General features: G+C 62.0%; 51 protein-coding genes, 1 other RNA gene and 1 pseudogene (1 of these 53 only partly in view). 28 read left to right on the forward strand and 25 right to left on the reverse strand.

Features of this window, described 5'->3' with window-relative positions; all coding sequences use genetic code 11:
- The 3 genes from DWU99_RS11160 to glk all read right to left on the reverse strand — a co-directional run.
- Positions 1-725: the 5' end (the start) of a glycoside hydrolase family 9 protein gene (locus DWU99_RS11160; protein ID WP_115478091.1), read on the reverse strand. It extends 1,111 nt beyond the left edge of the window; only the first 725 of its 1,836 coding nucleotides appear in the window; its start codon is at positions 723-725; the stop codon falls past the left edge of the window.
- A gap of 149 nt (positions 726-874) precedes the next feature.
- Complete coding sequence (locus DWU99_RS11165) at positions 875-3,664, reverse strand: TonB-dependent receptor (protein WP_199535771.1); 2,790 nt, start codon at positions 3,662-3,664, stop codon at positions 875-877.
- A gap of 128 nt (positions 3,665-3,792) precedes the next feature.
- Entirely contained in the window at positions 3,793-4,788 is a 996-nt protein-coding gene (gene glk / locus DWU99_RS11170; protein WP_115478201.1) for a glucokinase, read from the reverse strand.
- A gap of 449 nt (positions 4,789-5,237) precedes the next feature.
- Between glk and DWU99_RS11175 the strand changes: the two genes are divergently transcribed.
- The 4 genes from DWU99_RS11175 (at position 5,238) to nagA (ending at position 9,972) form a co-directional block, all read left to right on the forward strand.
- Entirely contained in the window at positions 5,238-6,524 is a 1,287-nt protein-coding gene (locus DWU99_RS11175) for a sugar MFS transporter (RefSeq protein ID WP_115478092.1), read from the forward strand.
- A gap of 98 nt (positions 6,525-6,622) precedes the next feature.
- Positions 6,623-7,651 carry a LacI family DNA-binding transcriptional regulator gene (locus DWU99_RS11180; protein WP_115478093.1) on the forward strand — a complete coding sequence of 343 codons (1,029 nt, stop codon included), beginning with the start codon at positions 6,623-6,625 and terminating at the stop codon, positions 7,649-7,651.
- Between the two features lie 126 nt (positions 7,652-7,777).
- A complete protein-coding gene (locus DWU99_RS11185; protein WP_115478094.1) occupies positions 7,778-8,812 on the forward strand; it encodes an SIS domain-containing protein in 1,035 nt (344 codons plus the stop codon).
- On the forward strand, positions 8,812-9,972 hold the full coding sequence (gene nagA / locus DWU99_RS11190; RefSeq protein WP_115478095.1) for an N-acetylglucosamine-6-phosphate deacetylase: 1,161 nt from the start codon (positions 8,812-8,814) through the stop codon (positions 9,970-9,972). The genes DWU99_RS11185 and nagA overlap by 1 nt, the downstream gene beginning before the upstream one ends.
- Before the next feature lie 242 nt (positions 9,973-10,214).
- On the opposite strand, the gene DWU99_RS11195 is transcribed toward nagA, so the two are convergent.
- The 5 genes from DWU99_RS11195 to DWU99_RS11210 are packed head-to-tail and all read right to left on the reverse strand — an operon-like array spanning position 10,215 to position 16,436.
- Positions 10,215-10,610, reverse strand: coding sequence for a hypothetical protein (locus DWU99_RS11195; RefSeq protein ID WP_115478096.1), 396 nt, complete (start codon positions 10,608-10,610; stop codon positions 10,215-10,217).
- A complete protein-coding gene (locus tag DWU99_RS11200) occupies positions 10,607-11,215 on the reverse strand; it encodes an RHS repeat-associated core domain-containing protein (RefSeq protein WP_233511049.1) in 609 nt (202 codons plus the stop codon). The genes DWU99_RS11195 and DWU99_RS11200 overlap by 4 nt, the downstream gene beginning before the upstream one ends.
- 15 nt (positions 11,216-11,230) lie before the next feature.
- Positions 11,231-11,320, reverse strand: coding sequence for an RHS repeat-associated core domain-containing protein (locus DWU99_RS21335; protein ID WP_267897524.1), 90 nt, complete (start codon positions 11,318-11,320; stop codon positions 11,231-11,233).
- Between the two features lie 17 nt (positions 11,321-11,337).
- On the reverse strand, positions 11,338-11,685 hold the full coding sequence (locus DWU99_RS11205; protein ID WP_115478097.1) for a hypothetical protein: 348 nt from the start codon (positions 11,683-11,685) through the stop codon (positions 11,338-11,340).
- Positions 11,686-11,696: 11 nt separating this feature from the next.
- Positions 11,697-16,436 (reverse strand): RHS repeat-associated core domain-containing protein, encoded by a 4,740-nt coding sequence (locus DWU99_RS11210; RefSeq protein WP_115478098.1) that lies wholly within the window; start codon positions 16,434-16,436, stop codon positions 11,697-11,699.
- 281 nt (positions 16,437-16,717) lie between these two features.
- On the opposite strand from DWU99_RS11210, the gene DWU99_RS11215 reads away from it, so the two are divergent.
- From DWU99_RS11215 to DWU99_RS11230, 4 genes are all read left to right on the forward strand, one after another.
- On the forward strand, positions 16,718-18,010 hold the full coding sequence (locus DWU99_RS11215) for an SDR family oxidoreductase (RefSeq protein ID WP_115478099.1): 1,293 nt from the start codon (positions 16,718-16,720) through the stop codon (positions 18,008-18,010).
- Entirely contained in the window at positions 18,007-18,483 is a 477-nt protein-coding gene (locus DWU99_RS11220; RefSeq protein ID WP_115478100.1) for a DUF2269 family protein, read from the forward strand. The genes DWU99_RS11215 and DWU99_RS11220 overlap by 4 nt, the downstream gene beginning before the upstream one ends.
- 121 nt (positions 18,484-18,604) lie before the next feature.
- Positions 18,605-20,461, forward strand: coding sequence for a M1 family metallopeptidase (locus tag DWU99_RS11225; RefSeq protein WP_115478101.1), 1,857 nt, complete (start codon positions 18,605-18,607; stop codon positions 20,459-20,461).
- A 76-nt stretch (positions 20,462-20,537) separates the two neighbouring features.
- Positions 20,538-21,527, forward strand: a complete 990-nt coding sequence (locus DWU99_RS11230) for an alpha/beta fold hydrolase (RefSeq protein WP_233511050.1) — start codon at positions 20,538-20,540, stop codon at positions 21,525-21,527.
- Between the two features lie 196 nt (positions 21,528-21,723).
- Here the strand turns inward: DWU99_RS11230 and DWU99_RS11235 are convergent, their stop codons facing one another.
- The 6 genes from DWU99_RS11235 to ttcA form a co-directional block, all read right to left on the reverse strand.
- Positions 21,724-22,302, reverse strand: a complete 579-nt coding sequence (locus DWU99_RS11235) for a methyltransferase family protein (protein WP_115478103.1) — start codon at positions 22,300-22,302, stop codon at positions 21,724-21,726.
- A 30-nt stretch (positions 22,303-22,332) separates the two neighbouring features.
- Positions 22,333-22,635: a YciI family protein gene (locus tag DWU99_RS11240; protein ID WP_115478104.1), complete on the reverse strand. Its 303-nt coding sequence runs from the start codon at positions 22,633-22,635 to the stop codon at positions 22,333-22,335.
- Between the two features lie 25 nt (positions 22,636-22,660).
- Positions 22,661-23,428 carry a M48 family metallopeptidase gene (locus DWU99_RS11245; protein WP_233511052.1) on the reverse strand — a complete coding sequence of 256 codons (768 nt, stop codon included), beginning with the start codon at positions 23,426-23,428 and terminating at the stop codon, positions 22,661-22,663.
- Positions 23,429-23,558: 130 nt separating this feature from the next.
- Complete coding sequence (locus DWU99_RS11250; protein ID WP_115478202.1) at positions 23,559-24,476, reverse strand: recombination-associated protein RdgC; 918 nt, start codon at positions 24,474-24,476, stop codon at positions 23,559-23,561.
- A gap of 104 nt (positions 24,477-24,580) precedes the next feature.
- The gene (locus tag DWU99_RS11255; RefSeq protein ID WP_115478106.1) at positions 24,581-25,780 is read right to left on the reverse strand and encodes an amino acid aminotransferase; all 1,200 of its coding nucleotides are present in this window, start codon (positions 25,778-25,780) and stop codon (positions 24,581-24,583) included.
- Between the two features lie 55 nt (positions 25,781-25,835).
- A complete protein-coding gene (gene ttcA, locus DWU99_RS11260) occupies positions 25,836-26,720 on the reverse strand; it encodes a tRNA 2-thiocytidine(32) synthetase TtcA (RefSeq protein ID WP_115478107.1) in 885 nt (294 codons plus the stop codon).
- Between the two features lie 106 nt (positions 26,721-26,826).
- Between ttcA and DWU99_RS11265 the strand changes: the two genes are divergently transcribed.
- Both DWU99_RS11265 and DWU99_RS11270 read left to right on the forward strand, forming a co-directional pair.
- Positions 26,827-27,033, forward strand: a complete 207-nt coding sequence (locus DWU99_RS11265; protein ID WP_115478108.1) for a YdcH family protein — start codon at positions 26,827-26,829, stop codon at positions 27,031-27,033.
- Between the two features lie 4 nt (positions 27,034-27,037).
- Positions 27,038-27,625 (forward strand): annotated as a pseudogene (locus DWU99_RS11270) (GNAT family N-acetyltransferase); the annotation flags it as partial.
- Positions 27,626-27,630: 5 nt separating this feature from the next.
- Here DWU99_RS11270 and DWU99_RS11275 read toward each other — a convergent pair.
- Together DWU99_RS11275 and pssA are read right to left on the reverse strand one after the other, a co-directional pair.
- A non-coding RNA gene (locus DWU99_RS11275) (sX9 sRNA) lies at positions 27,631-27,707 on the reverse strand.
- 70 nt (positions 27,708-27,777) lie between these two features.
- Positions 27,778-29,175, reverse strand: a complete 1,398-nt coding sequence (gene pssA, locus DWU99_RS11280) for a CDP-diacylglycerol--serine O-phosphatidyltransferase (RefSeq protein WP_115478109.1) — start codon at positions 29,173-29,175, stop codon at positions 27,778-27,780.
- 666 nt (positions 29,176-29,841) lie between these two features.
- Here pssA and DWU99_RS11285 point away from each other — a divergent pair.
- The 11 genes from DWU99_RS11285 (at position 29,842) to ilvA (ending at position 42,437) form a co-directional block, all read left to right on the forward strand.
- The gene (locus tag DWU99_RS11285; protein WP_115478110.1) at positions 29,842-31,449 is read left to right on the forward strand and encodes a 2-isopropylmalate synthase; all 1,608 of its coding nucleotides are present in this window, start codon (positions 29,842-29,844) and stop codon (positions 31,447-31,449) included.
- Complete coding sequence (locus DWU99_RS11290) at positions 31,446-32,438, forward strand: branched-chain amino acid transaminase (protein WP_115478111.1); 993 nt, start codon at positions 31,446-31,448, stop codon at positions 32,436-32,438. The genes DWU99_RS11285 and DWU99_RS11290 overlap by 4 nt, the downstream gene beginning before the upstream one ends.
- Positions 32,435-33,847 carry a 3-isopropylmalate dehydratase large subunit gene (gene leuC, locus DWU99_RS11295; RefSeq protein ID WP_115478112.1) on the forward strand — a complete coding sequence of 471 codons (1,413 nt, stop codon included), beginning with the start codon at positions 32,435-32,437 and terminating at the stop codon, positions 33,845-33,847. The genes DWU99_RS11290 and leuC overlap by 4 nt, the downstream gene beginning before the upstream one ends.
- Positions 33,844-34,428 (forward strand): 3-isopropylmalate dehydratase small subunit, encoded by a 585-nt coding sequence (gene leuD / locus DWU99_RS11300; RefSeq protein ID WP_115478113.1) that lies wholly within the window; start codon positions 33,844-33,846, stop codon positions 34,426-34,428. The genes leuC and leuD overlap by 4 nt, the downstream gene beginning before the upstream one ends.
- A complete protein-coding gene (leuB, locus tag DWU99_RS11305) occupies positions 34,425-35,516 on the forward strand; it encodes a 3-isopropylmalate dehydrogenase (RefSeq protein WP_115478114.1) in 1,092 nt (363 codons plus the stop codon). Before leuD ends, leuB begins: the two co-directional genes overlap by 4 nt.
- An 11-nt stretch (positions 35,517-35,527) precedes the next feature.
- Positions 35,528-37,231 carry a dihydroxy-acid dehydratase gene (ilvD, locus tag DWU99_RS11310; RefSeq protein ID WP_115478203.1) on the forward strand — a complete coding sequence of 568 codons (1,704 nt, stop codon included), beginning with the start codon at positions 35,528-35,530 and terminating at the stop codon, positions 37,229-37,231.
- Positions 37,228-38,244 (forward strand): ketol-acid reductoisomerase, encoded by a 1,017-nt coding sequence (gene ilvC / locus DWU99_RS11315; RefSeq protein WP_115478115.1) that lies wholly within the window; start codon positions 37,228-37,230, stop codon positions 38,242-38,244. Before ilvD ends, ilvC begins: the two co-directional genes overlap by 4 nt.
- An 81-nt stretch (positions 38,245-38,325) precedes the next feature.
- Complete coding sequence (locus DWU99_RS11320) at positions 38,326-38,640, forward strand: VOC family protein (RefSeq protein WP_115478116.1); 315 nt, start codon at positions 38,326-38,328, stop codon at positions 38,638-38,640.
- Between the two features lie 106 nt (positions 38,641-38,746).
- Positions 38,747-40,609 carry a biosynthetic-type acetolactate synthase large subunit gene (gene ilvB, locus DWU99_RS11325; RefSeq protein ID WP_115478117.1) on the forward strand — a complete coding sequence of 621 codons (1,863 nt, stop codon included), beginning with the start codon at positions 38,747-38,749 and terminating at the stop codon, positions 40,607-40,609.
- A 26-nt stretch (positions 40,610-40,635) separates the two neighbouring features.
- A complete protein-coding gene (ilvN, locus tag DWU99_RS11330; RefSeq protein ID WP_115478118.1) occupies positions 40,636-40,875 on the forward strand; it encodes an acetolactate synthase small subunit in 240 nt (79 codons plus the stop codon).
- Positions 40,872-42,437, forward strand: a complete 1,566-nt coding sequence (gene ilvA, locus DWU99_RS11335; RefSeq protein ID WP_115478119.1) for a threonine ammonia-lyase, biosynthetic — start codon at positions 40,872-40,874, stop codon at positions 42,435-42,437. The genes ilvN and ilvA overlap by 4 nt, the downstream gene beginning before the upstream one ends.
- A 15-nt stretch (positions 42,438-42,452) precedes the next feature.
- Here ilvA and DWU99_RS11340 read toward each other — a convergent pair whose 3' ends face one another.
- Complete coding sequence (locus tag DWU99_RS11340) at positions 42,453-42,833, reverse strand: VOC family protein (RefSeq protein WP_115478120.1); 381 nt, start codon at positions 42,831-42,833, stop codon at positions 42,453-42,455.
- Between the two features lie 261 nt (positions 42,834-43,094).
- Between DWU99_RS11340 and ubiA the strand changes: the two genes are divergently transcribed.
- Positions 43,095-43,988: a 4-hydroxybenzoate octaprenyltransferase gene (ubiA, locus tag DWU99_RS11345; protein WP_233511063.1), complete on the forward strand. Its 894-nt coding sequence runs from the start codon at positions 43,095-43,097 to the stop codon at positions 43,986-43,988.
- 10 nt (positions 43,989-43,998) lie between these two features.
- Here ubiA and DWU99_RS11350 read toward each other — a convergent pair whose 3' ends face one another.
- Together DWU99_RS11350 and DWU99_RS11355 are read right to left on the reverse strand one after the other, a co-directional pair.
- The gene (locus DWU99_RS11350) at positions 43,999-44,709 is read right to left on the reverse strand and encodes a ComF family protein (RefSeq protein WP_115478122.1); all 711 of its coding nucleotides are present in this window, start codon (positions 44,707-44,709) and stop codon (positions 43,999-44,001) included.
- A gap of 17 nt (positions 44,710-44,726) precedes the next feature.
- Positions 44,727-44,933 (reverse strand): hypothetical protein, encoded by a 207-nt coding sequence (locus DWU99_RS11355; RefSeq protein ID WP_115478123.1) that lies wholly within the window; start codon positions 44,931-44,933, stop codon positions 44,727-44,729.
- A 141-nt stretch (positions 44,934-45,074) separates the two neighbouring features.
- On the opposite strand from DWU99_RS11355, the gene bioB reads away from it, so the two are divergent.
- Genes bioB through bioC form a run of 5 tightly spaced genes read left to right on the forward strand, consistent with a single transcriptional unit; the run spans position 45,075 to position 49,742 of the window.
- Positions 45,075-46,118, forward strand: a complete 1,044-nt coding sequence (gene bioB, locus DWU99_RS11360; protein WP_115478124.1) for a biotin synthase BioB — start codon at positions 45,075-45,077, stop codon at positions 46,116-46,118.
- Complete coding sequence (bioF, locus tag DWU99_RS11365) at positions 46,105-47,289, forward strand: 8-amino-7-oxononanoate synthase (protein ID WP_115478125.1); 1,185 nt, start codon at positions 46,105-46,107, stop codon at positions 47,287-47,289. Before bioB ends, bioF begins: the two co-directional genes overlap by 14 nt.
- Positions 47,290-47,317: 28 nt before the next feature.
- Positions 47,318-48,094: a sulfurtransferase gene (locus tag DWU99_RS11370; protein ID WP_115478126.1), complete on the forward strand. Its 777-nt coding sequence runs from the start codon at positions 47,318-47,320 to the stop codon at positions 48,092-48,094.
- Positions 48,091-48,864, forward strand: coding sequence for a pimeloyl-ACP methyl ester esterase BioH (bioH, locus tag DWU99_RS11375; protein ID WP_115478127.1), 774 nt, complete (start codon positions 48,091-48,093; stop codon positions 48,862-48,864). Before DWU99_RS11370 ends, bioH begins: the two co-directional genes overlap by 4 nt.
- The gene (gene bioC / locus DWU99_RS11380; protein WP_115478128.1) at positions 48,861-49,742 is read left to right on the forward strand and encodes a malonyl-ACP O-methyltransferase BioC; all 882 of its coding nucleotides are present in this window, start codon (positions 48,861-48,863) and stop codon (positions 49,740-49,742) included. The genes bioH and bioC overlap by 4 nt, the downstream gene beginning before the upstream one ends.
- A gap of 22 nt (positions 49,743-49,764) precedes the next feature.
- On the opposite strand, the gene lptA is transcribed toward bioC, so the two are convergent.
- From lptA to DWU99_RS11410, 6 genes are all read right to left on the reverse strand, one after another.
- Entirely contained in the window at positions 49,765-50,358 is a 594-nt protein-coding gene (gene lptA, locus DWU99_RS11385; protein WP_115478129.1) for a lipopolysaccharide transport periplasmic protein LptA, read from the reverse strand.
- Complete coding sequence (locus tag DWU99_RS11390) at positions 50,355-50,927, reverse strand: DNA-3-methyladenine glycosylase I (RefSeq protein ID WP_115478130.1); 573 nt, start codon at positions 50,925-50,927, stop codon at positions 50,355-50,357. The genes lptA and DWU99_RS11390 overlap by 4 nt, the downstream gene beginning before the upstream one ends.
- 79 nt (positions 50,928-51,006) lie before the next feature.
- Positions 51,007-51,750 carry an MHYT domain-containing protein gene (locus tag DWU99_RS11395; protein ID WP_115478131.1) on the reverse strand — a complete coding sequence of 248 codons (744 nt, stop codon included), beginning with the start codon at positions 51,748-51,750 and terminating at the stop codon, positions 51,007-51,009.
- Between the two features lie 25 nt (positions 51,751-51,775).
- On the reverse strand, positions 51,776-52,567 hold the full coding sequence (locus DWU99_RS11400) for a hypothetical protein (RefSeq protein WP_115478204.1): 792 nt from the start codon (positions 52,565-52,567) through the stop codon (positions 51,776-51,778).
- A gap of 161 nt (positions 52,568-52,728) precedes the next feature.
- Positions 52,729-53,679, reverse strand: coding sequence for a pyridoxal-phosphate dependent enzyme (locus DWU99_RS11405; RefSeq protein ID WP_115478132.1), 951 nt, complete (start codon positions 53,677-53,679; stop codon positions 52,729-52,731).
- Positions 53,676-54,683 carry an aldose 1-epimerase gene (locus DWU99_RS11410; RefSeq protein WP_115478133.1) on the reverse strand — a complete coding sequence of 336 codons (1,008 nt, stop codon included), beginning with the start codon at positions 54,681-54,683 and terminating at the stop codon, positions 53,676-53,678. The genes DWU99_RS11405 and DWU99_RS11410 overlap by 4 nt, the downstream gene beginning before the upstream one ends.
- 66 nt (positions 54,684-54,749) lie before the next feature.
- Here DWU99_RS11410 and pepN point away from each other — a divergent pair, with 66 nt between their 5' ends.
- On the forward strand, positions 54,750-57,395 hold the full coding sequence (gene pepN / locus DWU99_RS11415) for an aminopeptidase N (RefSeq protein WP_115478205.1): 2,646 nt from the start codon (positions 54,750-54,752) through the stop codon (positions 57,393-57,395).
- Positions 57,396-57,467 lie beyond the last annotated feature (72 nt).

Genomic DNA, 57,467 nt, shown 5'->3' on the forward strand with positions numbered 1-57,467 from the left:
TGGTAGAACGAACCGTCCGGCCGCTTGTCGCGCACCAGAAAATCGGCACCGAACAGTCCTTCGTCCAGCAGACGCCGTTGGTATTGGCTGAAATTGGGGTCGTGGCGTGCGTCCAGCTGCTGCAAGCTGCGCAGCAGGCTCCACACGACCAGCGGCAGCTGCTGCGTATTGAAATAAGAGGTGAGGTTCTGGTGTGACAGGTGAATGCCGTAATCACCCGTCGCGTCATACCAGCCACCATGGATATCGAGCGTGCCCGGCTTGCCGTCAGGACGAGGCAACTGACGATCCGCTTTGTCCATCAATCCGCTGGCGCGCTGGCCTTTGAAGTAATAGATGACGTTGGAGAGCGTGTTGCGCTCCAGCACATCGTCCTGCACGAGGAATTCGTCGGAACGCACGCAGTGGCCCTGGTCATTCAGTTCCAGGTAGTAGCGTCCGGTTGTCTTGAGTGCGGAGAAGTCGGCGCGCCAGTAATGCTGGCTGCCCCACTTTGCTACGGGGCCTGCGTCCTGCAGCGTTCCCGTGAGTACGGGTTTGTCGTCGCTGGCGTCGACAACCTGAAAGGTGTGCAGCGATTGCCCCGCATCGGCCGAAACAACAGCCTGTTTGCCGGCACGCAGTTCGTATCCCACCTGATCGACCAGCACCCTCGGTTCCGATGCCCATCCTTGCAGGGCGAGCAAACCAAGGCTGGCCAGAAAACATTGCCCGACGAACTTCATGCAGCAACTCCGGCGAGGCGACCTTGGCAACGCCGGGAACCGGCGTTGCGGGCCTTTGTCACGATCGACTTCCCCATCCGTCGGGAAAAAAAGGGACCTGGCAAGATCGCCAGGTCCTTGGCGGGGAAGAAGAAAGGTCGAGCTTTACATCAGAACTTGAAATGCGCTTCGAGCATGAACTCGCGACCGCTCACGTACTCGTTGAGCAACTGCGTATTGGTGGGCCCGAGGTACTGCTTGTAAACCGAGTTCAGCAAATTCAGCATGTCGAAGGACACGGAGAAGTTCTTGTTGAACGCGTAAGCAGCCGAGGCATCGAGCTCTTTATAGCTACCCGTGTAAGCATCCGGAGCACCCGCCACGTAGCCGCCGGCGAGGTACTTGCCGCGGTAGTTGTACGAGATGCTCGCGCTGTACGGACCCTGCTCGAAGTACGGTGCAAACGTGTACGAGTTCTTCGAGTTGTAAGGCAGCGGACCGCCGGCAGCCGTGGACGAATCGGAGTAGGTGTAGTTGGCGCGCAGACCGAAACCGCTGTCACCGAAGGCCTGCTGATAGCTGATCGCCGCACCCTTCACCTTCGCACGACCGCCGTTGATCGGCGCGGAGACCTGGTATTGGCAAATGCCCGCCACCGTACACATGCCGTTGGCGACGAGCTGCGCACCGACCGGACCCGGATAGAGCGTGCCCCACGAGCCGTTCTCGCGCGACTGAATGGTCGATGCATTGACCACGTAGTTGAGAACGTTCTTGTAGAAGCCCGAAATCGCAATCACGGACTCGTTGTTGAAATACCATTCCGCCGAGATATCGCCATTGAGCGAACGATACGGCTTGATGGCCGGGTTGCCCGCGGTAGCCGTGAGCACGGTGTCGTTGGCTTCGAAGAACGGCGCCAGCTCGTTGTACGGAGCATAGGCGAGGGTCTCGGATGCAGCGCCACGCAGGATCACGTCCGGCGTCAGGTTGTAAGCGATGTTGAACGCCGGCAACCAATTGTTGTGCGTGCTGGTCTGGCCGATGTAACCGGTGCCGGGCGTGAAATCGCAATTCCACGGCACGAGGCCGTTAGCACCAGGCACCTGGCAGCTGCTGGGCACGTAGTAGCCATACGAGGTGATCTTGGTCCTCACCCAACGAGCGCCGATGTTGCCGTGCAGGTTGTCGTCACCGAAATTGACCTGTCCGTAGATCGCGGTGTTCTGCTGCTGCACGTTGAAAGTGTTATCCCAGTAATCGACCGGATCGTTCGCCGACAGCGGACCGTTGTCGAGCACGGCGTTGAAGATGCAGTTGTACCCGCAGGTCTGCACATGCGACACCGCACTGCCGTTCAGGCCGATCGACGAAGCACCCTGCAGGTTGGTCAGGCCGCCATAACCGATCTGATTCAAGGTCATGTTGGGCACGCCGCGATAGATCAGCAGGCTCTGGCTTTCCCAGTGCGATGCGTAGCGGGCACCCACCAGCAACTCGTTGAAGAAGCCGTCGAAGTCCTTGCTGAAATCGAGCTGGCCGTAGGAGTCGCGTGCATGGTACGGCTTGTAGCCGATGTTGCCGCCGAAGTCGTTGTCGGCCCAGTAGTTGGGGTTGTTCGCCGTGGCGAGGTTGGTGTAATTGAAGCCGTTCGGAATGCTCCAGTTGAAGCCGCCGCCGTAGAAGATTTCCTTGAACGCCTGGCTGATGACGTTGTTGGACGTGCTCACGCCAACCTGGCCACCCAGGCGCCAGCCGTCGCCGTAGAACGTACCGCGCCAGTCGACGCCCTTGGTCCGGATGTACGAAGCACGCGCATCGTTATCTTCAAAGCTTTCGGCGGTGCTGGTGCAGCTGGTTACCTGATAGCAAGGCGTACCGACCTGCGTACCGGAGGTCACGATGCCGCCCGGACCTGCCGTCAGGTGCGAGATGCCGGCGTAGTTGAACCCGGCGATCGGGTACAGCGACGTGTTGATGTTGTTCAGGCTATCCGTCATGTAGATCAGGCTGAGCGTGCTGTCGAAATGCTCGTTCGGCTTGTACTGAATGTTGACGAATATGCTGTTGCGCTTTTCGATCTGCTCGAAGTTGGCCGAGTTGATTTCCGTCGGCATCTGGTCGCTGCCTTTCAGCTGGCCGGACGCCACTTCCGCCGCGATCGCAGGGTTCACGGCCGCGATGGCCGAAACCGGCGTGTAGCCGAAGATTTCCTGGCCCTGGCGCGAGGTGTCCTGCTCGTAGTGCTGCGCGGAGACATCGACACCGAAGGTCTTCGAATCGTTGTGCCAGCTATAGAAGACCGAACCGTTCGGGCGGTTCTTGTCGGTCATGTCGTTGTAGTTCGCGCCGAACGAACCACTGATCGTGTTCGATGGCACATCGAGCGGCTGTACCGTGTGCATGAACACCGTACCGCCGAGGCTGCCTTCCGGCAGTCGCGCTTCGGGGCTCTTGAAAATTTCGAGCTGGCCGAGAATTTCCGCCGGCAGCAACGAGTAGTTGAAGCCGCGGTTCGGGCTGTCGCCGTACAGCCAGAGCGCCTGCGCGACGGGGTGGCCGTCGAGGAAGGCAAGGTTCAAGCTCGGATCGATGCCGTCGATGCTGACGCGCTGCGTGGCACCGAACAAGTGATCGAGCGTGACGCCCGGCACCTGCGCCAGCGCTTCGGCAACGTTGGTGGCCGGGAACTTGCCGATATCGGTGGCGGTAATGGCATCGACGATGGCATCGGCGTTGCGCTTGGTATCCATCGATTGCTGCAAGCTGGCGCGGATGCCGACCACCGTTACCGTGGCAAGCTGCTTGGCATTGGCCTTTTCCGCCTGCTGTTCCGTTTGCTGGGCGGCAGGCACCGTCGATGGAGGTGTGGTCTGCGTGGTGTCTTGCGCATGAAGCGATCCGGACAAACACAGCCCGGCGAAGATACTCGCGGCTAGTAGAGTCTTACGATGTGACATGGCTTCCTCCCCTCAGAGGCGTTTTTCAGCACAGGAAATGTTCGCGGCATGCCTGTGCTGTGTGGCGTATGGGCTTGCGCCCGGTTCAGTTGAAAAAAACCTCGTTCCTTAATTCTTCGGCGCACCCGTCATTGGGCATGCTGACCGTCCAAATACAGGCCAGCAGCGCCGATGACACCCAGCTGGCCGTGCTCCATCAGTCGTACAGGTACCTGTTGCAGGAAAGGGCGCATCACGCCCTTATTGAAGAAGCGCTCGGCGAACGTGCTTGTCAGCAGCAGTTCGCGAATCTGCGGCAGGATGCCGCCGGCGAGATACACACCGCCGCGTGCGCCGTAGAGCAGCACGAGATCCCCGACAAAGCTGCCGAGCAAACCGCAGAACACATGCAGCGCCTCCACGGCGGCGGCATCGGATTTGTCGACGGCGCTGCGCGTGACATCGGCGGGAACGTGCAGGACCGGCGTCATGCCGCGCAGCGTGCAGATGGCGTTGTACAGATTGACGAGCCCGGGGCCGGACAATGCTTGTTCGAACGACACGTACGCACGATCGCGGCCGAACAGTCGAAGAATCTCGATCTCCAGTTCGTTGCCGGGCGCCAGTGCCACCTGCCCCGCTTCGGTGGCCAGCACCGTTGCGTGCGGCTGACCCGGCAAGAGCACGGCCGAACCCAAACCGGTGCCCGGCCCCATCACCAGCACCGGACCACTCACCTGCGGCGAGCTGGTCTCGATCACCGGGGTGGTGTCGGACTGGGTCACGAATTGCGAGGCATAGGCCACCGCTTCGAAATCGTTGATCACCGCAAGGCTGGAGATCCCCAGCGTTTCGCGGATATCGCGGATCGACACCGGCCATGGCAGGTTGTCGTTGACGATGGCGTCGCCAAGCACATAACCGGCACTGGCTACCGCGCAATGCTCCAGACGCACGCCGACGCTCAACTGCGAAACGAAATCTTTCAGTACCGCCGTGAGGCTAGGCCATTCGGCGCAGGCGTAGCGGCGATATTCCAGCACCGTGACGGGACGATGGCCGTCCGGGCGCGGGCTAACCAGGCCAATGCGTGCGTGCGTGCCACCCACGTCGGCAGCCAGAAATGCCAGCTCCGGTGACGGCATCGAATGCACGTTGCCATGTTTGACAGCCTGTACCACGCCCCCTCCTCGCGTTTCCTGTCGCACCTCGCCTACCAACCCCGTAGGCACAACCCTCTGGTGCGACTCTGATGACGGAGTCTGGTCACGAATGACAACGCTGTCAACAGGTCGTAAAGATAGCCTTCAAGTCCTGTTTGTCGCATCGCGAAACATAATCGCGTGCCCGGGCCGAAATAAATGCTTAAATTGTTGATCATGCTTAATATTACATCGCGCCATTTAGGACAAAAGACCTATATGACAGACTGCTGCGCCGCATCAAAAATTTAAATCGGACGAGGTAAAATGGCGCACGTTGTCCAGGCCAGTTTGTCGCCCTCGATTGACAACGTTGTGCCTTGAGGACAATAAAGCTCGTTACGAAGATGTCGCATGATCGTCGACATCGGGTCTGTCACGGGGAATCGTTCATGTCGTCCACCACCTACACCGCCGACGCGCCACGCACGTCGACATTGCTGCCCATGATGATCATCGGCGTGCTGTTCTTCATCATGGGATTTTTCACCTGGCTCAACGGGCCGCTGATCTCGTTCGTGAAAGTGGCTTTTACGCTCGACGACATCAATGCTTTCCTGGTGCCTTTCGCGTTTTACGTTTCCTATTTCTTCCTCGCGCTGCCCGCGGGTGCCGTGCTCAAGCGCACCGGTATGAAAAAAGGCATGGTGCTGGGCCTTTTCATCATGGCCATCGGTGCGGCGGTGTTCGGCGAATTCGTGCGCATACGCATTTATCCCGGCGCGTTGACTGGCTTGTTCGTGATCGGCGCGGGACTGTCGCTGCTGCAAACGGCATCGAACCCCTACATCAGCATTCTCGGCCCGATCGAAAGCGCCGCGCAGCGCATCGCTTTGATGGGCATCTGCAACAAAGTGGCCGGTGCGCTCGCGCCACTCGCGTTTGGTGCGTTGGTGATGACGGGCATCGATGCGTTCCTGGGCCAGGTAACCACCATGGCCACGGGTCCGGCGCGCGAAGCCTTGCTCAACGAATTTGCGGCGCGCGTTTTCTGGCCTTACATGGCGCTCGCCGGACTGCTGGTAGTGCTCGCGATCTGGATCGTTTTTTCCTCGCTCCCGGAAATCAAACCCTCCGGTGCCAACAGCGAGCGTTCGATCGGTCATAGCAAGGGCGGCATTTTCAGCTTCCCGCATTTGTGGCTGGGCGTGCTGTGCCTGTTTCTTTACGTGGGCGTGGAAGTGATGGCGGGCGATGCCATCAACACCTATGGCCAGGGCTTCGGCTTGCCACTGAAAGAGACATCGCACTTCACCGCGTACACCATGGTCTCGATGCTGGCGGGCTACCTGGTCGGCTCGGTGCTGATTCCTCGCTTCATTTCGCAGCAACGCTACCTCGCCGTGTCGGCCGTGCTTGGCGTGGTGTTTGCGCTGGGCGCCTACGTCACACATGGTTACGCATCGGTCGCTTTCGTTGCCGTGCTGGGCTTTGCCAACGCCATGATGTGGCCGGCCATCTTCCCGCTGGCCATCAAGGGCCTGGGCAGCCATACCGAGGCGGGCTCGGCCTTGTTGATCATGGGCATCGTGGGCGGCGCGCTGCTGCCGCAGGCCTTCGTCCACCTGAAGCAGTACATCGATTTCCAGCTTGCCTTCGTGATTGTCATAGTGCCGTGCTATCTCTACATCCTGTATTACGGCGTACGCGGCCATAACGTGGGCAACCACGCGAGCTGAGGCATACTTAGCGATGTCAGGCGCCGGCACCCCTGCGGCCACCACTCGACCCGGTGACTGGGCTACGATGCCCACCCGACACCCGGGAGGATTTTTCGTTGCACAGTCCCACCATCAAGGATGTCGCCAAACACGCCGGCGTTTCGCTGAAAACGGTGTCGCGCGTGATCAATCACGAGGCAGCGGTTCGCCCGGAAACCCGCGAGAAAGTGGAACGGGCGATCGAGCAGCTCGGCTATCACCCGGACCCTTCCGCGCGAAGCCTGCGCAGCAGCTCGCACTCGTACGCGATCGGCCTGGTCTACGACAACCCGAACGCGCACTACGTGATCGACATGCAGAACGGCGTGCTGTCGGCCTGCCGCGAACGCGGGTTCGGCCTGCAGATCTATCCCTGCGACTCGGCCGCTCCGCACCTGGCCGAGGAATTGGTGTCGCTGGTGCAGCGTGCGCGCCTGGCCGGTCTGATCCTCGCACCGCCGATGTCCGAGCAATCGGCATTGCTGGCCAAGCTGAAAGCTCACGACGTGTCCTTCGTGCGCATCATTGCGTCACGCGAGGATCCGCAGGACGGCATGCCCTGCGTGTATGTGGACGACCACGACGCGGCGTATGCGATCACCGAGCACCTGATCCAACTCGGCCATACGCGCATCGGCTTTCTATGGGGCGAACCGCATCACCGCTCCAGCCCGGAGCGTTATCAGGGTTACGCGGACGCACTGAAGGACTACGGCATTCCGGTCAATCGCAAACTGATCCTGCCCGGCCGCTATGCGTTCGACGACGGCTTCCGCGGTGCGCGCAAGCTGCTCGCGTTGAAAGAACCGCCCACCGCGATTTTCGGCTGCAACGACGAAATTGCCGCGGGCGTGCTGGCGGCCGCGCGTTCGGCGGGACTGGACGTGCCGTGGGATCTGTCCATCGCAGGGTTCGAGGACAGTCCGTTTTCAAAACAGGCATGGCCTGCGTTGACCACCGCACGGCAATCGACCAGCGAAATCGGACGGCACGCTGCCTTGCATCTCATCACCAGTCTGCAGAATCAAGGACCGGAGCCGGCCAACGAGGGGTTCATGCCCGAGCTGGTGGTGCGCGGTTCGACGGCGCCACCTCGTCAGACCTGATTTTTATCGCGTCGATCGCATTGCGTCGACGCGCTTCCCGCTTTTCGTCATCCCGTACAGCACGCGCGCATCGGTTCTCGATGCGTGCCGGCGCGCGCTGCGTTACATCCATGCTTCGGAGTCCCCATGAAATCCGCTCGTGACACCCTGATGTATAACGAGGCGCAGGAGAGCGCCGCCACTGTCGAACGCCAGCTGGTGCAGAACGCGTCGCTGCTTCAATCGCTGGGCGAACGGTTGCGCGCCCAACCGCCGCGCTTCATCGTGACATGCGCGCGCGGCAGCTCCGATCATGCTGCGGCCTATGCCAAATACGTCTTCGAAACGCGGCTTGGCTTGATCACGGCATCGGCATCGCCGTCGATCTCCTCGATCTACGACGCCAATCTCAAGCTCGAAGGGGCGTTGTTCCTCGCCATCTCGCAATCGGGAAAGAGCCCGGATCTTCTGCGCAGCGCACAGGCTGCCAAAGATGCCGGCGCTTATGTGGTGGCGATGGTCAACGTGGAAGACTCGCCACTCGCCGCACTGGCGCATACGGTGATTCCGCTGCGCGCCGGTCCCGAGCAAAGCGTGGCGGCGACCAAGAGCTATCTCGCAACGCTCGCCGCGATTCTGCAATTGACGGCGCACTGGACCAACGACAAGGCCCTGCATGCCGCCATCGCGCGTCTTCCGAACGATTTGCGCAGAGGTTGGGAAGGCGACTGGAGCGCCCTCGAACGGGGCCTGGTGGACGTGCAGAATCTGTACGTAGTGGGTCGCGGCTACGGATTCGGCGCTGCGCTGGAGGCTGCGTTGAAACTGAAAGAGACCTGCGGCTTGCACGCCGAGGCTTTCAGTGCCGCCGAAGTGAAGCATGGGCCCATGGCGTTGGTCGGCGCGGGCTTCCCCGTGCTGTTTTTCGCGCAAGACGACGGCACGCTGGAAAACACCTTGTCCGTGGCGGCCGAATTCCGCGCGCGCGGCGCACGCGTATGGGTCGCCGCACCGGGTGCGCAAGGCGACGATGCGCTACCGCTTCCCACCGGCATCGAACCCATCGTGACGCCATTGCTCACGGTGCAAAGCTTCTATCGCGCCGCCAGCGCGCTTTCGCTCGCACGCGGTTACGATCCGGATGTACCGCCGCACCTGCGCAAGGTCACGGAGACTGTGTAATGACCGCCAGTCCACTCATTGCCCTCGTCAACGGCCGCGTGCTGGGCGACCACGGTCCGCGCGAGGGTCTTGCCGTGCTGGTGCGAGGCAAGCGCATTGTCGCCGTCGTTGCGCAGGATGATCCGCGTGTGGGCGATGCGCAGCGGCACGATCTGCACGGCCATCTGTTGCTGCCCGGATTCATCGACGTGCAGGTGAATGGCGGCGGCGGCTTGCTGTTCAACGATGCCCCGACCGTGGAGACACTGCGCAGCATTGCCCAGGCGCACCGCAAGTACGGCACCACCGGCATGCTTCCTACGCTGATCACGGACACCGCCGAGCAGATGCATGCCGCGCTCAAGGCGGTGGATGACGCGATCGAACAACGCGTGCCGGGTATTCTCGGGATTCACGTGGAAGGACCGTTCCTTGCCAACGCACGCAAGGGCATCCACAACGCAGCATTGTTCCGTCATCCCGACGAGAGCGATGTCGAGGCGCTCATTGCTCCGCATCGCGGACCGGTCATGTTGACGCTCGCGCCCGACGAAGTCTCTCCACAAGTCATCGCTCGCCTCAGCGCAGCAGGCGTCATCGTCGTCGCCGGTCATACCGCCGCCGATTACGCGACCACCCGCGCCGCGCTGGACGCAGGCGTGTGCGGATTCACGCACCTCTACAACGCCATGACGCCGCTGGCCAATCGCGATCCCGGCGTGGTCGGCGCGGCACTGGACGATCCGCATAGCTGGTGCGGCTTGATCGTGGATGGTCATCATGTGCACCCAGCGACATTGCGCGTGGCGATCGCCGCGAAAGCACGCGGCAAATGCGTGCTGGTGACCGATGCCATGCCACCCGTGGGAAGCGACCGCCCCGACTACGTGCTCAATGGACAGACCATCGTGATGCGCGATGGCATCTGCCAGAACGAAGCGGGCGTCCTGGCTGGCTCCGGCCTCGACATGGCAGGCGCCGTGCGCAACACCGTGCACATGCTCGGCCTGCCCTTGGCCGAAGCCTCGCGCATGGCAAGCGCCTATCCGGCCGCATGGATCGGCTTGGACCGCACCCACGGACGCATCGCGGCAGGCTACAACGCCGATTTCGCGGTGATGGACGATACGTTGACCGTGCGCGAAACGTGGATCGGCGGCATAGCCCACACCGCGGTTTGATACCTATCCGGGGATTTGGTGACTGCTCGCCTCCAACGCCAAATTCCCGGGCAGCTTTCCTTGATTCAGCGCGGTTTGGCGAGCACAGCGAGCATGAGCACAGGTGCGTCCCCGACAATTTCTTTGAGCCGGTTTTGTACGCACTCGCCCGCGCACGAGCGTGCGAGTAGCCCATTTACACAAAATCCCAAGTACGCCTCGTAGGCGGCCACACTAGCAATGAACCTGACACCAATTTGGATCTAGTCAATGCAATCCTGAATATACAAAAGCTCGCCTATGTAAGGAAATTTTTCCTTTAAGTCCGGTGCAATTTTTGAAACCAACCAATCTTTCCAAAGCTTTGCGGACTTCGTTCCAAAAAGTCGAATTCGTAGCTCAGATTTACTACCCAAACTTGCCATCGGGGCGCGGAGGAATTCGTCACTATAAACGAGGACCTCATCTTTCTTTACTTCCAAATTCACTCCCGTAGACCAAGTGCGTGTCCAAGTCTTATTCGCGCCCATCCACACACCACTAAACCACTCATCAATCACTTTGCAAATGTTCTCGGGCGCTCCTTCCAACAGTTGGAGACCAACATCGACGCAGAAGGAACCGTCAACTTTTCGCGATGGGAATTTTGCGGTATTCATTTGTAAGGCACCAATTGAAATGTTGCATTTTGGTTTAGCGTATTTATCGCGCCTGGCCCAAAAGTGTAGACACTACCGTTAACGCTTAGCGAACCATTGCTAGTCAAGTCATTAATTGTGGAATTGGGAATCTTCATACTGACGATCGCCGGATCTTCCATCGCCGGGTTAGCGGCTGCGAACCAGCCTGCATCCGACTGTGATGTTGTAGTCCAGAAAACATCGCCCCCTCCCTGCTCAGCTGCTTGGTTCATACTTACTCCATTATTCACGATGTCCGCTGCGCTCGACGCACCTGTACCGTGAAATAAAACCGTATTGTCGAATTCTGCCGGGCTCAATACAGGAAGAGGTGCTTGTGGAAGTATGGACGGCAATGGTGGCGGAGGATTTGCCCCAGGAGCCATGCATTCTCCTTGCTCCATGTCGATCTGATACTGCGTTTGGTTTGCTTCATTAGGTCCGAGAGGCGGATTTAACATATTCCGAAGCGCTTCAACATCAGCCTCGTCTTCATCTTCATCCTGCAGCCCATATGCATCCCTGTGGCTTAGCGGACTGTTGCCCACATAGGCATAGGTGTTCGGCCCAGCTCGCAACCCCATCGGATCGCTTTCGATCTACCGCCCTGTCGCTGAGTCGTAGTCACGATGCCCGTTGTAAAACAGGCCTGTCTCCGCATCAAAATACTGCCCCGGAAAGCGGACGATGCAGAGTAGCTTCGAAACTACCTGATGACCACTTCAGAGACTGGGAGCAACACCAGCGCCGCGAACGCTGCAGTACTAATCAGAGAGAGAATTAGAAAAGTGGTAGCGATTTTTGTCCGGCTAACGCCTCCTTTTGACTTTATGAAGGAAAGCATTGCGAGGGCGATAACAATCGCCAATGAAAAATATAGATAAACGCCGAACCGGCCGAAGCTGACCAGGCGTGGCTGCAACCCTCCTGACTTATACGCCATGATCGCGACGTGATAGAGCTGACCAAATGTGTAAACACATTGAACTGCCACAGCGAACGCGACTGCGGTCAGGAAAATGATGATCAATCCATCTTTCATTGTTGGCGACATATGCGCTTCTCTCACGGCGTTACCACCAATTTTCCATAGTAGGTCACGGGTGTTCCAACTGACGGACCGAAGCGTACGGGCCACGGCCCTGGGATGAGCGATCTTTGCGCCTGATCGGTAATCGTCGTTGTCATCGTGTGGTCGAGCAAGTTTTCAATATTTTTGTAGAGGGTGTTGTTGTACGAATTTTTGTTCACCGTAATGCATCCGAGGCTATGAGTCCCTGGATGAAGGCGGAAGGCACCATGTCCGGTAGCGTCGTTTACATCATTGAAGGGATGGCTGTCCTCGGGATCTAGCCGATACCACCCCGGTGTTCGCGCGCCCAGAATGTCGTATGTCCCAACAGGTATTGCGTCTCCATTTGGGATAAACGTTCCATCTGGCTGGTAAGTCCCTCCGGTGTTTGCATAAGTTGTATACACATCTATGGGGTCAGATGTGTCGTACATAGTCAGCAAACCTGTCGATATAGAGTACGTCCCGCGAACGAAAAGTCCTGTCGGATCGCTGTAATTTAGCGGGCTATTCAGGGCATACGCATAGCTATTGATGCCACCCCAAAGACCAATTGGATCACTTTGCAGTGATCGACCAGTGCCTGAGTCATAGGTTCGAAAACCCCAATCTGTAAGGCCTGTCTCTAAATCAAAGTATTGCCCCGGAAATCCTAGGTTATAGGTGTATCCCGTGGAGGTCGGCGTGACTTCATTCCACGGATTGCCCTGATATGGGCTCTGCCACTCCGTCGTGCCGCTGCTATTCGCGACTGCACGCGGCGTCCCGAGCTGATCCGCCGTCACGTAAGCAATCGTGCTCGTCATGCCGTTCGTATCAACATTCGCGACGGGAATGCCATCCATCCAAATGTAGTCGCGGTTCGTCGCGCCGTACTCACCCAGCATCTGGCTGGCTTCGTTGTAGTCGTAGCGCTCGGTCGCGCTGTTAGCGACTTTCTGTATACGCTGGCTCAGTGCGTTGTACGTGTAGTTGGCAATCGTGCTGCTACCGAGCTGCGCGACGATCATGCGATTACGGTCGCTGTACCCAAAGCCGTAAGTGCTGCCTGCTTTGGTGATCGCAGTGGTATTGCCATCGGCATCGACCGTGCGCGCCGCGTTTCCTGTGGCGTTGAGCTGGTGGGTACCTGTGTTGTAGGTGTACGTGCCGGTAGCTAAACCATTGCCGGTCTTAGTGAGTCGATCACCGGTTGGGTTGTAGGTAACGCTTTCCAACGTGGCGCCGTTCGCCTCCGTGACGCTCAACAAGCGGTACAACGGATCGTACGCATAGGTCTCGGTAGCGGGATTCGCACCCGGCGCATTGCCCATCGCCGTGATATCGCCCATCGCATCTCTGGCAACGTGCAAATTGAATGCCGGACTGGTCAGATCCGTGAGCCGGTAGTTCGCATCGTAGGTGCGCGCTATCTGTTGACCATTGCCCAGCGTGTAGCCACTTATGGGGCCGAAGGGCTGATAGGTGACACCGTTTACCGCCGAGCTGGCGGTGCCGTTAGGCGGCGTGAGGCTCACGCTTTGGATGCGGCCATCGCCATCGCGCGTGTAGCTCACTAAGGTGCCGCTGGGATAGGTGATGCCGCTCAGCCGGCCTGCAGCGGTATAGGCGTAGCCGGTGACATCGGCCGCGGCCGTGGTGGCCATGTCATTCGCGCACATCATGCCCGCAGGGCATTCGCCTAAGTTGGGTTGTTTGACAGGGAATGCGCCGAATGAGCCCTCGATGGATTGGCCTTTGCTGGTGACGCGTCCTTGCGCGTCGTAGCAATACACCGTGGTCACGCTGTTCTCGATGATCCGCGTCAGCCGTCCGACCGGATAGCTGGTGCTGCAACCGGTGATGCTGTTGGGATCGTCGTAGCTATAGGTAACGTTTTGCGTGTTATCCGGGTAGCTGGTGCTGATCAGGCGATCCAGCGCGTCGTAGGTGTTCGTCGCGGTGATGCCCTTGGCATCGGTGCGGGTGAGCACGTTGCCGGCGGCATCGAAGCTGCGGCTGGTGGTGCCGGTGTCGGGGCTCACCTGCCCCGTGGCATCGCTGAGGCCGTCGTAGCTATAGGTGGTGTTGAGGCTGCTGGGGTCGGTCAGCTGGGTGAGGCGGTCCAGGCTGTCGTAGCTGTACTGGGCGGTGGTGTTCTTCGTCGCCGTGTCGGTGCCGTTGTAGTTGTCGATGGTCTGCACCAGGCGGTTCAAGGCGTCGTAGCCCAGTTGGCGCGGGATGTTGAGGCCATCGATGCTTTGGATCAGGTTGCCGTTGGCGTCATAGCTGCCGCTGGCACTGGCGTTGAACACGGTGTTGTTGAGGCCGTCGACCACGGTGGTGAGCTGACCCAACGTGTTGAAGGTGCGGGTGAGGCTTTTGTGCAGCGTGCCCGATGAGTCGTAGACCTGTTCGGCGGTTTTGTCGCCGGCGGCATCGAGGGTGTACTGGATGTAATTGCCGAGCGCATCGGTGATCTTCACCAGACGATGCGCGGCGTCGTAGCCGTAGGTGGTGGTGACGCCATCGGGATCGGTGACAGTTTGCACCGTGCCATACGGGGTGTAGGTGAAGCTAGTAGTGGTACCGCCCACGGTGCGCGAGGCGAGCCAGCCGCGCGGGGTGTAGGTCATGTCGGTGTTGACGCCGTTGGCGTCGGTGAGGCGCGTGATGCGGCCGTCGGCATCGTAGGAGGCGATGGTGGTGACGTGGCCCAGGGCATCGGTCACCTGATACAGATCGCCGGCCTGATAACACGCCGCACCGGGCGTGCCGCAGTCGGTGGCGCTGCTGCTGGTGTAGTAGCTGTAGCTTGCGGTCTGCGTGAGATCGGTGCGCGGACCGGTGGCGGTGAGCATCAAGCCGGTTAGCGGACAGCCAGTACCAACGGCGGTGCAGTAGGTGTAGGTCCAGCGGCGGACGCCGGCCGGAATGGTGCCGGTGTTGGAGCAGCTATAGCCTGATGCGGCGCTGTTGGTCGGGTCGACGTCGCAACGGGCGAGCGGTTGGCCGATGGTGTTATAGACCCATTGAGTCGAACTGATAGTGGTGCCGCCGGCATTACTGACGGTGCGAGTCAGCGGTACGCGTAGCGTGGTGTCCCAAGTGAAGTTGGTGGCGCGTTGGCTAGACGCACCCTGCGCATCAATTTCCTGATCAAGTAACCCATTTGCATCGTAGGTTGTCAGGCTTACATTGCCGTTGAAATCGGTAGTCGATGCTTGGTAGCCATTGGCATCGAATGTGGCAGACGCATTCGGTTGACCGCATTGTGGTCCACAGGGCGCGCTCACTGTACTGGTATGCATGGAGCCACTGGGCGTCACAAAACCAAGCGTGGTCTGAACACCCAACGGATAAGTGACGGTGGTCGTACCACCGCTTCCGTAACTAACCTGAGTCTTGTCGATGTTCGTGGCGAGCATCGACATCGTTGCTTGACCTTGCGAGTTATAGCCTATGCTGGTGAGACGTGTATCCGTTTCATCAATGTCGCCGGTCAACGCATTAGGTAAGCTTGTACCACCCGTCAACGAACTCTCGTTGTAAACGTACTGACGAGAAGTTTTGTCCGGATAGGTAACTGACGATAGGTTTCCGCTCGTATTGTAGGCATAAGTGAGCACGCCACCGTCAGGCTCTGTTACGGTGGCCACTTCAGAGTTAGTGTTGTAGGTAAAGCTGAGCAATCGGCCATGCGGATCCGTTACCGTAAGTAACAAACCTGGAGCAGGCGCAACGCTGACTGGCGTTGAAGCGGTGCTGTAAGAAAACGTAGTTACAAGTCCGTTCGTGTCAGTGATAGAGAGTAAATTCCCGCTCTGATCGTAGCTTTCCTGATAACGGGTAGATGCATCGAAATAGGTCCAGCCAGTAGGACTGCCAGAAGTTCCGGTTTGCTCAGTAAGTTGGTCGGGGACGTCTGTATCAGCCACCCACTGATCGGATGAGAGTGTGAACTTGACCTGCATTCCGTTAGGGCGATACACAGTCGCAATGTAGTTCGTACCGTCGGTTAAATATTCCACGCTTCGATCGAAGCTATGCCTCCAATTTGCGCCGATATGCGATGAGGCAACAGAGATCTGACTGTTGTAATAGCGATGAAAACTCAACGAGTCCAAGGACAAATCTTCTTCGTCCCTGTATTCGTTGCCGGTGGCCACATCAATGGGATCGCCGGCGCAATTGCACTGCTTACCCAAATTTTTCCATGTTGCGTAAGTCGAAGCCGTTGCCTTCACGCGGCCCCATCCACCACAAGTGCCGCTTAGTGGCATCTGGGCAACTTCGCCCAACTGCCTATCATTGTTGTTCGTGGTAGAAGGGTTTAATAACTGGAGTGTGTAGGAACATCCAGGGAAAGCACCGGGAAAAACTTGCTGATAATTCGCCCACCAAGCCTGCACGGCGGCTGATATAGAACCCCACGGACCATAATTGGCGTAACCATACTGGTAATAGGGAGGGCCATAATAAGTAGTGCTCGTCTGCGTTGCTGCCGCCATTACTGTTTTAGACAAGACATTCGTCGAAATGGTGGATGCTTTATCCGGGGCGGTTGATGTGCGGGCTGGTTCGTCTTGTAAAGACGAAGCTGAGGCTACCTGAAACCAGAACGTACTGATGCAGAGCACGAGCAATACACGCCGAAAGAAATCCATTTCCAGTCCTCTGTTGACAAGCAGCAAACGGGCGCAACATGGCGCCGCACCAGTAAACGATCCGTGATATTTCACGGTGAAATTCATGACTTAGTTCTCGATCACTGAGCCGAGGGAATTCACCTACGCGATCAAGTGATCGTGACGTACATCGGTAGCATTGATTGAGGCCCGAAGCTAGTTCGTTGCAGCTGGCACCTGCACGGCCATCACGAGGCGGTTGCCGGTACGGAAGATTTCCATCTGCTCGATGCCTGAGGCGCGGGTGGACAGGAGATTTGGCGACTGCTCGCCTCCAACGCCAAATCCCCGGGCAATTGACGCCCTCTCCGGATGTTGAAACCATTGCGCGACACGGAGGGTGGCTCATGCGCGTATTGGTTGTGGGTGCGTACGGATTCATTGGCGCGCATATCACTGCCGCATTGACGGCGGCGAAGCATGAAGTTGTCTGCGCGGTGCGTGGCGCACGCATCGATTCGCGTTTCCCGGGTCTCAAAGCCGTGTCATGCGACATGGCGCGGGACACGACCATTTCCGACTGGCTGCCACGGCTGGAACACATAGATGCCGTGGTCAATTGCGCCGGCATTCTTCGCGAAGATGGCGACAACACTTTCCAGGCCGTGCACGAAGAGGCGCCCTTGGCGTTGTTCCGCGCGTGCGTGGAACAAGGCATACGACGCGTGATCCAGATCTCCGCGCTGGGCGACCCCGCGGACGGCGAATTCATCGCTTCCAAGCATCGCGGCGATGCAGCGCTTTCAAACCTGGCGCTGGATTGGCTGATATTGCGACCGTCGCTGGTTTACAGCACGTACGGCTCGTACGGAGGAACATCGCTATTGCGTGGCCTCGCGGCACTGCCGTGGGTGTTGCCCCTGCCAGGCAAGGGCGAGCAGCAACTGCAACCCTTGTCGGCGAACGACGTGGGAGCGGCGGTAGTCGCGGCGCTGGCGACTACCGCGAGTACACGGCAAGTCATCGAACTGGTCGGTCCTGAAATACTGAATTTGCGCGACTATCTGCTCGCATGGCGGCGCTGGCTGGGTTTCGCCGCGCCACGCATTTGGAGCATCCCTTCGTTTCTGGGGCGGATCGCGGCGGCAGCAGGCGAACGATTGGGGCGCGGCCCACTGGGCCAGACCATCTCACGCATGCTCGAACGCGGCAATATCGGCTCGGCCGATGCGCTGGAGCACATGCGTAGCAATCTCGGCCTCGAGCCTCGCAGATTGATACAAGTCCTCGACGAATCACCAAGCCAGGTGCAGGATCGCTGGCACGCACGCCTTTATTTCCTATTGCCGCTGCTGCGCGTATCGATCGCACTCTTGTGGATCTGTTCGGGCGTCGTTGGGTGGTGGCTGCCCGATGCCAGGATTTTGCATGCCGCACCTGGACATGCATTGTCGCCCGACGCTTCGCTCGTACTGGCAAGAACGACCGCCACCGCCGACCTGTTGCTGGGCACGCTATGCATCCTGCGCTGGCACTCGACGTTCGTGCTGTCCTTGATGCTGGCGATGTTGTTGGGCTACACGATTGGCATTGGCGTACTCTGGCCGACGCACTGGCTCGATCCCTTTGGCGGCCTGCTCAAGAACCTGCCGCTCATCTTCGCATTGACCATTCTGATTGCGACCGAAGAACGCCGATGAACGCATACGTTTTGCTGAAAACGCTGCACATTCTCTCTTCGACGCTCTTGTTCGGAACGGGACTCGGCACTGCGTTTTTCATGTGGTTCACGCATCGCACCGGTGAAGTCGCCGCGATCGCGACCGCCGCGCGACTGACCGTGCGTGCCGATTTCCTGTTCACCACACCGGCTGTGATCGTGCAGCCGATCACCGGCTATCTGCTGATGCGCCTGATGGGCTTCGATCTGCATGCATCCTGGCTACAGGCTGCCATGCTGCTTTATCTGTTTACCGGCATGTGCTGGTTGCCGGTGGTGTGGCTGCAATGGCGCGCGTCTCAATTGGCCGCTACGGCGTTACGTGAGCGAACCGCATTGCCAGTCACGTATTTCCATTACATGCGCATCTGGTTTGCGCTCGGCTGGCCGGCTTTTTTGTCGGTCATCGCGATTTTCTGGCTGATGGTGGCAAAGCCACCGCTCTGGAATTGAACTGGGGTCGTATCCGGACGCCCCCACAGCGCCTGAACTGCCCTGACGGACTTCCGCCACGGGGCAGGAAGGGGATGGGAGTGGCATACTCGCCGCTCCCAAAACCCTCCGGAAGTCGCAGATGTCCCCGCTCCGCACCCTGGCCCTTGGCGCCCTGCTATTGCCCGTGGCCGCCTATGCCAACGATCCCTATTCCTACGCCCAGCCCGACGAAGTGCGCGTCACTCATCTGGATCTGAAGCTGGCGCTGGACTTCCCGCACCGCCAGCTCGACGGCCAGGCCACGCTGGCGCTGGACTGGAAGGATGCCAAGGCAACCTCGCTGGTGCTCGACACGCGCGACCTGACGATCGCCAGCGTGGAGGCCGTCGACGCGAAGGGCAAGACATCGGCGTTGCAGTACGCGCTGGCGCCGCGCGACAAGCAGCTGGGCAGCAAGCTGTCCATCCAGACGCCGCAGCGACCGCATGAAGTGCGCATCGTCTACACCACATCGCCCGATGCATCGGGCCTGCAATGGCTGCCGCCCGCACAGACGGCGGACAAGAAGCAGCCTTTCATGTTCTCGCAATCGGAATCCATTCACGCCCGCTCGTGGGTGCCGCTGCAGGATTCGCCGGCCGTCCGCTTCACGTACGACGCGCACGTCACCGCGCCGCAGGATGCGCGCGTGGCGATGAGCGCTCCCAACGATCCGAAGCATCCGTTGAACGGCGACTTCAGCTTCCACCAGGCGCATCCGATCCCGTCCTACCTGCTGGCGATTGCCGCGGGCGATCTGGATGTGAACGAAACCGGTGCGCGTTCGGCGGTGTATGCGGAGCCTTCAGTAGTCGGCAAGGCAGCGCATGAGTTTGAAGACACCGAGAAGATGATCCAGACCGCCGAGAAGCTCTACGGCCCGTATCGCTGGGGCCGTTACGACATTCTCGTGCTGCCGCCGAGCTTCCCGTATGGCGGCATGGAAAATCCGAACATGACCTTCGCCACGCCGACCGTACTGGTGGGCGACAAGAGCCTGGTCTCGCTGGTCGCGCATGAATTGGCGCACTCGTGGTCCGGCAACCTGGTGACCGCCGCATCGTGGCGCGACATCTGGCTCAACGAAGGCGTAACCACTTACGTGCAGGGCCGTATCACCGAAGCGCTGTACGGCAAGCGCCAGGCCGATGAAGAAGCGCTGCTCGACATCCACACCTTGCAGCGGGAAATCGGCACGATGCCGGCGAATGCGCAGCGTCTTGCTCCCAAGCCCGGGGGCATCGACGCCGACGATTCGCTCTCAGACGTCGCTTACAACAAAGGCTCGTGGTTCCTGCGCACGCTTGAGCAACGCTACGGCCGCGAGACCTTCGACAATTATCTCAAGAGCTACTTCAATCACTTCGCATTCCAGAGCATCACCACCGAACAGATGCTGGATTTCCTCAAGCCGAACCTGATCGACAAGTACCCCGGCAAAATGAGTTGGGATGAAGTGCAGGATTGGGTCTACGGCGCCGGCATTCCGAAGGATGCGCCGATTCCCGATTCACCGCGCTTCGATGCCATCGACAAGGAACGCAGCGCTTTCCTCGCCGGCACATCGACTGCCGACCAACTGGACGCGAAAGGCTGGAACACGCAGGAATGGATGTATTTCCTCGACGGCATGCCGGCCACGCCGTCGCTGGATAAGATGCAAGCCATCGACGCCGCATGGCACCTCACCGGCACGCCGAACGCGGAAATCGGCATGCGCTGGTACGTACATGCCATCGCCGCGGGCGACAAGGCCGTGTGGCCGGCCGCCGCCGAGCACATGACGCGCATCGGCCGCCTGTATCTGACCATGCCTGTCTACGTGGCGCTGAGCAAGACGCCGGACGGTCTCGCTTTTGCCGAGCAGGTGTATGCGAAGGCGAAGGATGGCTATCACCCCTTGACGCAACAAGCCGTGGAAGCGTTGTTTGCGAAAGCGAAGTCCGGCAAGCATTGAAGTTTGATACAGCTCGTCATTCCGGCCTGCGCCGGGATGACGAATAAAGTTCCGTCTACGCGCGAGCATTTTTACGATGAGCACACCACCAAACCCCAATGCCCGTCCTTTGTGGCAGCGCATGTTGATACGCCGGCTTAAATTCATCGGCATTGTCGTTGCGCTGCTGATCGTCGTGCTGGGCGGCAGTTATCTGTTCGCACCGCAGTGGCTGATCAAGGCCAGCTACATGCGCGAGGCGATGAATGCGCAGCTGGAGAAGCATTCCGTGCAGGCCGGCGACACGCAGTGGGTGTATTACGAAGGCGGCCAAGGACCGACCATCATCCTGCTGCACGGCTTTGTCGCGAACAAGGAAGTGTGGCTGAAAGTCGCGCCGCTACTCACGGCGCACTTCCATGTCGTCATCCCCGACCTGCCGGGCTGGGGCGAATCGTCCCGCATTCCCAATGCCAGCTACAACATCGACAACCAGGCGGACCGTCTGAACGACTTCATCCAGACGCTGCATCTTCAACATGCGCTGATCGTGGGGCATTCGATGGGCGGCGCGATCGCCGGCGTGTATGCCGCGGAACATCCGAATGACATCGCCGAATTGGCCCTGATCGATTCGTTCGGCCTGAAGTTCAAGGAAAACGACTTCGCCAAGGAAGCGATGGCCGGCACCGATCCCTTTATTTACAACGACCGCCCGGGCTTCGAGCGCGCCACCGCGCTGGCGTTCGAGCATGTGCCGGACATTCCCGGACGCTTCATCGATGTCTTCATCAAGGAAAACATCGCCAACCGCGCGTTCATCGAAAGCACGTTCAAGGAACTGCGCGAAGATTCGCAGGTGTCGTCACTGCAGAATCGCCTCGACAAACTGACCATGCCGACGCTGGGCCTGTGGTGCCGCGACGACAAGATCATCGACATATCCGCATTGGAAAGCCTGCGCGACGGCCTCACGCATGCACCTTCCATCAGCACCAGCATTTTCAACGGCTGCAATCACATGCCGCAATTGGAAAAGCCCAAGGAATTCGCGCAGGCGCTGACCAGCTTTGCGCTGGCGCACTGATGTCCGGGGTACGCGCCTGAAGTCCCGCAGGATACCGACGCCATCTGCGCTGGAAAGCCAGATGGCACCGCTCGTATCAAGCCATCAGCCTGCCATCTTGGACGACGCAAGCTCGGAGGTGTTGCGACCGGTTCCGGCGACGTGAAGTGCACATGAAGTTTGCGGCAGACGCATCGCAATTGATTGCGCAGGCGTGTCAGATCACCCAAGGCACCAATGCCTTTACCCTTTGCATGTAGTCGCGGTATTGCTGACCAAACAGCTCGCACAGCCAGCGCTCCTCCAGTCGCAGTTTGCGCCAGAACGAGAACCCGACAATCACGGTCGCAAGCAATGCACGCCATAGGCCAATGGCCAACGCCGTGCCGAAGAAAGCAAGCAGAAGACCCGTATAAATGGGATGCCGCACGAGACTGTAGGGACCGCGCACGATCAACTCGTGGTCCTGCTTCAGCTGCACCACCCCGCTCCAGTTGCGGCCCAGCGCAACGCGTGCCCAGCAAGAGAAGGCGAGGCCGGCGACGGTCAACAAAAAGCCCAGCCACACGACCCACCCTTTTTCGGGCACGAAGCGCTCGTCCAGAAAAGTGCCGTGAAATGCGCGAATGTTTTGCAGCAGCAATACCGCCACCATCAACGGCAGCATGTATTTGCCGAAACGCGACAGTCCTGATTCAACGCGCACGGCGCGTTTTACGTGAAGCGCACTGATCCCCCAGTACGCGAGCCAGAGCAGCCACATACCGCCGAACAGATACCCGAACGGAATCGACATCGCCCACCCCTCTTGGTGAAGGGCTTCAGTTTATCCCTGCTGCGGCAACACGGCGCGCATCGGATGGATGTCGAACTGGAACCCCAGGTTGGCTTTGCAGACAGGATCTTCGTGCACCAGCGACTCGGGCGATACATCGTCGGGCAGTTGCAGCACGAGAATGCCGTATGCGCCCTTCGGATCGGCGACCGGACCGAACACCACGGCGTAACCTTCCTTCATGCGTTCGCGCCAATAGTTGGCATGCGATTGCATCAACGCGGATTCTTCGGGTGTGATATCGGCAGGGAACGTTGCGCGTGGCGGCTGCAATGTACAGAAGAAGTGGCGCATGTCCGCTCCCCGTATGACGCGATGTTCAGTCGGCGACGTCGGCGATCAGCCGGTCCAGCTCGGCCTTCAGCGTTGCACCGTTCTGGCGCAGCCAGTCGCGCTGTTCGCGCCAATCCGGAAAGATGGATTCGACATGTGCCCAGAAGCGCGGCGAGTGGTTGCGTACTTTCAGATGGCACAGTTCGTGTGCAAGCACGTAACGCAAAGCAGCGGGAGGCGCGAGCGCGAGCGCGAGATCGAGATTGATGCGATCGCGCGTGTCGAGGCTGCCCCACAAACTCTTCATGGGGCGAATGCGCAACGCCGTCGGCGCAAGGCCGAGTTGCGGGACGTAACCGGCCAGCCAGCGAGATACATCGCGGCGGATCTGCGTTTCGAAGTACGACGCCAACAGGCCCCGCGCAACCGGCAGCGCACGGCTGTGCGGACGCGGAATTTCCAGCGTGAGCGCCCCGTCATACGCAACGACGCGCGGGTAGGCGCCTTCGGCCCAATCCAGCGTCGCAATCTCGCCACGCAAGGGAAATTCGATCGGCGCACCGACACGCAGCGGAGGCAACGGTTCGACGACGAGATTGAGCTCGTCGAGTTTCCTTTCCAGCCAGTCCGCGTTGTGACGCAGGAACGCATTGACCTGCGACGGATGCGTGCCCTGCGGATACGTGATGCGCGCACCTTTCGGCGACACGGTAAGACGCAGCCGGCGCGCCCGCGGGTGCGCCGCTTTGAGCACGCGAATCGTGTTGCCGCTGGGGGTTGCCAGCTCCAGCCAGTCGCCGTCGAGATACGCCATGATCCTGCCCTTCGGTACTACCGCCGGGGGCCAAAACGATCCCCGGGTCCCGAGCAGGATGTGGGGCGGCGGGGCCCCTACGCAAGGGCTTTTTTGCCTGCCTCGCCGGAAGCCCTATCTGGCGCGCGTCTCAACCGTCCTTGGGACGGGGAAGGCCGAACCATTCCTCCAGTTTGGCCAGCAGACGCTCCAGTTCCAGGGTCAAAAGGGCGAACCGGGCGTCCATTTCGGCGGCGGCGTCCTGCTGGCCGTCGCCCAGCTCATCGAGCACTGCGTCGAGGAATTTCAGCTTGCGGATGACCAGGTCTTCGCCCAGCACGAAGCTGATGCGATCGTCGAACACCAGGCCCAACTGGAACACTTGCTTGCCATTGCGCAGGTGCTCCTTCACTTCTTCCGCATCGAGATCCTGACGGCGGCAGCGCGCAATGGCACCGGTGGCCGTTGCCGGATCGCGCAGTTCGCATTCGTCGCCCAGCACGAGCCCACCGGGCAGCTTGCCGTTGGCGAGCCAATCGGTCATCAACACGCGCGGGCCTTCTTCGGGCGCAAGCGGCACGGCGGGAAAACTGCCGAGCGCCTCGCGCACCTGCGTGAGCGCATTTTCAGCGGACTTGCGACTCGCCGTGTCGAGCACCAGCCAACCATGCTTGCGATCGACATAGGCGGACATGCGCGAGCTGCGCACGAAAGCGCGCGGCAGCAATTCGGTGAGCAGATCTTCCTTGATGCGCTTGCGCTCGCGGCCGCCGACCTTGCGGCCTTCTTCTTCGGCGATCTTCTGCACTTTGCGCTGCAACTCGTCGTTGACCACCGCTGCGGGCAAGAGCTTTTCTTCACTACCGACCGTCAGCAGCGTGCACGCGTTTACCGCATGCGTCATCGCAGCATCCTCGCCACGGCCGACCGGCGGCACGAAACCGCGCGTGCCCATTTCCAATGGGCCGCACGGGCGCAGACGATGCTCGCCCAGCGCTTCATCGAGGCGTTTCAGATCTTCGGCAACAGCGGGGGAAAAACGGAACAGCGTAAGGTTGCGAAAAAACATGAAGACCTTGTCTTGGTTACTGCGCTCGAACAAGCAGCGCAATTTCGCTCCGACTCCTCTCCCTGCTTCGCGCAGGGGAGGAAGAGTCGCGGCGAGATGGAGTGTTAACGAATGACGGCGGTGACCGCCGCGACGACGTTGTCGAGGTTGCTACGATTCAACGCAGCCACGCAGATGCGGCCCGTGCCGATCGCATAGATGGCATGCTCTTCACGCAGCTTGTCCACCTGCGCTTTGCTGAGACCGGAATAAGAGAACATGCCCGCCTGCTTCTGGATGAAGCCGAATTGCGGCGCACCGTTCGCGGCCAGCTTTTCCACCATGCCTGCGCGCATCGCGTGAATGCGCTCGCGCATCTCGGTCAATTCCTGCTCCCATAGCGCGCGCAACTCGTTGCTGTTGAGCACGCCGGCCACCAGTGCGCCGCCATGCGTGGACGGACTGGAATAGATCGAGCGGATGATGCGCTTGACCAGCGACTGCACGCGCAGCGCTTCTTCGCGATGGGCACCCACCACGGACAACGCACCCACGCGCTCGCCGTACAGCGAGAACGACTTGGAATACGAGTTGGCGACCACGAACGACTCAATGCCCGATTCGGCGAACAGGCGCACCGCCGCCGCATCCGCGTCGATGCCCTTGTCGAAGCCCTGATACGCCATGTCGATGAAAGGCATCAGGCCGCGATCCTTGACCAGCGCAACCACCTGCTTCCACTGCTCGACGGTGAGATCCACGCCCGTGGGGTTGTGGCAGCACGCGTGCAACAGCACCACGGTGCCGGGCTCGAGCTTGCCCAGATCGGCCAGCATGCCGGCGAAATCGAGACCGTGCGTAGCGGCGTTGTAATACGCGTAATCGAGCACTTCGAATCCCGCCGCGGCGAACACCACGCGATGGTTTTCCCAACTCGGCGTGCTGATCGCGACCTTGGCTTTCGGCAGCGCATTGCGCAGCAGTTCCGCGCCGACGCGCAGCGCACCGCTGCCGCCCACGGTCTGCGAGGTCGCGACGCGGCCGGCCGCCAGCAACGGCGAATCCGCGCCGAACACCAGCTTCTGCGTGGCCTGGTTGTACGCCGCCAGGCCGTCGATCGGCAGATAACCGCGCGGCTTGGCCTCGCGCGCCAGCGCCTCTTCCACTTCGCGCACGGCGCGCAGCAGCGGAATGCGGCCGCTTTCGTCGTAATAGATGCCCACGCCCAGGTTGACCTTGCCGGGACGCGTATCGGCCACGAATGCTTCGGTGAGGCCCAGGATCGGATCGCCCGGGGTCATTTCAACGGATGCAAAGAGGGACACGGCTTTACTCGATGTGATAGATGGATAGATGGACGTCTAAACGTCCGCCGTAATATTAATGGTTGTTCTCGCCTTCGGCTCCCGCCAGCCAGCCATGCGCATCGGCACGCTGGGCGCCTTCGCGCGAACCCAGGTTCGCGAAGTCGAACAGCTGACGATCGGCAAGCTGCGAGGGTGCCACATTCCCGAGCGCGCGAAAAATGGTTTCGCTGCGCCCCGGGTTCTGGCGCTCCCACTCGTGCAACATGCGACTGACCGCCTTGCGCTGCAGATTCTCCTGCGAACCGCAGAGGTTACAGGGAATGATCGGAAACTGCCTGTACGCCGCGTAATCGGCGATGTCGCTTTCCTTGCAGTAAGCCAGCGGCCGGATGACGACGTGGCGTCCATCGTCCGAACGCAACTTCGGCGGCATCGCCTTCAGACTCGCCTGATAGAACAGATTCAGGAAAAACGTCCCGAGAATGTCGTCGCGGTGATGCCCCAGCGCGATCTTCGTGACGCCGTTGGCCACCGCCCACGCGTACAGCGCGCCGCGGCGCAGCCGCGAACACAGGCTGCACATGGTCTTGCCCTCGGGAATGACCCGCGTCACGGTGCTGTAAGTATCCTGCTCGATAATGTGAAACGGTACGCCGCGTTCGGTGAGGTACTGCGGCAGCACGTGCTCGGGAAAGCCCGGTTGCTTCTGATCGAGATTCACCGCGATCAGTTCGAAGCGCACCGGTGCCTTCGCCTGCAGCGACAGCAGGATGTCCAGCATCGTGTACGAGTCCTTGCCGCCGGACAGGCACGCCATCACCTTGTCGCCGTCTTCGATCATGTTGAAGTCGGCGACCGCCTGACCCACCTGATGGCGCAGGCGTTTGGCCAGCTTGCCGGCCTCGTAGGCCTGCTTGCGGGTCGTTTCAGGTTGAATGACGTCGGGATGGGCGGACATGGCTGGAGCGTCGGGCGGGCAAGCGCATAGTGTACCCGCCTCTCCCTCGCCATTCCGGCGCGCTACAATTGTCTATCTTCCGCCGCCCTTGCGATTGATTGCGCCCATGCAGGCCCAGGATCCGTCTCAGATCGTCCATCTGCTGGCCGAACTGCGCCAGGAGCATCGCGACCTGGATGCGGCGATCGAAAAGCTGGCAGCTTCGCTCGGCAGCGACGAACTGCAGATCACCCGCATGAAGAAGCGCAAGCTGCTGTTGAAAGACACCATCGCGCGGCTGGAAAGCAAGCTGATCCCCGACCTCGACGCCTGATCCGATGCCCACCCTGACCCCGGTCTCCCTTCAGGACGAACACGTCCTGCTCGAACCCCTCGGCCTGCACCACGCCCCTTCTCTGGAGGCCGCCGCCGCGGACGGCAAGCTCTGGGAACTGTGGTTCACCAGCGCTCCCGCTCCCGGGCAGGCACGGGCGTATATCGAAAAGGCGCTGGACGGCCTCGCCGCCAACGCCATGCTGCCGTTCGCGGTGCGCGAAAAAAGCAGTGGCGATATCGTCGGCACCAGCCGCTTCTACGAATTCGATCCCGCGTTGCCGCGCATCGCCATCGGCTACACGTGGTACGCCAGGCGCTGGCAGAAAAGCCATCTGAACACCGCGTGCAAACGCCTGTTGCTTCAGCACGCCTTCGAAACCCTGCAATGCGTCGCGGTGGAATTCCACACGGATGGGCGCAACCTCGATTCGCAACGCGCCATAGAACGCCTCGGCGCCCGCCGCGACGGTGTGCTGCGCGCCCATAAGCGTCGCCCGGACGGCACGCTACGCGATACGGTGTGCTACTCGATCATTGCCAGCGAATGGCCCGACGTGTCGCGCTGGCTGGAGATGCGCCTGGCGAGGCTCAGAGCCGCTAACAAAACGTAGCGAGCGGTCGTCAGGTGGGTGCGGGCGGCGCGCAGGAACCGGAGTGTACTGGGGTGTACATGAGGATTCCGAGCACCGACCGCGCCCGCCTGGCGGCCGCGCAGTAGTTTTGTTAGCGACTCTTAGCCCGCTCAAAGCAGGCGATTGAGCAGACGATCCAGTCGCACCCGGCTGAGTCGGCGCAGCAATGTACGCACGTCGCGCGGATAGTGGCGCGGGTTATCGAGTGCGTAGTAATCGTCCAGCCGCGTGGCGTGACGACGCAATGCCATCCACTCCGCTTCATGTCGCGCCGTCAGCAAGCGGGACGGATCGCGCAGCAGCAGACCGTTTTCCAAGTCGAGCGCCCACGCGCGAGGATTGAGATTGTTACCGGTGACGACGGCAATCTCGTCGTCGATCAACAATCCTTTCAAGTGATAGCTGTTGTCGCCATCGCGCCACAGCCAGATGTTCAGCTGGCCGCGCTCGATGTGTGTGCGATGAAGCCGTGCAAAGCGGCGAAGATTGCTTTCGTATAGATACGGCAACAATCCGATCTTGCGGAAAGGCTCACTCGGCGGAATGTAGAAATCGTTCGCGGTCTTGTCGCCCACCATGATGTCGATGGTGCACCCGCGACGCAGCAGATGGCCCAGCACCGTGCGCACGGGCCTGGGCAGATTGAAGTAAGGCGTGAACAGCACGACGCGTCGACGCGCACCGCGCAACAGCGCCAGCAGCACCTCGTTGAGCTGATTGTCGCTGCGGCCGAAGCCGACCAGCGGCGTCACCGCTACCGCGACTTCCGGCAACGGTTCGCGCGGCACCTGATACTGCGCGTGCTGCAATTCCCGCCGCAGATGCCTTACCGGATTTTGCAGATCGCGGGTGGACGGCAAGGGCTGTTGATCCAATCGGATCACAGCCTCGTTGCTGCGAAGGTGCCGATGCACGAACCCCGCAAGGCTGTCGGCGAGCCCCGCATGGTGCAGCAGATGATAGCGATCGAGCCGGTAGCGCCCATGTCGCGCCAGATACACGTCATTGATGCTGGCACCGCTGTACAGCACCTTATCGTCGATCACAAAGCCCTTCAGATGCAGCACGCCGAACAACTCGCGGTTCTGCACCGGCACGCCGTAGATCGCGACGCCGTCGCCGAACTGTGCGGCATAGTGGCGATACATCGCGCCATTGCCTTCGCTGGCCGCCTTGCCGATCAGGCCGCGCCGGGCGCGGTGCCAATCGACGTAAACCTCCACTTCGAGCGCGGGGTTGGCCTTGTGCGCGGCATATAGTGCGTCCAACACCTCGCGGCCGGCATCGTCGTCCTGCAGATACAGCGCCACGATGACGATCCGCCGCCTCGCCTGCGCGATCAGCGCCAGCAATGTCTCGCGAAACGCAGCCGGTCCATTCAGAACCCGGATACGGTCTGCCGGCACCGCAAAGGCGTGCAGCGCGTCCAGCTTCGGGCGCACGGAACGGCCCAGTGGCAACAAGCGCCGGGCCAGACGGTGGGGCATCGGTAAGTTGGGAACATTCATGACGCCATGGTAGCGAGTCCCTCGCAGGGCTCAATCCACTGCGGCCGCGGCCACTCGCACTGGCAAGCCTTGGCTTGAAACGGGTCGATGCCCTGTCGGATGAAACGCATGTTGCTACGAGCCAGGTGAGGATCGTGTAGCGGGAGATTAGTCCACCTCATTGCGCACACTCGCCTGCATTTATCGTGATGCTGATCGTCCTTTGGCCACGCCATGACGTACAAAACACACGCAAAACATCGATCAGGAACATGCATGGCAACTTTTTTATTGGTTTCTTTTGAAACGAATAAATGCGAAATGTGTTGGTACATATGGACGTCCAGCCGTCCGTACGCGAACGAATTGGCAATTGGGAAAAATTTTCATAAAAAAATGATTGACACACCGTCAAGGCCTGCCTTAGGGTCGACGACATGCCGCAGCGCAACAGCCACCGCTATGTGACCCGAGCAATCCGTCCCCCGACGGTCACGGACATGCTGCCGTTCGCAGGCCTCCTTCTTATTTCCCTTGTACTCGTACTCCTTATTACTAACGGAGGTGCGGGCTGAGGGCGCGTGTCCAGGTAAAGCAAAACTGACCTAGATACCCTGAAGAACCCCGCACCCGAACAGGATGCGGGGTTTTTTGTTGCCCTCGGCACCGCCCAAAACGGAGCCAGGCATGACCACCGAAACAGCACAACCGAAAGACCAGGGCGAGGCCGGCGACAACGCCGAAGATCGCGTACGCATCTTCGACACCACCCTGCGCGATGGCGAACAGGCGCCCGGTTTCTCCATGGATCGACGGGCCAAATTGTGCATGGCACAAGCCCTGGAAACCCTGGGCGTGGACATCCTCGAAGCGGGCTTTCCGCAGGCTTCGCCGGACGATTTCGCGGCCGTTGAAGAAATCGCGCGAACGTTGCGCAACACCACCGTGTGCGCACTCGCGCGCTGCCAGAACGGCGACATCGACACGTCCGCGCGTGCGCTGGAACGCGCGCATCGCTCGCGCATTCACCTGTTCCTTTCCACCAGCCCGCTGCATCGCGAACACAAGCTGGGCATGAGCAAATCGCAGGTGCTCGAAACGGCCGTAGCCTCGATCGAGCGCGCGCGCAAATACTGCGCCGACGTCGAATTCTCCGCCGAAGACGCGCTGCGCACCGAACCCGATTTCCTGGTCGAAGTGTTCAGCGCGGCCATTGCCGCAGGCGCGACCACGCTCAATGCACCCGACACCGTGGGTTACACCACGCCCGCCGAAATGGTGGAGCTCTTCACGTACCTGCGGAAAAACGTTCGCGACGCGCACAAAGCCGTATTTTCCACGCATTGTCACGACGATTTGGGGATGGCCGTGGCCAACAGCCTTGCTGCAGTCAGCGCGGGCGCCCGGCAGGTGGAATGCACCATCAACGGCATCGGCGAACGCGCCGGCAATGCCGCGCTGGAAGAAATCGTGATGGCGCTGAAGGTTCGCGCGCCGCATTTCGGCCTGCGCACGGGCATCGACACGCGCAAGCTCTATCCCACCTCGCGCCTGCTCACGCAGGTCACCGGGCAAGCCGTACCTCGCAACAAGGCGGTCGTGGGCGAGAACGCTTTCGCGCACGAATCGGGCATCCATCAGCACGGCATGCTCAAGCACCGCGGCACCTACGAAATCATGCGTCCGCAGGATGTGGGCATCGCCGAAACGACACTGGTGCTGGGCAAGCATTCCGGCCGCCATGCGTTGCGCCAACGCCTGCAAACGCTCGGACATGCCGTGGACGAATCCGCGATGGACGACATCTTCGCGCGCTTCAAGGCGCTGGCCGACCGCAAGCGCGAGATCCGCGATGAAGACCTCGAAGCGCTGGCGCTCGGCCAGGACCCGGATGCAAAAGGTCCGTGGCATCTGGACCAGCTCAACACCAGCTCGCATCTGGGCGGCAGCGCGTCGGCCACGGTGAAGCTGAGCCACGAAGACGGCCGCGAAGTGGGCGAGGCCGCCATCGGCGACGGTCCGGTGGATGCCGTGCTGCGCGCGATCGAACGCGCCACCGGCACCGACATGGTGCTGACACGCTTCCAGGTTCGGGCGATCAGCGAGGGTGGCGACGCGCAAGGCCAGGCGCAGCTCACCGCGCGTCACGCACAGCGCGACTGGAATGGCAGCAGCGTCAGCACCGACATCATCGAGGCGACCGCGCACGCGGCGCTCGCCATCGTCAATCGCATCGAACGGCAGTCCGGCGAACGCCCTGCCCCAGTCCTGAAGTCGCGAGGAGTTTCCGCATGAGCACGCCCTTCCTTTGGCACAACGGCCGCATCAAGCCATGGGCCGAGGCCACCGTTCACGTCAGCACGCATGCGCTGCACTACGGCTCCTCAGTGTTCGAAGGCGAGCGTGTGTATGCGACACCGGAAGGGCCTGCCTATTTCCGCCTCGCCGATCACACGCGCCGCCTGTTCGAGTCCGCGCGCGTCTACGACATCGAGATCGGTTACAGCGAGCAGGAGATCGATGAAGCCTGCCTGGACTTGATTCGCGCCAACCGGATGGCATCGGCCTATGTACGGCCGATCGTGTTTCGCGGCGCCGGCGGGCTCGGCGTACTCCCCAGGGACGGCGCGCCCGTCGACGTCGCGATCATGGCTTTGGAATGGGGCGCTTATCTCGGCGACGCGGCCGAAGTGGGCGCGGATGTGTGCGTGTCGTCGTGGAATCGCCCCGCACCGAATACCTTTCCGAGCTGGGCGAAAGCCGGTGGCAACTACCTCAGCAGCCAGCTGATCGGATTGGAAGCGCGCCGTGGCGGTTTCGACGAAGGCATCGCGCTGGGCTACAACGGCCTGCTGAGCGAAGGCGCGGGCGAAAACCTCTTCCTGGTCAAGCGCGGCAAGTTGCTCACGCCGCCGTCGAGCGCGGGCATTCTCGCCGGTATCACGCGCGACACGGTGATCACGCTCGCCAACGATCTCGGCATCGCCGTGGAAGAACGCGACCTGCCGCGCGAAGCGCTGTATTCGGCCGACGAAGTGTTCATGACCGGCACCGCCGCGGAAATCACGCCGGTGCGTTCCGTCGACCGCAAGAAGGTCGGCAGCGGCACCCCTGGCCCGATCACGCGCGCATTGCGCGATGCCTTCTTCGGCCTGTTCGACGGTCGTACGCAAGACCGTTACGGCTGGCTCACGCATGTATCGGGCGCGGTCGCCCCCGACCACGAAAGTCAAAACGCGGCCAGCCATGGCCGCGCTTCTCAACCACAGCAGGTCACTGCATGACGCCTCGTACGCTATTCGAAAAAATCTGGGGCGCCCATGTGGTCGCACCCGAAACCGACGACACGCCCTCGGTGCTGTACATCGATCTGCACCTGGTACACGAAGTCACCTCGCCACAGGCCTTCAGCGAACTGCGTTCGCGCGGCCTGAAACTGCGTCGTCCTGACCGCACGCTGGCGACGCTCGACCATTCCACGCCCACGCTGCCCCCTGCGGCGAACGGCGAGCGTCCCTACACCAACGCCGAAGCGAAGGCACAGGTGGCGCAGCTGGAAGCGAATTGTCGCGAATTCGGCGTGCGGCTCTACGGATGGGATAGCCAGGACCGCGGCATCGTGCACGTCATCGGCCCTGAGCTCGGCGCCACGCAACCGGGCATGACCATCGTTTGCGGCGACAGCCACACCTCGACCCATGGCGCGTTCGGCGCACTCGCGTTCGGCATCGGCACCACCGAAGTCGGTCACGTGATGGCCACGCAATGCCTGCTGCAACGCAAGCCGAAAACCTTCGCCATCCATGTCGACGGCAAGTTGCCGCGCGGCGTCGGCGCGAAGGACCTGATCCTGCACATCATCGGCGAGATCGGCGTGGATGGCGGTACCGGCTACGTTCTGGAATATCGCGGCGAAGCCATCGAGGCGCTGTCGATGGAAGAGCGCATGACGGTGTGCAACATGTCGATCGAAGCCGGCGCACGCGCGGGGCTTATCGCGCCGGATGAAACCACGTTCGCCTGGCTGAAAGGCCGTTCCAACGCGCCGCAGGGTGCGGCATGGGATGCAGCCGTCAATCGTTGGCGCGCATTGCGCACCGATGCCGGCGCCGAATACGACCGCGAAGTGCGCATCGACGCCAGCCAGATTCGGCCGACGGTCACCTACGGCACGCATCCGGGCATGGCGATTGCGATGGACAAACCCGTGCCCGCCGCGCGCAACGCGCCGGAGCAACGTGCGCTCGATTACATGCAGGTCAAACCGAATCAGCCGATGCAAGGCACGGCGGTCGATGTCGTGTTCATCGGCAGCTGCACCAACTCGCGCCTTTCCGACCTGCGCGAGGCCGCCAACGTGTTGCGCGGCAGGAAGGTTGCCAAGGGCGTGCGCGTGCTGGTGGTGCCAGGCTCCGAAGCCGTGCGCCGCGATGCCGAGCGCGAAGGTCTGCACGAAGTATTTCTCGCCGCGGGCGCCGAGTGGCGCATCCCGGGCTGCTCGATGTGCATCGCGATGAACGGCGATCTCGCGCAACCGGGACAGCTCGTCGTGAGCACGTCCAACCGCAATTTCGAAGGCCGCCAGGGCAAGGGTGCACGCACCGTGCTGGCAAGCCCTGCCACAGCTGCCGCATCCGCCATCGCCGGCGCGATTGCCGACCCGCGCGAATACCTGACGGAGGTGGCCGCATGAAGCCCGTAACACGCATCCATTCGCGCACCGCTGTGCTGGTCGACGAAAACATCGACACCGACCGCATCATCCCCGCGCGCTTCCTCACCACCACCGAGCGCAGTGGCCTGGGCAAGCATTGCTTCCAGGATTGGCGCTACAGCCAGGACGGCAGCGACAACCCGGCTTTCCCGCTCAACAAGCCCGAAGCGCGCGGCTGCAGCATCCTCGTCGCCGGCCGCAACTTCGGTTGCGGTTCGTCGCGCGAGCACGCGCCATGGGCGCTGCTCGATTACGGCATCCAGGCGGTGCTGTGCAGCGAGATCGCAGACATCTTCCGCGGCAACGCACTGAAGAACGGCCTGCTCGCCATTGTGCTGGACGAAGCGGAGCACCGCTGGCTGCTCAAGAACCCCGGCATCGAACTGTCCATCGACGTGCGCGAGCAAGCCATCGAACTGCCCGACGGCGGTCGCATCCGCTTCCAGCTCGAACCGTTCGCGCGGCATTGCCTGCTCAACGGCGTGGATCAGCTCGGCTTCCTGCTGCAGCAGGAAGCAACCATCACTCAATACGAACAGCAACAGGAGAAGGCGGCATGAAGGCGCGTATCGTTACCCTGCCCGGCGACGGCGTAGGCCCGGAAGTCACCGATGCGGCCGTTGCCGTATTGCAGGCCGTTGCCGAGCGCAGCGGTCACACCTTCGCATTCGAATCCCACGCCATTGGCGGTTGCGCCATCGACGCGACCGGCGAGCCGCTGCCTGCCGCGACGCTGGCGGCATGCAAGCAGGCCGATGCGGTGTTGCTCGGCGCGGTCGGCGGTCCGAAGTGGTCCGACCCGCAGGCGAAAGTGCGTCCCGAACAAGGGCTGCTGGCGTTGCGTGCGGCGCTCGGCGTCTTCGCGAATCTGCGTCCGCTGCACGTGCATCCGGCGCTGGCATCGCTCTCGCCGCTCAAGAACGAGAAGCTCAAGAACGTCGACGTGCTGTTCGTGCGTGAACTGACCGGCGGTGCATATTTCGGCGCCAAGACGCGCACAACCGATACAGCAACGGACGAATGCAAATACACCGTCGCGGAGGTCGAGCGTGTGACGCGTCGCGCCTTCGAACTGGCGCGCGAACGCCGCCAGCACGTCACTTCGGTAGACAAGGCCAATGTGCTGGAAACCTCGCGCCTGTGGCGCAGCACGGTTACGCGTATCGCCGCTGAATATCCCGATGTGAAGCTGGAACATCAGCTGGTCGACTCGATGGCAATGCTGTTGCTGACGCAGCCGTCGCGCTACGACGTGATCGTCACGGAAAACCTGTTCGGCGACATTCTCACCGACGAAGCTGCTGCGCTGGCCGGATCGCTCGGCCTGCTGCCTTCCGCTTCGCTGGGTGAAGGCAAGGTCGGTCTGTACGAACCCATCCACGGTTCGGCGCCGGATATCGCCGGCCACGGCGTTGCCAATCCGCTGGGTGCGATTCTTTCCGCCGCGCTGCTGCTGCGTCATTCGCTGGACCTGGACGTCGAAGCCACCACGATCGAAGCCGCCGTGAGCCATGTGCTGACCAACGGCCCACACAGCCGCGATATCGGCGGCAGAGCAGGCACCCGCGAAATCTGCGATGCCGTGATCGAAGCGCTGGACGACGTCGCCACGCCCGCCTTTCTGTGCGGCCTGCGCGCGTGCGGCTGAGCGAGGACACGATGCGTAGCGATCTGATCAAAACCGGCCCCGACCGCGCACCCGCACGCGCGATGCTGCGTGCGACGGGCTTGCAAGACAGCGACATCACCAAGCCGCTGGTTGCCGTGGTGCATACGTGGTCCAACGTCAGTCCGTGCAACTTGAACCTGCGCGAACTGGCCGAACACGCCGCCGCCGGCATCCGTGCCGCGGGCGGCACGCCGATCGAGTTCAACACGATTGCCGTCACCGACGGCATCGCGATGGGCACGCCCGGCATGCGCGCGTCGCTGATCAGCCGCGAGGTGATCACCGATTCGATCGAGCTGGCCGTCGACGGCCACTGCCTCGATGCGATGGTGGTGCTGTGCGGCTGCGACAAGACCATTCCCGCCGCGGCGATGGCGATGGCGCGCCTGAACATTCCCGCGGTCGCGCTGTACGGCGGCAGCATTGCGCACGGCACGCACAACAATCATCCGATCACCATCCAGCAGGTGTTCGAAGCCGTCGGCGCACACGGCGCCGGCAAGATCGACGACGCCGAACTGACGGCGGTCGAGAAAGACGCATGCCCGGGTGCCGGTGCATGCGGCGGTCAATTCACCGCCAATACGATGGCGATGGTGATGCAGACCCTGGGACTGTCGCCCATGGGTTTCAACGACATTCCCGCGACACATCCGGCCAAGACGCATGCCGCGTTCCGCTGCGGCGAGTTGGTGATGGATTGCCTGCGCCAGCAGCGCAAACCGCTCGATATGCTCAATACCACCGCCTTCCGCAATGCCGCGCGCATGGTCGCCGCCACCGCGGGCTCCACCAATGCCGTGCTGCATTTGCTGGCGATTGCGAGGGAAGCGGGTGTGCCGTGGACGATCGAGGATTTCGAACCGGCATCCGTCCACACGCCGGTGATCGCCGATCTGCTGCCGGGCGGCCGCTACACCGCCGTGGAATTGTTCGGCGCAGGCGGCAGCGCACGTGTTGCGCAAGAGCTGATCGCAGCGGGCATGCTCGAAGACGGCGCCACGGTCACGGGCCGTAGCCTGTTCGAAGAATGCGCCGCCGCACCGCGAGCCGAAAAGCAGGACGTCGTGCATCCCGTGCAGCAGCCGCTGAAGCCGCGCGGCGGCTACTCGATTCTCTACGGCAATCTCGCGCCCGAAGGCTGCATCCTGAAACTCGCCGGCAAGGGCGCCACGCATTTCGAAGGAAGGGCGCGCGTGTTCGAAAGCGAGGAACAGGCCTTCGCCGCCGTGCAAGCCGGCAGCATCGCCAAGGGCGACGTGCTTGTGATCCGCAACGAAGGCCCCGCCGGCGGCCCCGGCATGCGCGAAATGCTGGGTGTAACGGCGGCATTGATCGGCCGCGGTCTCGGCGACGACGTCGCACTGATCACCGACGGCCGCTTCTCCGGCGCCACACACGGCTTCATGGTCGGCCATATCGCACCCGAAGCCGCACGCGGCGGTCCGATTGCGCTCCTGCACGAAGGCGACCGCATCGTGATCGACGCACAGTCGCGCACGATTTCCACGGATGCCGATCTCGCCACGCGTCGCGCCAGCTGGCAACCGCCAGCGCCCAAGGTGACACGCGGCGCACTCGCCAAATACGCGCAACTCGTCGGCTCCGCTTCCGAAGGCGCCACCACGCATCCATCCACACACACGACCCAACCATCCGTCACATCACGTACCGACGCAGGAGTTCCCGCATGAGCACCACCGCTACCACCGATACGCTGGCCAAGGCGCGCATCGCCGTTCTCGGCTACGGCAGCCAGGGCCGCGCCCACGCCCTCAATCTCAAGGACTCCGGACTGGATGTCGTGATCGGCCTTCGCCCGAACGGACCGACCTGGAGCAAGGCCGTGGCCGATGGCTTCCACGTAGTCGAAGCCGCCGAAGCCGTGCGCGGCGCCGACCTGGTCGCGGTGCTGACGCCGGACATGGTGCAGCCGACGCTGTACAAGGAATCCATCGAGCCGAACATCAAGGCCGGCGCAGCGCTGCTGTTCGCGCACGGCTTCAACGTGCACTTCAAGCAGATCGAACCACGCAGCGACATCGACGTGATCCTGGTCGCACCGAAGGGACCGGGCGCATTGGTGCGCAGCGAATACGAACGCGGCCGCGGCGTGCCGTGCGTCTACGCCGTGCATCAGGACAAGACCGGCCACGCCGAAGAAAAAGCCAAGGCCTATGCCGCAGGCATCGGCGGCGCGCGCGCGATGCTGATCAAGACCGATTTCAAGGAAGAGACCGAAACGGATCTCTTCGGCGAACAGGCCGTGCTGTGCGGCGGCGCCAGCGAGCTGGTCATCAAGGGCTTCGAGACGCTGGTGGAAGCCGGCTATCAGCCTGAAATCGCCTATTACGAAGTGCTGCACGAACTGAAGCTGATCGTGGACCTGTTCTACGAGGGCGGCATCACGCGCATGCTGCAGTTCGTCTCCGAGACCGCGCAGTACGGCGACTACGTCAGCGGCCCGCGCGTGGTGGATTCGGCGACCAAGGAACGCATGAAGGGCGTGCTGAAGGACATTCAGGACGGCACCTTCGCGCGCAACTGGATCGCCGAGTACAACGCGGGCCTGCCCAACTACAAGAAGCTCAAGCAGGCCGATCTCGATCATCCGATCGAACAGGTCGGCGCGAAGCTGCGTGCGCGCATGCCTTGGCTGCAAACCGGTGCGAAGTCCGAGCCCGCACCGTTGAAGAAGGTCGGTTAAATCCATGCGGCGCTCTCCCACACCCCCATCCCTCCGGCAGGGAGAGCGCCGCATGGCCCTATGTCTCGACAGGAATCGCAGATGAAACGCTTCCACATCGCACTCGCCGTACGCGATCTCGATGCATCCATCGTCGACTACAGCGCGCGCCTCGGACAACGTCCGCATGCCGTGGTCGACGGCAAGTACGCGATGTGGCGCACGGACCTGCTGAATTTCTCGATCAACCAGAACCCCGATCGTGCCGGCCAGTTACGGCACATCGGCTTCGAAGACGACAGCGCACAAGGTTTCACCAGCACACCGGATGTGAACGGCATCGAGTGGGAACACTTCTCCGCCAAAGCGCAGGACGAGCGCATCGTGGAGATGTACGGAATACCAGTCAGCGCATGAAAGGCGACAGGCAAGCTTTCTGACGAAAGGCACCGACGTTCAAACCATTCGACACAACCGCAACACATGCGTTGCAAAAAACCAAGGGACCGAAGTGAACACGCCAATGCCGAAACCATCGTTCGCCGCCGACGCGGATCCCCGCGCCGTGCGTCATCCGCTCGCAGGAAAGGACCTGAGCGGTGCGGATGTCGTCGTACAAGTGCTGGCCGACGAAGGTGTCGACGTACTTTTTGGCTACTCCGGCGGTGCGATCCTGCCCGTCTACGACGCCGTGTTCCGCCATAACGCGGAACATGCGCGTCCCGACGGGAGGGAACCCATGCCGCTGATCGTGCCCGCCAACGAACAGGGCGCGGGCTTCATGGCCGCCGGCTATGCGCGCGCGTCGGGCAAGGTCGGCGTGGCCGTCGTCACCTCGGGGCCGGGCGCCACCAACATGGTGACGCCCGTGCGCGATTCGATGGCCGATTCGATTCCGGTCGTCGTGATCAGCGGGCAGGTCGCCACGCAGGCGATCGGCAGCGATGCGTTTCAGGAGGCACCGATCAGCAACATCATGAGCGCGTGCGCCAAGCATGTGTTTCTGATCACCGATGCCGCGCAACTGGAAGCCACGTTGCGCACGGCCTTCACCATCGCGCGCAGCGGTCGGCCGGGACCGGTGGTGGTGGATATTCCCAAGGATGTGCAGAACGCCACGATCCGCTTCCAGGGCGAGGGCGAGCTGCCTCTGCCTGGTTATCGCGCCCGCTTGCGCACTGTGGAACAGGCCATGCTCGACGATACGGCGTGCGCCAGGTTCTTCGATGCTCTCGCGCGCGCGGAACGTCCACTTATCTATGCGGGTGGCGGCATCGTCGCCGGCAACGCGTCGCCCGCGCTGCGCGCGTTCGTCGACGCATTCGGCGTGCCCGTCACCACGACACTGATGGGCATCGGCGGTTACGACACGACCGAACCGCTGGCCCTGCATATGCTGGGCATGCACGGTACCGCCTACGCCAATTACGCGGTGGAGGATTGCGACTTTCTGTTCACGCTCGGCGCACGCTTCGACGATCGCGTCGCCAGCGTTCCCGCACAGTTCGCACCGCGCGCGAAGTTTGTCGCGCACATCGATATCGATCCGGCGGAAATCGACAAGGTCAAACAGACCGACTGGCATCACGTGGGCCCGTTGGATCGCGCGTTACAGCGACTGATCCAGTACGGCAAGGATCATCGCATCCATCTTTCGCTGGGCGAATGGCATGCGCACGTCGCCTCGCTCAAGCGCGACCACGCGATGAACTACGATCGCGGCAGTGCGCTGATCCAGCCGTATGCGGTGCTGGAGGAAGTCAACCGTCATTCGCAAGGCCGCGCCATCGTCACCACGGGCGTGGGCCAGCATCAGATGTGGGCTGCGCAATACCTGGATTTCCGTTCGCCGCGTCACCTGCTGACATCGGGTTCGATGGGGACGATGGGTTTCGGCCTGCCGGCGGCAATCGGCGCGCAATTCGCGCAGCCCGATGCGCTGGTGATCGACGTCGATGGCGATGCCAGCATCCGCATGAATCTTGGCGAGCTGGAGACAGTCACCACCTACGGCCTGCCGCTCAAGGTGCTGGTGCTCAACAACGTCGGCGACGGCATGGTGCGCCAGTGGCAGAAGCTGTTCTTCAAGGGCCGCTTTGCGTCATCCGACAAGAGCCTCCATCGCAAGGACTTCGTCCGCGCCGCGGAAGCGGATGGATTTGCGTGGGCGCATCGTTTGGAAAACCCCGAGGAACTCGCATCGACCATCGCCGAGTTCCTCCACTTCGACGGCCCTGCCTTCCTGGAAGTGATGATCGACCCCGACGCCGGCGTATACCCGATGGTCGGCCCCGGCGCCAACTACTCGCAGATGATCACCGGCGAGTTCATTCCCGGACGGCATGCGTCGCACACGGGCGACGCCACAGCCACCGATAGCTTCTAACCCGCTCGAACGACTGGAACATCGCCATGCAACACACACTCTCCATCCTGCTGCAGAACGAAGCCGGCGCACTGGTTCGCGTTGCCGGGTTGTTTGCGGCGCGTGGCCACAACATCGATACGCTGACGGTCGCGGCCACCAATGATCCGGCCGTCTCGCGCCTCACGCTCACCGTGCGCGGCGACGATGCCAAGTTGACCCAGATCCTGCAGCAGACACGCAAACTGGTCGACGTGCTTCAGGTCGAGCATCCCGCCCAGGCATGAACGCAAGGCTTGCACATGGCGACAGCGATACGGGCTTGACCGCTGCGGCCGTATTGCGGCGCGCCGAAGCGGCGCGCGTCTACGAGGTTGCGCAAAACACCGCACTGGAACCCGCATCGTTGCTCTCGGAACGACTGGCCACGACAGTGCTACTCAAGCGCGAGGATCAGCAACCGGTGTTCTCGTTCAAGTTGCGCGGCGCCTACAATCGCATGGCTCAGCTCGACGAAGCGCAACGCGCGCACGGCGTGATCGCCGCATCCGCCGGCAATCATGCGCAGGGCGTGGCGCTGGCCGCCTCGCGGTTGGGCATACACGCCACGATCGTGATGCCGGTGACTGCGCCCCAGGTGAAAGTCGATGCTGTGCGTCGCTTCGGCGGGCGTTACACCGAAGTAGTCCTGGCGGGCGACTCCTATAGCGATGCGCAGGCCGAGGCGATGCGCCTGCGCGACGCACTCGGAGCCACCTTCGTGCATCCGTTCGACGATCTCGATGTCATCGCCGGTCAGGCCACGATCGCGCTGGAGCTTCTCGCGCAGCATCCCGGACCGTTGCATGCCGTATTCGTGCCTATTGGCGGCGGCGGACTGATCGCAGGCGTCGCCGCCGTGATCAAGGCACGTCGACCCGACATCCGCGTGGTCGGCGTGCAGGCCAGCGATGCCGATTCCATGGCGCGCGCACTGGATGCAGGCGAGCGTGTCCTGCTGGACGAGGTGGGTTTGTTTGCAGACGGCACGGCCGTGAAGCAAGTCGGCACGCTGACATTTTCGCTGTGCCAGCAGTACGTCGATGAGGTGCTGCGCGTGGATACCGACGCGATCTGCGCCGCGATCCGCGACATCTATCATGACACCCGCAGCATCCCCGAGCCTTCGGGAGCACTGGCGCTCGCCGGACTCAAGCAATACGTGGCCGCACATGGCCCATGCGATGGTGCACTGGTTGCGGTGGTTTCCGGCGCCAACATGAATTTCGATCGGCTGCGATTCGTCGCCGAACGTGCGGAGGTGGGCGAACAGCGCGAAGCCGTGTTTGCGGTAACCATTCCCGAACAACGCGGCAGTTTTCGGCGTTTTTGCCACGCGCTAGGCCAGCATTCGATCACCGAGTTCAACTACCGGATCGGCGATGCACAGGCTGCACATATCTTTGTCGGCGTGCAGACGGCCCAGCGTGGCGAACGCGAGGCTCTTGCGGATGCGTTTCGCGCCAATGGCTTCGGCGTGCTGGACCTCACCGACGACGAACTCGCCAAACTGCATCTTCGCCACATGATCGGCGGGCGCTCGCCGCTGGCGCGCGACGAGCGGCTTTACCGCTTCGATTTCCCCGAGCGTCCTGGCGCGCTGGCACGCTTTCTGGATCGCATGCATCCCGACTGGAACATCAGCCTGTTCCATTATCGCAACCACGGTGCCGACTACGGACGCATCCTGGTCGGCATGCAAGTGCCGCCCAGCGAGCATGCGCTGTTGCGGGACTTCCTGAGCACCCTGGGCTATCCGCACATCGACGAAAGCGACAACCCGGCTTATCGATTGCTGTTGCGCGCCTGACGCGCAACGTTCGCGTCAGGTGCGAACGGCCAGCATGTCGTCGAGGGAACCGCCCGCATCCAACTCGAAGACGTGGTTGTCGTAGTCCATGAAGTACAGCGCGCTGTCCTCGCGCGCCATGAAGTGCTCGACGTCGGACGTCGCCAGCTTGTCCGCACAGGCCACCAGTTCATCGCGGCTCACCTCGAGCGCGATGTGATCGCCATTGCGGCACGAGGGCCCAGCGCCCTGCCGCAGCACAAACCACACGCCGCCCAACTTCGCGCAACTTTGCGGGTGACCGTTGTCGTCGGGCAAATCCGCTATGACTTGGGCACCAAGAACGCTGGCAAACAATTCTGCGGTACGCGAAGGGTCACGCACGATCAGTGCAATGTGACTGATTGACGAGACCATGAACACCCCACCCCCAAAATGGTGCACGATCCTAGACTGATCCCACCGGTAGGGGCAATGTACTCCCACTTGCCGCCCGGTGGCGCAACGCACAGTTTCCGTGTAAGAGCGTCACGCTACACTTGAGGGATGTCTCCGACTTCCCGCAAGCGCCCCCGGCGCAATCCCCCGGCGCCAGCCACCACTCGCGCACGCCCCGCCGCCTTGCCGGCGGCACGCAAAGCGCAACGGCCGGCCGACAGCTCGACACGCGCCTCCCGCGTGCTGGACTGGCTGCTGCAAAAGCTGCCCGATCGGCACCGCGAAAAAGCGCACGATATTCTTGTATTGACCCGCATGGACAGGCCGATCGGCGCCCTGCTGCTGCTGTGGCCGACCTGGTGGGCGCTGTGGCTGGCGGCCGGCGATTTTCCGCCCTGGAAGATGCTGATCATCTTTACGCTGGGCGTCTTCGCCATGCGCGCGGCCGGCTGCGCCATCAACGATTTCGCCGACCGCAAACTCGACCCCCAGGTTGCACGGACGGCCGGACGGCCGATCGCCGCGGGGCGGGTCACGCCGCGCGAAGCCCTGATCGTGTTCGCGGCGCTCTTGATCTTCGCCTTCCTGCTGGTGCTGCTTACCAACCCGCTGACGATCAAGCTCTCTTTCATCGGCGCGGGCCTGGCGGCGCTCTATCCGTTCACCAAGCGCTATACCGACCTGCCTCAAGTGGTGCTGGGCGCGGCGTTCGGCTGGTCGATCCCGATGGCTTTCGCTGCCGTGACAAACGGCGTGCCGCCGTTGGGCTGGCTGCTGTTTATCGCCAACATTCTCTGGTCGGTGATCTACGACACCGAATACGCCATGGTGGACCGCGAGGATGATCTCAAGGCCGGCGCACGCTCCACCGCCATCCTGTTCGGCGACGCCGACCTGTTGATCCTTGGCGTGCTGATGGGCACGTTCATGGTGGCGCTGGTGATGGTCGGGACCCGCTCCCATTTGGGATGGCCCTATTGGGCGGCGGTGATTGCCACCGCGGGATTGTTCGGCTGGCAGCAGTGGTTGATCCGCAACCGCGACCGCGATGCCTGCCTTACGGCATTCCGGCACAACAACTGGCTAGGGCTTACGTTGTGGATCGGCATCGCGCTGGCTCTCGCCATACGCTGATTCTTTGCCCTCAGCGACCGGGAATCGGCGCGCGTGCGAGCGCCCACACATCGACACGCTCGACGCCCGCACGTTTCAACGTGCGCGCGCATTCGCCCAGTGTTGCACCCGTAGTGAATACGTCGTCCAGCACAACAACGTGTGCTGGCAGTTTCGCATCTTTGCGCAAGGTGAATGCATGGCGCAGATTTTGACGACGCTCGACGGCTGTCAAACCGGTTTGAGCATCGGTGTATCGCATGCGAAGCAAAACATCTCGCCGATACGGAACACACAACGCCTTCGCCAATGGCCCGACTAATTCCAACGTTTGGTTGTATCCGCGCTCGCGCAGACGCCGCTGATGTAGTGGGACAGGCAGGATGAGCTGCGGCAGCGCAGGCGGCCTTTCGCGCTGCCATGCATGAACCAGTGCGCGGCCCGCGGCAAGATCGCGACCAAACTTGAAGCGCGTCTCCAATCGATCCAGCGGCCACGCGTAGCGAAAAGGTGCCCACGCCGTATCCCAGGGCGGCGCCTTGCGCTGGCAGCGGCCACACTGCGGCGCCGACACGGGCAACGGCAAAGCACAACGCTCGCAGCAGTGCGTATTGCGCGGCAATTCCGCCATGCAGGCCGCGCACAGGTCCACGCCGTCCACACCCGCGTCGCCACACAGCAGGCAACGCCATGGCAGCAGCCATTGGTGGAAAGCCGTGAGCAGACGTTTCGGCGCATCCATGCGCAGGAAGTGCCGGCTTAGTTGCCCGGTTTGAACATCGCAGCGTCGACGATCGACCAAAGATGGATGATCCATCCCATCCAAATCACCCACAGCGCCGCAGCCAGCACGAACATGACGGCCGCCTTGAGCACGCGCCCTTGTACCAATTGACCCAAGCCGGGAATGAAGAAGCTGCACACCGCAGCGATGACATTGCCCGCACTACCCTGACCTGCGCTCATGGATCACTTCCCTGGAGAACGTAGGATCGATGGTAGCGGGTCTGGCGACCAGGCCGTCAACCATTCCTGCCCGTATTGAGTTGACAGCCTTTCAGGCCACTTCCACACTTATGGGCCGTACGTTTTCCGGAACCCCCGCCCATGTCCGTAGCCGCTCTCCGCCATGACTGGACGCGCGACGAAGTCGTCGCCTTGTTCGACCTCCCGTTCAACGAGCTGCTGCATCGGGCGCACAGCGTTCACCGCGAACACCACGATCCGAACGCGGTGCAGGTTTCCACCCTGCTTTCGATCAAGACCGGCGGTTGCCCGGAGGATTGCGGCTATTGCCCGCAGGCCGCGCGCTACCACACCGGCGTCAAGGCCGAAAAATTGATGACGGTGGATGCCGTGGTCGCCCGCGCCCAGGCCGCGAAGAGCGCCGGCGCCAGCCGCTTCTGCATGGGCGCGGCCTGGCGCAGCCCCAAGGACCGCGATGTGGCCCAGGTGGCTGAAATCGTGTCCGCCGTGAAAGCGCTGGGCCTGGAAACCTGCGCGACGCTCGGCATGCTGACCGAACCCCAGGCAAAGACGCTGAAACAGGCCGGTCTCGACTACTACAACCACAACCTGGACACCGCGCCGGAGCTCTACGGCGAAATCATCCACACGCGCGAATACCAGGATCGCCTGGACACTCTCGAACACGTGCGCGAGGTCGGTCTTAAAACCTGCTGCGGCGGCATCGTCGGCATGGGCGAAATGCGCCCGCAGCGCGCCGGCCTGCTGCAAACGCTGGCCAACTTGCCGGAACATCCGCAGTCGGTACCGATCAACCAGCTGGTGCAGGTGGAAGGCACGCCGTTGTACGGCACCGATGCGCTGGACCCTTTTGAGTTTGTCCGCACGATTGCGGTCGCACGCATCCTGATGCCGGCCTCGATGGTCCGGCTGTCGGCCGGTCGCCAGCAGATGGACGATGCGGTGCAGGCGCTTTGCTTCTTCGCCGGCGCCAATTCGATTTTCTACGGCGAAAAGCTGCTGACCACCGGCAACCCCGACGTCGAGCACGATCGCGCGCTGTTCCGCCGTCTCGACCTGCACGCACTTGAAGTAGCCGAAGAAGCCAACACCGTGCACGCCGACATCCTCGAGACGGAAGCGAGCGGTTGTGGCCAGGGCTGTGGCTGCAGTGCCGCGGCCTGAGCTGCTCGAGCGACTGGCCGTCCAGACGGCCGAACGCGCGCAGGCCCAACTGCAAAGGCGCCTGCGCACGATCACACAAGCCGATGGTCCCTGGGTGGAAAGCAACGGACAGCGTCTGCTTGCTTTTTGCACCAACGATTACCTTGGCCTGGCGCAACATCCGAAGCTGATCGCCGCACTGAAAGAAGCCGCCGATGCGGACGGCGTCGGCAGCGGTTCGGCGCATCTTATCTGTGGCCATCGGCGCGAGCACGCCGCACTGGAAGAAACACTGGCCGAGTGGACCGGCCGCGAACGCGCACTGCTTTTTTCCACGGGCTACATGGCCAATCTCGGCGTGATGCAGGCACTGCTGCAACGCGACGATCTGTGCGTACAGGACAAACTCAACCACGCCTGCCTGCTCGACGGTGCGCAGCTCGCCGGCGCAACCCTGAGACGTTATCCGCATGCGGACGTGGACGCCGCGGCGCGCCAACTGCGCAGCAATACCGACACGTATGCCCTGCTCGCCACCGATGGCGTGTTCAGCATGGACGGAGACATCGCCCCGTTGCGCGAACTGGCTGCACTGTGCGCGAATGAACGCGCGACCTTGATGGTCGACGATGCGCACGGCCTGGGCATACTTGGCGACGACGGCAGCGGCAGCGTCGCGGAGGCAGGATTGGGCGAACGCGATGTACCGGTACTGATGGCTACGCTCGGCAAGGCGCTTGGATGCAGCGGCGCGTTCGTCGCGGGCTCCGCCGCGCTGATCGACGGACTGATGCAGTTTGCGCGCACCTACATCTACACCACCGCCATGCCGCCCGCCCTGGCAGCCGCGACGCGCTGTGCCGTCGCGCTCGCCCGCGGCGAAACCTGGCGGCGCGAAAAACTGACCGGCCTGATCCAGCGTTTTCGTCGCGGCGCCACCGAACTAGGCCTGCCCCTGATGCCCTCGCGCACAGCCATCCAACCGCTGCTGCTCGGCGACGCCCGGCGCACCCTGGAGGCATCGAAAACCCTGGAATCGCAAGGGCTGCTGGTGGTGGCCATCCGGCCGCCCACCGTCCCGCAGGGCCAGGCAAGGCTTCGCATCACCCTGTCGGCCGCTCACGAAGAGGCCCACGTCGACCGATTGCTTGAGGCCCTCGCGTCCCTGCGGTTGGCGGATGCCCCGGTATAATTGCCTGTCGAGCGTCCCCGCCTTGCCTATGTCGATCCTCAATATTTCCGCCTACCGTTTCGTCAGCCTGGACGATCTGCCAGCGCTGCGCGAGCGCGTGCTTGCGCGTTGCCACGCGCTCGCGCTGAAGGGCACCATCCTGCTGGCGCCAGAAGGCATCAACCTGTTCCTGGCCGGCCCGCGCGTAGCGGTCGACGCTTTCATGAACTGGCTGCGCGACGATCCGCGCTTCGCCGGCCTGCAGGCCAAGGAATCGCTTTCCGACGACGTGCCGTTCAAGCGCATGCGCGTGCGGCTGAAAAAGGAAATCATCACGCTGCGCCATCCCACAATCCGCCCGGAAGGCGGCCGTGCGCCGTCGGTGGGCGCCGTCACGCTGAAGCGCTGGCTCGATCAGGGGCATGACGACGAAGGCCGCGATGTGGTGTTGCTCGACACCCGCAATGCCTATGAAACCGATGTAGGCATGTTTCCGCAAGCTGTCGACTATCGCATTGCCAGCTTCACCGAATTGCCGGCGGCGCTGGCGGCCGATCAATCGCGTTACGTCGACAAGACGGTCGTCTCGTATTGCACCGGCGGTATTCGCTGCGAAAAGGCTGCGCTGCATATGCAGGATGTCGGCATGCAGCGTGTCTATCAATTGGAAGGTGGCATCCTGAAATACTTCGAAGAAGTCGGCGGCACGCACTGGCAGGGCGACTGCTTTGTGTTCGATGACCGCGGCGCCGTCGACAAGACACTGGCGCAGGCACCGTTGTCACCTCCCGCGCCGGAAGATGAGGCAAAGGCCACCACCGCATGAGCCTGCACATCGAAGCTCACGGCACCGGCTCGATACCGCTGGTGATGATTCACGGCTGGGCGATGCACGGCGGCATCTTCGCGCCGCTGGTCGACGCGCTGGCCGAACACTGCACGATGTATCTGGTGGATCTGCCCGGGCACGGCTACTCGCGCGACAGCGAACTGCCGCTTGAGCCTGCCATCTGCGCGCGCGCGATCGCGGACGCCACACCACCTGCCGCATGGCTGGGTTGGTCGATGGGCGGACTGGTCGCGTTGCGCGCCGCGCTGGATATGCCGCAACACGTGCGTGGGCTGGCCATGCTGTGTGCCACGCCGCGCTTCGTCAGCGCACCCGATTGGCCGCAAGGCCGCGATCAGGTGCTGGTGCAACAGCTGGCGACTGATCTGGAAACCGACTACCACAGCACGGTCGATCGCTTCCTGACACTGGAAGTGATGGGCAGCCGCGATCCGCGCGGCGAGTTGCGCAAGCTGCGCGAGGAAGTCTTTTCGCGCGGCGAACCGGATCTTCGCGTGTTGCAGGAAGGTATTCGGATACTCGATCAAACCGATCTGCGTGCCGAGCTGCCGACATTGAAGCCGGGCAACAGTTGGTGGAGTGCCGGCCGGCTCGACCGCCTGGTGCACCCCGATGCCATGGAATGGTCCGCTGCGGCGAGTCGCGGCGAATTCCATGTCATCGCGCATGCCGGCCACGCACCTTTTCTCAGCCACGCCGACGCCGTTGCCCAGGTGCTGTTGCCCTGGCTCGAGGCCAACCGATGAGCGATTTCCACGTAGACACTCACCGGGTGCGTGTGAACTTCAGCCACGCCGCCGACAGCTACGAGAAGCACGATGCCTTGCAGCGCGAAGTGCAGCAACTGTTGCTGGAGCGCCTGGATTTCTATTTGCAGCAACCGGAGCGGGTGCTCGATGTCGGGGCGGGTACCGGGCGTGGTTCGGCGTTGCTGAAGAAACGCTATGCAAAAGCACAAGTCGTCGCGGTGGATGCCGCGCTGCCGATGCTGCGTACTGCGAAAGCACACACGGGATGGCTCAAGCCTTTTCTTCGCGTATGCGGCGAAGCGACGGCATTGCCGCTTCCTGATCACAGTGTCGACGTACTGCATTCCAACCTGTGTTTCCAGTGGATCGACGACCTGCCCGCGCTATTCGGCGAATGCGCACGCGTGCTGAAGCCGGGCGGCATGCTGCTGTTCTCGACGTTCGGCCCGGATACCTTGCGCGAGCTTCGTGCCGCCTGGGCTTCCGTGGATCAGCATTCGCACGTCAGCCGCTTTCTTGACATGCACGATCTGGGCGACGCGATGATCACCGCAGGCTTGCGCGACCCCGTGCTGGACGTCGACCGCTACACGCTCACCTACAGCGAGCCGAAAGCGTTGCTGCGCGAACTGAAGGGTCTGGGCGCCACGCACGCCGACCGCGGACGCGAGCGCGGCCTTACCGGCAAGCATCACTTCCAGCGCATGCTGGCCGCCTACGAAGCCATGCGCGTGGACGGCCGCATCCCTGCGACATGGGAAGTGGTGACGGCGCACGCCTGGGGCCCGCCGCCCGGACAGTCGCGCCGCGCGAAAGGCGGTGGTGAGATCGCCAGCTTTTCGATCGACAGCCTGCGCGGCTCGCGTCGCCGCTGAATCGCACCGCGCAAAGCTTGCGTCAGGTGTGCGACGCAGGAGCGCTCGTCGCAGGCGCGGGTGTTGCCGTACCTGGCGATGCCGGCTGACCGTTCTCGGGTTTCGGTTTGGGCAGATAGGTCGCGCTTACGTTGCCCTCGCCGGTGAAATGCGACGTATTGGTGTTGTAAGTGATTTTGTCGGCGTGCGCATCGCCGCTTCCCTGCTTGGTCACCACAGCGTTGGGCGACAACACCGCGATGCCGTTGATGTTGTCGTAGTCGAGCGTTGGCGCTTCCCCGGTCATGAGATTGTCGTCGTCGTCGCGCTGCTCGATATGCGCGGGGCTGCCGGTCATGACGATGCGGCTCACCTGGGTATCCGCATCGAGGTAGATCTTCCCGAGGGCTCCGGTCGCCTTCATCGTGCCTTGCGTCACCACGACGTGACCGGTCAGCGTGGTGACGGTGTTGGGCGCATTGAAGCCGTTGACGGAATCCTGCTTGGTATACATCGGCTGGTTGCGGTCGCCGGTCTTGGCGTACGCAGACGTCGCCACGATGGCCAGCGCCAGCGACGCATACAAGCCCGCGCCCAGAGGATGACGAACGGATAGGACAGCAATGGGCTTGATCATGGCTTGCGTTTTCCCCCACACGATTTATGCCGGAAGCAATCCACCAAATGATCGTTGACCATGCCGGTTGCCTGCATGAACGCGTAGCAGATGGTGGTGCCCACGAAGCGGAAGCCTCGTTTCTTCAGATCCTTGCTCATCCGGTCCGACACTGTGGTGCTGGCCGGCACATCACCCCTCGCCCGCCAGTTGTTCTGGACCGGCTTGCCGTCGACGAAGGACCACAGATAGGTATCGAGACTGCCGAATTCGTCGATCGCATCCAATGCGGCCTTCGCGTTGCCGCGCGCCGACGTCATCTTGAGCCGATTGCGAATGAGGCCGGGATCGAGCAGCAGTTTTTCCAGTTCGCGATCCTTCATCGACGCGACGCGTGCGATCTCGAAGTCGTGAAAGGCATGGCGATAGTTGTCGCGCTTATGCAGCACCGTGCGCCACGACAGGCCGGCCTGCGCGCCTTCCAGGCACAGAAACTCGAACAGGACGCGGTCGTCGTGCAAGGGCACGCCCCACTCCGTGTCGTGATAGGCCTGCATCAACTCGCCGTCGGCCGCCCAATGGCAGCGCATGCGTGACGTCACTGCCGCTCTCCTTTATGCCAGGAGCGCAGAATAACGCGACATCCTTGTCGATGGTTAGCGAAACGCCTCAAATACTGATGCTGGACCGATAACGCTGGCGCCAGTAATGGAGTACCAGCATCAACACCAGCAGCGTGCCCACGATGCCAAAGACGGTCAGGCCCAGATTGTCGCCACGCAAGCCGTCGGCATAGCCGTCCGGCAACTGCCCGCCGTTGTCGGTGAACGTGGCGGCCGTCATGCCGGTGTAATGCATGCCGCACACCGCAAAACCCATGACCAGGGCGCTGGCGACCATCTGCCACGGGCCGCGCAAGTTGAACGCGAGCCAAAGCGCCGCCATCGAAGCCACGATGGCGATGACCAGCGACGCCACGACCAGTCCCGCGTTGTAGCTGATCACCGCCGGCATCATCATGGCCGCCATGCCCAGATAGTGCATGGCGCCAACACCCAGCCCCATGCACGATCCCGCCGCCAGCAACCGCAACCAGCTGAAGAGCGCGTCGCCCACCAGCATCAATCCGGCCGAGCAGGCCGCGAAGGCCACGACCGCCGACAGTGCGGTCAGCGATGGGGCGTAAGTCACGTGCATGCCGCTGTCGCACGCCAGCATGGCAATGAAGTGCATGGCCCAGATCGCCCCCAGACCCATCGCGCCGCCGGCCATGGCGACCGCCGCGGTCCTTTGGCGTGGCGTCGTGGCCAAGGGAATCGCAACGGCCAGTTGCAACGACGTAAACGATCCCAGTACCGATACCGCGTACGAAAGCAGAACGAGCAGCCAGTTGTAGCTCACATGCATGGGCATGTCAGTTCCCCTTTGAGTCGGTTTTCTAGTGAGAAATTTCCAGACTGCAATGCGGTGCGCCGGTGCTTCGGCAACTCAAGTGGCGCACGAATACTTTCTTGGGCGTGACGGATGCGCCCAGCAAGCCTTCCAGGTAGCCCCCGTAGAACTTGCAGCCCGATTGCACGCCCGGCGTGCAAAGCGGGCTGTTGAGAATATGCACGTGCACGCCTTGCTGCTCGATATCGGCGAGCTGACGCAAGGCCGGAACACCGATGCGTTTGATGGCATCGCTCAAGCCAAGTTTGGCGCCCAGGGCGTAATCGCGTTTGTATACCCATGCACCGGTTCGCCGTCCCGCCAACATCAGCGATGACTCGCGCACCGCGTCGTCCACGCTGTTTTCCAGCGAAACCAGCCATGGGTAGATGCTCGGATAATCCTGGGCGAGCTTGGGCAGAATGTGTTCGACCCGCTCGATATCGGGCATGACCGCTGCCGATGGCGTTGCAGACGGTTCGATGATCGGCGGAGGTTCCGGCGATGGTGCGTGCACCGCGACCGGCGTCGACTTTGCGAACACTGCGGTGGCAACGGCATCCTCTCCGGACAGCGACGCTTCGAAACTCAGCACGCGATTGTGCGTGCCGAGCGTTTCTTCCAGTGCGAAACGTTGCTCGGATGGTCCGCGAACGATCATGGTCAGCCATGCGCCGTGGCTGTCCTGTGTCAGCCGTTGGCGTATGAGCGAAAACCCATTGGCAACCACTGCCCGTCCAAGCTCGGCGAGCAACCCCTCTCTGCGGTCGGAGAGGACCTGTACTTCCAGCTCGACCATAAGGCCCCCCTGTTGCTCGATGCTGGCGATCACGTTGTAGGCAATCAGGATGAGCGATTTCGAAAAATCAAATCGTGATTGGCATCATGATTCATCGGGTAAGCATGCGAGGCCGCTCACATATGGCGTGATTCATGCATGAAATTTCGAGCGATGCATCGCTACCAGGGCAGCGCGTCGAGATCGACGTTGCCTCCGGTGAGCACCAGTCCCACGCGCTTGCCTGCAAAGAGCTCTCGTTCTTTGAGGACGGCGGCGAACACTGTTGCACTCGACACTTCCACGATGATCTTCAATGCCTGCCAAAGTAGCCGCATGGCAGCGATGGTTTCCTCGTCGCTCACCGTGATCACGGTAACGTGGTGCTCGCGCAATGCAGCGAGATTCGGTTCGCCGACCAGGGTACGCAGGCCGTCGCAAATCGTGTCCGGCGTGAAGTCGTCGATGCGCGCACCGCGCGCAAGCGACTGCGCCGTGTCGTCCGCGCCCGCCGGTTCCGCGCCATACACGGCTAGCGTTTTTTGAATGCCGTGCGCGGCGATGGAGCAGCCTGCGGACAAGCCGCCGCCGCCGATCGGCGTCATCACTGCATCGAGGCTTCCGCACTGCTGCAGCAACTCCAGCACCACCGTCCCCTGTCCGGCCATGACGCGCGTATCGGCATAGGGATGAACCATGATCGCACCCGTGGCTTGTTGCACCTCGGCCGCCTTGGCTTCGCGCGCGGCGATGGTGGGCGCGCATCTGTGCAGTATTGCACCGGCGCGCTCGATCGCTTCGAGCTTTGCACGCACCGCACCTTCGGGCACGACCACGTGCGCGGGAATGCCGCGTGTCGCTGCGGCCATGGCGAGCGCGTTGCCGTGATTGCCGGAAGAGTGCGTCACGACACCGTGCGCGGCTTCCTGATCGTTCAGCGACCACACGGCATTGCATGCGCCGCGAAATTTGAACGCACCGCCACGCTGCAGGTTTTCGCACTTGAAATGGAGTCGCGCACCCACCAAGGCGTCGAGCGCGTCGTTGCGCAGCACCGGCGTCAAGGTGGCGTAAGGCGCGATGCGCGCGGCGGCATCACGAATCTGGTCGATGGTCGGTAGCAAAACGCTCATGCCGGATCGATCTCCACACCGCAACGGAATTGTCGTTCTGCGCCCGGCTCCAGGCGAATGGCGCTGGCACAATCGGCACGATTGAACGCGTTGGACATGCTTTCCATCGGCTCCAACGCGACGGAGCGACGCACGTCGCGCGTGACGGTATCCGCGGTGAAGGCCAGCATCACGCCGCTTTCCTGCCACATATGAATGCGCATGCCGCTGGCCGGGTCGCGCAGGGTGGTGCGCGCGCGGCCATCGGCATCTTTCACGAGATCCGCGTAAGCATGATTGATTTCGGTGGCGCCGATGGGTTTGGCGTGGCGAAAGTCCAGCTCTGGCGGCGCACGGTCGAGCGGCTGATAAGCCTCCGCATCCGGCAGTGGAATGTAGTCGGCGTCGGTGCGCACCAGCGTCGCCGCAGGAATTTGCAGTTCCCACGTATCGATGGCGCCGTCGCCCACTCGAAAATACGGATGCCAGCCGAAAAAACATGGCGCGGCGATGTTGCCGACGTTGTGCATGCTCGCCTGCAACGTGAGTCCTTTTGCGTCGAGTGTGTAGGTCACCAGCAGGTCGATGGCAAACGGATACCCTTCGAACGCTCCGGGCCGAATGACCGACGTGGCAAAGGTGACATGCGCACCTTCCGCATCCACATGCTTGACGACGATGTCGAAATCCACGCCACGCACAAACCCGTGCCGACTGGCGCGTTGCGCGCCCTCCACCCCCGGCTGCAGGTCGTACGAGCGGCCATCGAACGTATACCGGGCGTCGGCGATGCGATTGGCGAACGGCGCCATGATGGCAAAGCGCGAACTGGGGCGGCTTTCCACTTCGGCGCTGTCGCGATAGCCATCGGCGAGCTGGCGGACGACCCCGCCCACGGTCTGCTCAAGGCCGATCAAAGCGGCGCCGCGGCGAGCCACCCGGACACACCGTCCACGTTCTACGTCGCGCAAAACGAGTACCTCGTGCGGCCCCAATTGCTCCAACTCGATGCTGAATACGTTCATCCGCTTGTCCTGGCGGGAAAAACCCGCATGTTAGCCTGATACAACTTCGCCATGTCCGCGTGCCGCATGACTCTCGTTAACGAACCCGCCATCACGCCCATCCGTCTGCACGACTATCGCCGTCCGGCGTGGACCGTGGACACCATCGAACTCGACGTCGACCTGGGCATCGATGCCACCGACATTACGTCACGATTGACGTTGCGCCACGGCGGCACGCAAACCACGCCGCTGCGCCTGGACGGCGAAGGGCTGGAGCTCTTGGCCATCTCGCTCGATGGCCATCCGCTCGATCCGAGCCATTACCGTCACGAAGACAACGTGCTGGAAGTGGACGGCGCACGCGACGGCAGCGTGCTGGAGACCCGCGTGCGGGTGAAACCGGCCGCCAATACGACACTGGAAGGCCTGTATCTGTCCGGCTCGCGGGAAACCGGTTTTCTGCTGACGCAATGCGAGGCCGAAGGGTTCCGCCACATCACCTTTTTCCCGGACCGGCCCGACGTGCTCGCCCGCTACACCGTGACGCTGCTCGCCGATCGCGCACGCTTTCCGGTGCTGCTCGCCGGCGGCAATCCGGACGGCACCGGCGAATTGGCAGAAGGACGTCATTGGGCACGCTTCGTCGATACGCACCCCAAACCCAGTTACTTGTTTGCACTGGTTGCCGGCCGACTGGAAAACATCCAGCGCGACTACATCACCGCGAACGGTCGCGCGGTGAAGCTGGTGATGTGGTCCGAAGCGAACGTCATCGATCGCTGCCACTATGCGCTGGATGCGCTCGAGCGCTCGATGCGCTGGGACGAGCGCACTTATGGGCGCAACTACGATCTGGATGTGTTCCACGTCGTGGCCACGCACGATTTCAACATGGGTGCGATGGAGAACAAGGGACTGAACATCTTCAACGCGAAATACCTGCTGGCCGATCCGGACAGCAGCACCGACGAGGAATATCGCGCCGTCGAGGCCGTGGTGGCGCACGAGTACTTCCATAACTGGACCGGCAATCGCGTGACCTGCCGCGACTGGTTCCAGCTCTCACTGAAGGAAGGCCTCACGGTATTTCGCGAGCAGCAGTTTTCCGCGGACATGAATTCGCCATCCCTTAAGCGCATCGAGGATGTCTCGCTGCTGCGTCGCACGCAATTCCCCGAAGATGCAGGCCCGTTAGCGCATCCCGTTCGTCCCTCCGAATATCGCGAGATCAACAATTTCTATACCGCGACCGTCTACGAGAAGGGCTCGGAGCTTGTGCGCATGCTCGCAGGCCGACTCGGCCAGGAAGGTTTCCGGCGTGGCATGGACGTGTATTTCGAACGCCACGATGGCAGCGCGGCAACGATCGAGGATTTTCTTTCCGCACTGGGCGATGCGAACGGCATCGACTTGATGCCTTATCTGGCGTGGTATGCGCAGGCCGGCACGCCGCACCTGCACGCCCAGGGCGAATACGATGCCGCACGGCGCCAATACACGTTGACGCTCTCGCAGCATACGCGCGCAACACCCGGCCAGCCGGAAAAAGTACCTGTGCCCATTCCCGTGAAGCTTTCGCTGTTCGATCGCGACGGCCGGGTTTTGCCACTTCACATCAACGGACACGCTGCCGGCACCGAGGCCGTGGTGGTGGTCGACATGGCATCGCAGCACGTTGTCTTCCACGATGTCGCGACCGAACCGGTGCCCTCGTTGCTGCGCGACTTCTCGGCGCCGGTGGTGCTTGAATACGACTATTCGCCTGCCGAACTCGCACTGCTGCTCACGAACGACGCGGACGGCTTCAATCGCTGGGAGGCAGGCCAGCAACTGGCGGTCCTCGCTTTCGATAGCCTGCACGGCAACGCAGAAACAGACGCATGCAAAGCGTGGTGCGATGCGCTGACCGCGTTGTTCGAACACCATGCCATTGATGATGCCTTGCTGGCCGACCTGCTGACGCCACCCGGCGAAATCGAATTTGCCGACCGCCAGAGCGAAGTTGACCCTGCGAAGATTCACGCACAACGTCAGGAGTTGCAGCGCCATCTGGCAAAGCGCATTGGCGCACCGGCGTTGCTCGCCCGCTATCGCGCGCTGGCTTCCCATACAAGCCAATCGCTCGATGCCGAGAGCCAGGCCAGGCGCCGACTGAAACGACGCGTGCTCGAATTGCTGGCGCTGCTGGATGCCGACACCGCGCACGCGCTGGCAGCGCAGCAGTACGAATCAGCTGTCGGGATGACAGATCGTCTGACCGCACTGGGCGTGCTTGTACGCGACCGTGCCCCGCAGGCTGCCGCGGCGCTTGCGGATTTTCGTCGGCGTTACGCCGACAACCCGCTCGCGCTCGACAAATGGTTCGCGGTGCAGGCACAAGTACCCGGCGAGCCGGCACTCGCGACCGTCAAGTCACTGGAAAGCGATCCGGCGTTCACGCTGAAGAATCCCAATCGCGCACGCGCCGTGCTCGGCGCATTCGCCAGCAACAACCCCAGCGGATTTCATCGCGCGGACGGCGAAGGTTATCGATGGCTCACCGAGCGGCTGGCGGAACTGGATGCGCTCAATCCGCAGATCGCGGCGCGCCTGGCGACGGCGTTCAACGGATGGCAACGATTGGAGCCGGTTCGCCGGGAAGTGGCGCATGCGGCGCTTGGCGAACTCGCTCAACGGCAGGGCCTGTCACGCAATCTCGGCGAGATCATCGGCAACGTACTGCAGCGCTGATCGCTCCTCAGACTTAGACGGCGCCCTCGCAAAGGGGGCGCCGTCGCAGGGCGGCACTGAAAAAGGGCTAAG

Origin of the sequence: Dyella psychrodurans, from assembly GCF_003363265.1 — a bacterium.
Classification (GTDB): Bacteria; Pseudomonadota; Gammaproteobacteria; order Xanthomonadales; family Rhodanobacteraceae; genus Dyella_B; species Dyella_B psychrodurans.

What these genes read in the sequence shown, in the direction of transcription:
- DWU99_RS11165 (WP_199535771.1), bottom strand. Translation starts at nt 3,664, where the DNA reads ATGTCACATCGTAAGACTCTACTAGCCGCGAGTATCTTCGCCGGGCTG.
- glk (WP_115478201.1), bottom strand. Translation starts at nt 4,788, where the DNA reads ATGCCGTCACCGGAGCTGGCATTTCTGGCTGCCGACGTGGGTGGCACG.
- DWU99_RS11175 (WP_115478092.1), top strand. Translation starts at nt 5,238, where the DNA reads ATGTCGTCCACCACCTACACCGCCGACGCGCCACGCACGTCGACATTG.
- DWU99_RS11185 (WP_115478094.1), top strand. Translation starts at nt 7,778, where the DNA reads ATGAAATCCGCTCGTGACACCCTGATGTATAACGAGGCGCAGGAGAGC.
- nagA (WP_115478095.1), top strand. Translation starts at nt 8,812, where the DNA reads ATGACCGCCAGTCCACTCATTGCCCTCGTCAACGGCCGCGTGCTGGGC.
- DWU99_RS11195 (WP_115478096.1), bottom strand. Translation starts at nt 10,610, where the DNA reads ATGAATACCGCAAAATTCCCATCGCGAAAAGTTGACGGTTCCTTCTGC.
- DWU99_RS11200 (WP_233511049.1), bottom strand. Translation starts at nt 11,215, where the DNA reads ATGGGGTTGCGAGCTGGGCCGAACACCTATGCCTATGTGGGCAACAGT.
- DWU99_RS11205 (WP_115478097.1), bottom strand. Translation starts at nt 11,685, where the DNA reads ATGTCGCCAACAATGAAAGATGGATTGATCATCATTTTCCTGACCGCA.
- DWU99_RS11210 (WP_115478098.1), bottom strand. Translation starts at nt 16,436, where the DNA reads ATGAATTTCACCGTGAAATATCACGGATCGTTTACTGGTGCGGCGCCA.
- DWU99_RS11215 (WP_115478099.1), top strand. Translation starts at nt 16,718, where the DNA reads ATGCGCGTATTGGTTGTGGGTGCGTACGGATTCATTGGCGCGCATATC.
- DWU99_RS11220 (WP_115478100.1), top strand. Translation starts at nt 18,007, where the DNA reads ATGAACGCATACGTTTTGCTGAAAACGCTGCACATTCTCTCTTCGACG.
- DWU99_RS11225 (WP_115478101.1), top strand. Translation starts at nt 18,605, where the DNA reads ATGTCCCCGCTCCGCACCCTGGCCCTTGGCGCCCTGCTATTGCCCGTG.
- DWU99_RS11230 (WP_233511050.1), top strand. Translation starts at nt 20,538, where the DNA reads ATGAGCACACCACCAAACCCCAATGCCCGTCCTTTGTGGCAGCGCATG.
- DWU99_RS11235 (WP_115478103.1), bottom strand. Translation starts at nt 22,302, where the DNA reads ATGTCGATTCCGTTCGGGTATCTGTTCGGCGGTATGTGGCTGCTCTGG.
- DWU99_RS11240 (WP_115478104.1), bottom strand. Translation starts at nt 22,635, where the DNA reads ATGCGCCACTTCTTCTGTACATTGCAGCCGCCACGCGCAACGTTCCCT.
- DWU99_RS11245 (WP_233511052.1), bottom strand. Translation starts at nt 23,428, where the DNA reads ATGGCGTATCTCGACGGCGACTGGCTGGAGCTGGCAACCCCCAGCGGC.
- DWU99_RS11250 (WP_115478202.1), bottom strand. Translation starts at nt 24,476, where the DNA reads ATGTTTTTTCGCAACCTTACGCTGTTCCGTTTTTCCCCCGCTGTTGCC.
- ttcA (WP_115478107.1), bottom strand. Translation starts at nt 26,720, where the DNA reads ATGTCCGCCCATCCCGACGTCATTCAACCTGAAACGACCCGCAAGCAG.
- DWU99_RS11265 (WP_115478108.1), top strand. Translation starts at nt 26,827, where the DNA reads ATGCAGGCCCAGGATCCGTCTCAGATCGTCCATCTGCTGGCCGAACTG.
- pssA (WP_115478109.1), bottom strand. Translation starts at nt 29,175, where the DNA reads ATGAATGTTCCCAACTTACCGATGCCCCACCGTCTGGCCCGGCGCTTG.
- DWU99_RS11285 (WP_115478110.1), top strand. Translation starts at nt 29,842, where the DNA reads ATGACCACCGAAACAGCACAACCGAAAGACCAGGGCGAGGCCGGCGAC.
- DWU99_RS11290 (WP_115478111.1), top strand. Translation starts at nt 31,446, where the DNA reads ATGAGCACGCCCTTCCTTTGGCACAACGGCCGCATCAAGCCATGGGCC.
- leuC (WP_115478112.1), top strand. Translation starts at nt 32,435, where the DNA reads ATGACGCCTCGTACGCTATTCGAAAAAATCTGGGGCGCCCATGTGGTC.
- leuD (WP_115478113.1), top strand. Translation starts at nt 33,844, where the DNA reads ATGAAGCCCGTAACACGCATCCATTCGCGCACCGCTGTGCTGGTCGAC.
- leuB (WP_115478114.1), top strand. Translation starts at nt 34,425, where the DNA reads ATGAAGGCGCGTATCGTTACCCTGCCCGGCGACGGCGTAGGCCCGGAA.
- ilvD (WP_115478203.1), top strand. Translation starts at nt 35,528, where the DNA reads ATGCGTAGCGATCTGATCAAAACCGGCCCCGACCGCGCACCCGCACGC.
- ilvC (WP_115478115.1), top strand. Translation starts at nt 37,228, where the DNA reads ATGAGCACCACCGCTACCACCGATACGCTGGCCAAGGCGCGCATCGCC.
- DWU99_RS11320 (WP_115478116.1), top strand. Translation starts at nt 38,326, where the DNA reads ATGAAACGCTTCCACATCGCACTCGCCGTACGCGATCTCGATGCATCC.
- ilvB (WP_115478117.1), top strand. Translation starts at nt 38,747, where the DNA reads ATGCCGAAACCATCGTTCGCCGCCGACGCGGATCCCCGCGCCGTGCGT.
- ilvN (WP_115478118.1), top strand. Translation starts at nt 40,636, where the DNA reads ATGCAACACACACTCTCCATCCTGCTGCAGAACGAAGCCGGCGCACTG.
- ilvA (WP_115478119.1), top strand. Translation starts at nt 40,872, where the DNA reads ATGAACGCAAGGCTTGCACATGGCGACAGCGATACGGGCTTGACCGCT.
- DWU99_RS11340 (WP_115478120.1), bottom strand. Translation starts at nt 42,833, where the DNA reads ATGGTCTCGTCAATCAGTCACATTGCACTGATCGTGCGTGACCCTTCG.
- DWU99_RS11350 (WP_115478122.1), bottom strand. Translation starts at nt 44,709, where the DNA reads ATGGATGCGCCGAAACGTCTGCTCACGGCTTTCCACCAATGGCTGCTG.
- DWU99_RS11355 (WP_115478123.1), bottom strand. Translation starts at nt 44,933, where the DNA reads ATGAGCGCAGGTCAGGGTAGTGCGGGCAATGTCATCGCTGCGGTGTGC.
- bioB (WP_115478124.1), top strand. Translation starts at nt 45,075, where the DNA reads ATGTCCGTAGCCGCTCTCCGCCATGACTGGACGCGCGACGAAGTCGTC.
- DWU99_RS11370 (WP_115478126.1), top strand. Translation starts at nt 47,318, where the DNA reads ATGTCGATCCTCAATATTTCCGCCTACCGTTTCGTCAGCCTGGACGAT.
- bioH (WP_115478127.1), top strand. Translation starts at nt 48,091, where the DNA reads ATGAGCCTGCACATCGAAGCTCACGGCACCGGCTCGATACCGCTGGTG.
- bioC (WP_115478128.1), top strand. Translation starts at nt 48,861, where the DNA reads ATGAGCGATTTCCACGTAGACACTCACCGGGTGCGTGTGAACTTCAGC.
- lptA (WP_115478129.1), bottom strand. Translation starts at nt 50,358, where the DNA reads ATGATCAAGCCCATTGCTGTCCTATCCGTTCGTCATCCTCTGGGCGCG.
- DWU99_RS11390 (WP_115478130.1), bottom strand. Translation starts at nt 50,927, where the DNA reads ATGCGCTGCCATTGGGCGGCCGACGGCGAGTTGATGCAGGCCTATCAC.
- DWU99_RS11395 (WP_115478131.1), bottom strand. Translation starts at nt 51,750, where the DNA reads ATGCCCATGCATGTGAGCTACAACTGGCTGCTCGTTCTGCTTTCGTAC.
- DWU99_RS11400 (WP_115478204.1), bottom strand. Translation starts at nt 52,567, where the DNA reads ATGGTCGAGCTGGAAGTACAGGTCCTCTCCGACCGCAGAGAGGGGTTG.
- DWU99_RS11405 (WP_115478132.1), bottom strand. Translation starts at nt 53,679, where the DNA reads ATGAGCGTTTTGCTACCGACCATCGACCAGATTCGTGATGCCGCCGCG.
- DWU99_RS11410 (WP_115478133.1), bottom strand. Translation starts at nt 54,683, where the DNA reads ATGAACGTATTCAGCATCGAGTTGGAGCAATTGGGGCCGCACGAGGTA.
- pepN (WP_115478205.1), top strand. Translation starts at nt 54,750, where the DNA reads ATGACTCTCGTTAACGAACCCGCCATCACGCCCATCCGTCTGCACGAC.